The 53,917-nt window shown below is 66.3% G+C and carries 53 protein-coding genes and 1 riboswitch (2 of these 54 cut by a window edge); of the genes, 31 read left to right on the forward strand and 22 right to left on the reverse strand.

What is annotated here, in order from left to right:
- The 3 genes in view from ABCR88_RS12105 to ABCR88_RS12115 are tightly spaced (at most 43 nt apart) and all read left to right on the forward strand, a layout consistent with a single transcriptional unit that may run on beyond the window.
- A protein-coding gene (locus tag ABCR88_RS12105; RefSeq protein ID WP_041117219.1) for a response regulator transcription factor crosses the window boundary here: on the forward strand, positions 1–205 show its 3' end. 434 nt of this gene lie to the left of the window's left edge; only the last 205 of its 639 coding nucleotides appear in the window; its start codon lies beyond the left edge, outside the window; the stop codon is at positions 203–205.
- A 43-nt stretch (positions 206–248) separates the two neighbouring features.
- Positions 249–485, forward strand: a complete 237-nt coding sequence (locus ABCR88_RS12110; RefSeq protein ID WP_210713208.1) for a type II toxin-antitoxin system ParD family antitoxin — start codon at positions 249–251, stop codon at positions 483–485.
- Positions 482–811, forward strand: coding sequence for a type II toxin-antitoxin system RelE/ParE family toxin (locus tag ABCR88_RS12115; protein ID WP_041117222.1), 330 nt, complete (start codon positions 482–484; stop codon positions 809–811). The genes ABCR88_RS12110 and ABCR88_RS12115 overlap by 4 nt, the downstream gene beginning before the upstream one ends.
- A gap of 244 nt (positions 812–1,055) precedes the next feature.
- Here ABCR88_RS12115 and ABCR88_RS12120 read toward each other — a convergent pair whose 3' ends face one another.
- Both ABCR88_RS12120 and exaA read right to left on the reverse strand, forming a co-directional pair.
- Positions 1,056–1,715, reverse strand: a complete 660-nt coding sequence (locus ABCR88_RS12120) for a pentapeptide repeat-containing protein (protein WP_350404628.1) — start codon at positions 1,713–1,715, stop codon at positions 1,056–1,058.
- Positions 1,716–1,793: 78 nt separating this feature from the next.
- Positions 1,794–3,689, reverse strand: a complete 1,896-nt coding sequence (gene exaA, locus ABCR88_RS12125; RefSeq protein WP_350404629.1) for a quinoprotein ethanol dehydrogenase — start codon at positions 3,687–3,689, stop codon at positions 1,794–1,796.
- Positions 3,690–3,942: 253 nt separating this feature from the next.
- Here exaA and pedF point away from each other — a divergent pair, with 253 nt between their 5' ends.
- The 10 genes from pedF (at position 3,943) to ABCR88_RS12175 (ending at position 15,682) form a co-directional block, all read left to right on the forward strand.
- Positions 3,943–4,404: a cytochrome c-550 PedF gene (pedF, locus tag ABCR88_RS12130; RefSeq protein WP_210457067.1), complete on the forward strand. Its 462-nt coding sequence runs from the start codon at positions 3,943–3,945 to the stop codon at positions 4,402–4,404.
- Between the two features lie 5 nt (positions 4,405–4,409).
- Entirely contained in the window at positions 4,410–5,285 is an 876-nt protein-coding gene (locus tag ABCR88_RS12135) for a transporter substrate-binding domain-containing protein (RefSeq protein ID WP_232644324.1), read from the forward strand.
- An 8-nt stretch (positions 5,286–5,293) separates the two neighbouring features.
- Positions 5,294–6,064 (forward strand): quinoprotein dehydrogenase-associated SoxYZ-like carrier, encoded by a 771-nt coding sequence (locus ABCR88_RS12140; protein WP_236187146.1) that lies wholly within the window; start codon positions 5,294–5,296, stop codon positions 6,062–6,064.
- Positions 6,065–6,099: 35 nt separating this feature from the next.
- Positions 6,100–7,029, forward strand: coding sequence for a quinoprotein relay system zinc metallohydrolase 1 (locus tag ABCR88_RS12145; RefSeq protein WP_041117228.1), 930 nt, complete (start codon positions 6,100–6,102; stop codon positions 7,027–7,029).
- Positions 7,030–7,352: 323 nt separating this feature from the next.
- Complete coding sequence (gene pedH, locus ABCR88_RS12150; RefSeq protein WP_041117229.1) at positions 7,353–9,128, forward strand: PQQ-dependent alcohol dehydrogenase PedH; 1,776 nt, start codon at positions 7,353–7,355, stop codon at positions 9,126–9,128.
- Between the two features lie 561 nt (positions 9,129–9,689).
- Positions 9,690–11,210, forward strand: a complete 1,521-nt coding sequence (locus tag ABCR88_RS12155) for an aldehyde dehydrogenase family protein (protein ID WP_041117230.1) — start codon at positions 9,690–9,692, stop codon at positions 11,208–11,210.
- Positions 11,211–11,486: 276 nt separating this feature from the next.
- Positions 11,487–11,558, forward strand: coding sequence for a pyrroloquinoline quinone precursor peptide PqqA (pqqA, locus tag ABCR88_RS12160; RefSeq protein WP_011060521.1), 72 nt, complete (start codon positions 11,487–11,489; stop codon positions 11,556–11,558).
- Positions 11,559–11,619: 61 nt separating this feature from the next.
- Positions 11,620–12,534, forward strand: coding sequence for a pyrroloquinoline quinone biosynthesis protein PqqB (gene pqqB, locus ABCR88_RS12165; protein ID WP_350023891.1), 915 nt, complete (start codon positions 11,620–11,622; stop codon positions 12,532–12,534).
- Positions 12,535–12,807: 273 nt separating this feature from the next.
- Entirely contained in the window at positions 12,808–13,971 is a 1,164-nt protein-coding gene (gene ercA / locus ABCR88_RS12170) for an alcohol dehydrogenase-like regulatory protein ErcA (RefSeq protein ID WP_350023892.1), read from the forward strand.
- A complete protein-coding gene (locus tag ABCR88_RS12175; protein ID WP_015635023.1) occupies positions 13,955–15,682 on the forward strand; it encodes a NahK/ErcS family hybrid sensor histidine kinase/response regulator in 1,728 nt (575 codons plus the stop codon). Before ercA ends, ABCR88_RS12175 begins: the two co-directional genes overlap by 17 nt.
- A gap of 44 nt (positions 15,683–15,726) precedes the next feature.
- On the opposite strand, the gene ABCR88_RS12180 is transcribed toward ABCR88_RS12175, so the two are convergent.
- Positions 15,727–16,275 (reverse strand): YniB family protein, encoded by a 549-nt coding sequence (locus ABCR88_RS12180; protein ID WP_041117234.1) that lies wholly within the window; start codon positions 16,273–16,275, stop codon positions 15,727–15,729.
- Positions 16,276–16,439: 164 nt separating this feature from the next.
- Between ABCR88_RS12180 and ABCR88_RS12185 the strand changes: the two genes are divergently transcribed.
- From ABCR88_RS12185 to ABCR88_RS12200, 4 genes are all read left to right on the forward strand, one after another.
- Positions 16,440–17,108 carry an ABC transporter ATP-binding protein gene (locus tag ABCR88_RS12185; RefSeq protein ID WP_041117235.1) on the forward strand — a complete coding sequence of 223 codons (669 nt, stop codon included), beginning with the start codon at positions 16,440–16,442 and terminating at the stop codon, positions 17,106–17,108.
- Between the two features lies 1 nt (position 17,109).
- Positions 17,110–19,590 carry an FtsX-like permease family protein gene (locus ABCR88_RS12190; RefSeq protein ID WP_350023894.1) on the forward strand — a complete coding sequence of 827 codons (2,481 nt, stop codon included), beginning with the start codon at positions 17,110–17,112 and terminating at the stop codon, positions 19,588–19,590.
- The gene (locus ABCR88_RS12195) at positions 19,580–20,665 is read left to right on the forward strand and encodes a lipocalin-like domain-containing protein (protein ID WP_350023895.1); all 1,086 of its coding nucleotides are present in this window, start codon (positions 19,580–19,582) and stop codon (positions 20,663–20,665) included. The genes ABCR88_RS12190 and ABCR88_RS12195 overlap by 11 nt, the downstream gene beginning before the upstream one ends.
- 109 nt (positions 20,666–20,774) lie before the next feature.
- On the forward strand, positions 20,775–21,362 hold the full coding sequence (locus ABCR88_RS12200) for a hypothetical protein (RefSeq protein ID WP_350404634.1): 588 nt from the start codon (positions 20,775–20,777) through the stop codon (positions 21,360–21,362).
- 336 nt (positions 21,363–21,698) lie between these two features.
- Here ABCR88_RS12200 and ABCR88_RS12205 read toward each other — a convergent pair whose 3' ends face one another.
- Positions 21,699–22,085, reverse strand: coding sequence for a hypothetical protein (locus ABCR88_RS12205; protein WP_236187141.1), 387 nt, complete (start codon positions 22,083–22,085; stop codon positions 21,699–21,701).
- A 208-nt stretch (positions 22,086–22,293) separates the two neighbouring features.
- Here ABCR88_RS12205 and ABCR88_RS12210 point away from each other — a divergent pair, with 208 nt between their 5' ends.
- Positions 22,294–22,650, forward strand: a complete 357-nt coding sequence (locus tag ABCR88_RS12210) for a hypothetical protein (RefSeq protein ID WP_350023896.1) — start codon at positions 22,294–22,296, stop codon at positions 22,648–22,650.
- 15 nt (positions 22,651–22,665) lie between these two features.
- Here the strand turns inward: ABCR88_RS12210 and ABCR88_RS12215 are convergent, their stop codons facing one another.
- The 3 genes from ABCR88_RS12215 to ABCR88_RS12225 all read right to left on the reverse strand — a co-directional run bounded on the left by ABCR88_RS12215 (position 22,666) and on the right by ABCR88_RS12225 (position 26,639).
- On the reverse strand, positions 22,666–24,072 hold the full coding sequence (locus ABCR88_RS12215; RefSeq protein ID WP_350404636.1) for an FAD-binding oxidoreductase: 1,407 nt from the start codon (positions 24,070–24,072) through the stop codon (positions 22,666–22,668).
- Between the two features lie 140 nt (positions 24,073–24,212).
- The gene (locus tag ABCR88_RS12220; protein ID WP_350023898.1) at positions 24,213–25,607 is read right to left on the reverse strand and encodes a VOC family protein; all 1,395 of its coding nucleotides are present in this window, start codon (positions 25,605–25,607) and stop codon (positions 24,213–24,215) included.
- A 135-nt stretch (positions 25,608–25,742) separates the two neighbouring features.
- Positions 25,743–26,639, reverse strand: a complete 897-nt coding sequence (locus tag ABCR88_RS12225) for an alpha/beta fold hydrolase (RefSeq protein ID WP_350404637.1) — start codon at positions 26,637–26,639, stop codon at positions 25,743–25,745.
- A gap of 236 nt (positions 26,640–26,875) precedes the next feature.
- Here ABCR88_RS12225 and ABCR88_RS12230 point away from each other — a divergent pair, with 236 nt between their 5' ends.
- Positions 26,876–27,958 carry a diguanylate cyclase gene (locus tag ABCR88_RS12230; protein ID WP_350404638.1) on the forward strand — a complete coding sequence of 361 codons (1,083 nt, stop codon included), beginning with the start codon at positions 26,876–26,878 and terminating at the stop codon, positions 27,956–27,958.
- Positions 27,959–28,141: 183 nt separating this feature from the next.
- On the opposite strand, the gene ABCR88_RS12235 is transcribed toward ABCR88_RS12230, so the two are convergent.
- The 10 genes from ABCR88_RS12235 to ABCR88_RS12280 all read right to left on the reverse strand — a co-directional run bounded on the left by ABCR88_RS12235 (position 28,142) and on the right by ABCR88_RS12280 (position 39,777).
- Positions 28,142–29,056: an ABC transporter substrate-binding protein gene (locus tag ABCR88_RS12235; protein ID WP_350404639.1), complete on the reverse strand. Its 915-nt coding sequence runs from the start codon at positions 29,054–29,056 to the stop codon at positions 28,142–28,144.
- Positions 29,049–29,801: a (2Fe-2S) ferredoxin domain-containing protein gene (locus ABCR88_RS12240; RefSeq protein ID WP_350404640.1), complete on the reverse strand. Its 753-nt coding sequence runs from the start codon at positions 29,799–29,801 to the stop codon at positions 29,049–29,051. The genes ABCR88_RS12235 and ABCR88_RS12240 overlap by 8 nt, the downstream gene beginning before the upstream one ends.
- An 11-nt stretch (positions 29,802–29,812) precedes the next feature.
- Positions 29,813–31,738, reverse strand: coding sequence for a TonB-dependent receptor (locus tag ABCR88_RS12245; protein WP_350404896.1), 1,926 nt, complete (start codon positions 31,736–31,738; stop codon positions 29,813–29,815).
- A 151-nt stretch (positions 31,739–31,889) separates the two neighbouring features.
- Positions 31,890–32,094, reverse strand: a riboswitch (cobalamin riboswitch).
- Between the two features lie 216 nt (positions 32,095–32,310).
- A complete protein-coding gene (locus ABCR88_RS12250; RefSeq protein WP_236187135.1) occupies positions 32,311–33,384 on the reverse strand; it encodes an arginine N-succinyltransferase in 1,074 nt (357 codons plus the stop codon).
- A 49-nt stretch (positions 33,385–33,433) separates the two neighbouring features.
- Positions 33,434–34,450, reverse strand: coding sequence for an arginine N-succinyltransferase (locus tag ABCR88_RS12255; protein WP_350404641.1), 1,017 nt, complete (start codon positions 34,448–34,450; stop codon positions 33,434–33,436).
- 172 nt (positions 34,451–34,622) lie between these two features.
- Entirely contained in the window at positions 34,623–35,972 is a 1,350-nt protein-coding gene (locus ABCR88_RS12260; RefSeq protein WP_325985829.1) for an APC family permease, read from the reverse strand.
- A 215-nt stretch (positions 35,973–36,187) separates the two neighbouring features.
- Positions 36,188–36,940 (reverse strand): N-formylglutamate amidohydrolase, encoded by a 753-nt coding sequence (locus ABCR88_RS12265; protein WP_011060542.1) that lies wholly within the window; start codon positions 36,938–36,940, stop codon positions 36,188–36,190.
- Entirely contained in the window at positions 36,924–38,279 is a 1,356-nt protein-coding gene (locus ABCR88_RS12270; protein ID WP_350404643.1) for a glutamine synthetase family protein, read from the reverse strand. The genes ABCR88_RS12265 and ABCR88_RS12270 overlap by 17 nt, the downstream gene beginning before the upstream one ends.
- Positions 38,276–38,920: an isochorismatase family cysteine hydrolase gene (locus ABCR88_RS12275; RefSeq protein ID WP_350023904.1), complete on the reverse strand. Its 645-nt coding sequence runs from the start codon at positions 38,918–38,920 to the stop codon at positions 38,276–38,278. Before ABCR88_RS12275 ends, ABCR88_RS12270 begins: the two co-directional genes overlap by 4 nt.
- 2 nt (positions 38,921–38,922) lie before the next feature.
- A complete protein-coding gene (locus tag ABCR88_RS12280; RefSeq protein ID WP_350404644.1) occupies positions 38,923–39,777 on the reverse strand; it encodes a MurR/RpiR family transcriptional regulator in 855 nt (284 codons plus the stop codon).
- A gap of 354 nt (positions 39,778–40,131) precedes the next feature.
- On the opposite strand from ABCR88_RS12280, the gene ABCR88_RS12285 reads away from it, so the two are divergent.
- Positions 40,132–40,707, forward strand: a complete 576-nt coding sequence (locus ABCR88_RS12285; protein ID WP_350404645.1) for a histidine phosphatase family protein — start codon at positions 40,132–40,134, stop codon at positions 40,705–40,707.
- A gap of 191 nt (positions 40,708–40,898) precedes the next feature.
- Positions 40,899–41,660: a precorrin-6A synthase (deacetylating) gene (gene cobF, locus ABCR88_RS12290; RefSeq protein ID WP_350404646.1), complete on the forward strand. Its 762-nt coding sequence runs from the start codon at positions 40,899–40,901 to the stop codon at positions 41,658–41,660.
- Between the two features lie 134 nt (positions 41,661–41,794).
- On the opposite strand, the gene ftrA is transcribed toward cobF, so the two are convergent.
- Positions 41,795–42,781, reverse strand: a complete 987-nt coding sequence (ftrA, locus tag ABCR88_RS12295) for a transcriptional regulator FtrA (RefSeq protein WP_232642593.1) — start codon at positions 42,779–42,781, stop codon at positions 41,795–41,797.
- Between the two features lie 103 nt (positions 42,782–42,884).
- Between ftrA and ABCR88_RS12300 the strand changes: the two genes are divergently transcribed.
- From ABCR88_RS12300 to ABCR88_RS12320, 5 genes are all read left to right on the forward strand, one after another.
- Positions 42,885–43,319 (forward strand): rhodanese-like domain-containing protein, encoded by a 435-nt coding sequence (locus tag ABCR88_RS12300; RefSeq protein WP_232642592.1) that lies wholly within the window; start codon positions 42,885–42,887, stop codon positions 43,317–43,319.
- A gap of 273 nt (positions 43,320–43,592) precedes the next feature.
- A complete protein-coding gene (locus ABCR88_RS12305; protein WP_011060550.1) occupies positions 43,593–44,372 on the forward strand; it encodes an ABC transporter substrate-binding protein in 780 nt (259 codons plus the stop codon).
- 103 nt (positions 44,373–44,475) lie between these two features.
- The gene (locus tag ABCR88_RS12310) at positions 44,476–45,588 is read left to right on the forward strand and encodes a succinylglutamate desuccinylase/aspartoacylase family protein (protein ID WP_350404648.1); all 1,113 of its coding nucleotides are present in this window, start codon (positions 44,476–44,478) and stop codon (positions 45,586–45,588) included.
- Between the two features lie 118 nt (positions 45,589–45,706).
- Positions 45,707–46,081, forward strand: a complete 375-nt coding sequence (locus tag ABCR88_RS12315; RefSeq protein WP_173476943.1) for a hypothetical protein — start codon at positions 45,707–45,709, stop codon at positions 46,079–46,081.
- Between the two features lie 62 nt (positions 46,082–46,143).
- Positions 46,144–46,860 carry an alpha/beta fold hydrolase gene (locus ABCR88_RS12320; RefSeq protein WP_350404649.1) on the forward strand — a complete coding sequence of 239 codons (717 nt, stop codon included), beginning with the start codon at positions 46,144–46,146 and terminating at the stop codon, positions 46,858–46,860.
- A 13-nt stretch (positions 46,861–46,873) separates the two neighbouring features.
- On the opposite strand, the gene ABCR88_RS12325 is transcribed toward ABCR88_RS12320, so the two are convergent.
- Together ABCR88_RS12325 and ABCR88_RS12330 are read right to left on the reverse strand one after the other, a co-directional pair.
- On the reverse strand, positions 46,874–47,452 hold the full coding sequence (locus ABCR88_RS12325; RefSeq protein ID WP_232642588.1) for a hypothetical protein: 579 nt from the start codon (positions 47,450–47,452) through the stop codon (positions 46,874–46,876).
- Between the two features lie 154 nt (positions 47,453–47,606).
- Entirely contained in the window at positions 47,607–48,392 is a 786-nt protein-coding gene (locus ABCR88_RS12330) for a hypothetical protein (RefSeq protein ID WP_019093529.1), read from the reverse strand.
- 421 nt (positions 48,393–48,813) lie between these two features.
- On the opposite strand from ABCR88_RS12330, the gene folE reads away from it, so the two are divergent.
- The 3 genes from folE to ABCR88_RS12345 are packed head-to-tail and all read left to right on the forward strand — an operon-like array spanning position 48,814 to position 50,454.
- Positions 48,814–49,374 carry a GTP cyclohydrolase I FolE gene (gene folE, locus ABCR88_RS12335; RefSeq protein ID WP_019093528.1) on the forward strand — a complete coding sequence of 187 codons (561 nt, stop codon included), beginning with the start codon at positions 48,814–48,816 and terminating at the stop codon, positions 49,372–49,374.
- Entirely contained in the window at positions 49,375–49,902 is a 528-nt protein-coding gene (locus ABCR88_RS12340; protein WP_350404650.1) for a chalcone isomerase family protein, read from the forward strand. It abuts the gene before it with no gap.
- A gap of 24 nt (positions 49,903–49,926) precedes the next feature.
- Complete coding sequence (locus tag ABCR88_RS12345; RefSeq protein ID WP_350404651.1) at positions 49,927–50,454, forward strand: DUF3833 domain-containing protein; 528 nt, start codon at positions 49,927–49,929, stop codon at positions 50,452–50,454.
- Positions 50,455–50,472: 18 nt separating this feature from the next.
- On the opposite strand, the gene ABCR88_RS12350 is transcribed toward ABCR88_RS12345, so the two are convergent.
- Positions 50,473–50,928 (reverse strand): thiol-disulfide oxidoreductase DCC family protein, encoded by a 456-nt coding sequence (locus ABCR88_RS12350; RefSeq protein WP_350404653.1) that lies wholly within the window; start codon positions 50,926–50,928, stop codon positions 50,473–50,475.
- Between the two features lie 178 nt (positions 50,929–51,106).
- Between ABCR88_RS12350 and ABCR88_RS12355 the strand changes: the two genes are divergently transcribed.
- Positions 51,107–52,405 (forward strand): Nramp family divalent metal transporter, encoded by a 1,299-nt coding sequence (locus ABCR88_RS12355; protein WP_350404897.1) that lies wholly within the window; start codon positions 51,107–51,109, stop codon positions 52,403–52,405.
- Positions 52,406–52,477: 72 nt separating this feature from the next.
- Here the strand turns inward: ABCR88_RS12355 and ABCR88_RS12360 are convergent, their stop codons facing one another.
- Positions 52,478–53,422, reverse strand: a complete 945-nt coding sequence (locus ABCR88_RS12360) for a LysR family transcriptional regulator (RefSeq protein WP_350404655.1) — start codon at positions 53,420–53,422, stop codon at positions 52,478–52,480.
- 191 nt (positions 53,423–53,613) lie between these two features.
- On the opposite strand from ABCR88_RS12360, the gene ABCR88_RS12365 reads away from it, so the two are divergent.
- Positions 53,614–53,917: the 5' portion of a DMT family transporter gene (locus ABCR88_RS12365; RefSeq protein ID WP_225368796.1), read on the forward strand. The gene runs 122 nt beyond the window's last position; 304 of the gene's 426 nt are visible here — the first part of the coding sequence; its start codon is at positions 53,614–53,616; its stop codon lies off the right edge, out of view.

The following is a 53,917-nucleotide window of genomic DNA, read 5'->3' on the forward strand; positions in this document are numbered from 1 at the left end:
GCAGAGCATGACCCAGCGCGAGCTGGAGATCTTCGTGATGCTGGCCAGGGGCACCCCGGCGCGGGTGATTGCCGAGCAGCTGTGCATCAGCGCCAAGACCGTGTCCAACCACCTGACCTTGCTCAAGAGCAAGCTACAGGTCAGCTCCCATGCCGAGCTGGTGCATCTGGGGATTGATATGGGGGTGGTGCGGGTGGCGGGATGAGGGGTGTATAGTTTGGCAAATTTTGTCAAAGGCGGACAAAGCCATGAGCACCATGAACATTTCCCTGCCGGACGCTCTCAAGTCCTTTGTCGATGATCAAGTCAGCCAGCGCGGCTACAGCACCAGCAGTGAATATGTGCGTGAGCTGATTCGCAAGGATCAGGATCGGCAACATCTGCGTGGCCTGTTGTTGGCCGGTGCTCAATCGGCGCCGGGCACTGCTGTGCAGGGTGACTATTTCGAATCCCTACGTGCCAGGGTTCGCAAGGCGCGAGGATGAAAGCCAAGCCGGTCATTCCACGCGCCCTTGCCAGCCAGGATGTGGAAGGCGCTATCAACTATTACCTTGACCAACAGGCCGAGCAGGCTGCGCTCGGTTTTATCGATGCGTTGGAAAAGGCCTATCTTCATATCGGCCGCCATCCGGCCTCGGGTATGTCTCGCTACGCCCACGAGCTGGATCTACCGGGGGTGCTTTGCTGGCCGCTGAAGCGCTATCCCTATCTGGTGTTCTACGTTGAACGCGATGACCACATCGATGTATGGCGGGTTTTGCATGGTATGCGGGACTTTCCTGAGTGGTTGGCTGAAGGTGTTTTCCGGTAGTGGTGGGGGATGTTGGGGGCTTTTTGTGGTGAGGGCATGCCGAGCCTAAGCGAGGCACCGAGTGGAGGGGCAAGAGCCTTTGGTTACTTTGGGTTGGGCCGGCATTCCGGCTTTCCAAAGTGACTCGCTGTAAGAGCGAAACCCTAAGTGGCCGCACCCGCAGCACCGGATATGTACCCAACCCCGCTGTAAAAGCGAAACCGTAAACAGCCGCACCCGCAGCACCGAACATACCCCCAACCCCCTACTTATCCCACGTCCCCGGACACCCCCGGCACCCCTCCATATTGGCATCCTGAAAATTCCCATAATGCTGCCGCGCCCCGCGCAAATCGGCCCGCTCCAGATTGCTCTCGCCAAACTTCGCCTCCTGCAGATTGGCATCACTCAGATCGGCCCCTTGCAGATCCGCCTTGCTCAACCAGGTCATCTCCAGGTCCGCCGCCCGCAGTTTGGCCTGGTGCAGCTTGGCCCCGGACAGGCGGGCAAATTGCAGGTAGGCCGCGCTGAGGTCGGCTTTTTCGAATTGCGCGCCCTGGGCAAACAGGCCCCAGCCCTGGATCGCCATCAGCTTGGCGTCGCTGAAGTCCGCCAGCCGCAGGTTGCTCTGTTGCAGGCTGGCGCGGGTCAGGTTGGCACCCTGCAGGCGGGCTTTTTCCAGGTTGGCCAGGTCCAGCTGGGCATGGCGCAGGTCGGCGCCGGAGAGGTCGGCGCCGGCCAGGTTCATCTTGCGTAGGTCCTGGTTGGCCAGGTTGGCGCCACGCAGGTTGGCGCCGGGGCATTGGCTGGATTCGGCGATCAGGCAGCCGTTGATCGTCAGCGGGACGTCGTTGCCGTCGTCGTCGACATTCATTGCCAAGGCGGGGGAGAGGCTCAGCAGCAGGGCCAGTGGCAGGTAGTTCATGGTGTGGTTCTCCAGGCTGGAGTGAAGGCGGGTGTGGCGAGGAAGCGGGCTCCCTCGCCACAGACAAGGCGGGGATGATCAGCGCTGGGCGGTCTTGTTATCCCAGCTCGGGATCTTGAACACCCAGAACGATCCGCCTTGGGCCACCGGCTTGGTCAGTTCGGCCATGTCGCCGCCCCACAGCGGCACCGCGCCGCCGTAGCCCACGGTCACACCGATGTACTGCTCGCCATCCTGTTCCCAGGTGATGGGCGGCGAGACGATGCCGCTGCCGGTCTGGAATTTCCACAGCTCCTTGCCGGTCTTGGCGTCGAAGGCCTTGAAGAAGCCGTCGCCGGTGCCGGTGAACACCAGGTTGCCCTTGGTCGCCAGGACCCCGGCCCACAGCGGCAGCTGCTCCTTGTGTTCCCACACCAGCTTGCCGGTGGTGGGGTCCATGGCGCGCAGGGTGCCGACGTGGTCGTCGTACATGCGCTTGATGCGAAAACCCATGCCTAAGTAGGCCGAGCCTTTCTTGTAGTTCACTTCCTCGGTCCAGTACTCCTCCTTCCACTGGTTGCCGGGGATGTAGAACAGCCCGGTGTCCTGGCTGTAGGCCATGGGGTTCCAGTTCTTGCCACCCAGGAACGGCGGCGAGACTTCCACCGGCTTGCCCTTGGTTTCACCCGGCAGCGGCTTGGCCGGACGCTGGCCTTCGTTTTCCACCGGGCGGCCGGTCTTGAGGTCGATGTGGCTGGCCCAGGTGATGTTGTCGACGAAGGGGAAGGCGTTCTGCAGTTTGCCGTTGTTGCGGTCCACCACGTAGAAGAAGCCGTTGCGGTCGGCGTGGCCGGTGGCCTTGACCACCTTGCCGTCCTTGCCCTTGTAGTCGAACAGCACCAGTTCGTTGTTGCCGGAGAAGTCCCAGGCGTCGTTCGGCGTGTGCTGGTAGAACCATTTCACTTCGCCGGTGCTCGGGTCGACGCCGACCTGGCCCGAGGTGTACAGGCTGTCGTAGTCGTGGGGGTTGCCGTCCTTGGCGGTGCGCGCCCAGGTGTTCCACGGCCCGGGGTTGCCGGCGCCGACGATGATGGTGTTGGTTTCGGCATCGAAGCTGGCGCTCTGCCAAGGGGCGCCGCCGCCGTGGCTCCAGGCTTCGACCTTGCCGGTTTCGGTGGTCTTGTCGTCGGGCCAGGACGGCGCCTTGACGTCGCCGGTGGGGGTGCTGTCCTTGCCGTTCAGGCGGCCCATGTGGCCTTCGACGAAGGGCCGCATCCACACCTCTTCGCCGGTCTCCGGGTCGCGGGCGAACAGCTGGCCGACCACGCCGAATTCATCGCCCGAGCTGCCATGGATCAGCAGCACCTTGCCGCTGGTCTTGTCCTTGATCAGCACCGGGGCGCCGGTCATGGTGTAGCCCGCGCTGTGGTCGCCGAACTTCTTGTTCCACACCACCTTGCCGGTGTTCTTGTCCAGGGCGATGACCCGGGCGTCGAGGGTGCCGAAGTAGATCTTGTCGCCGTAGATCGCCGCGCCGCGGTTGACCACGTCGCAGCACGGGCGAATGTTGTCTGGCAGGCGGTGGTTGTAAGTCCACAGGCGCTTGCCGGTCTTGGCGTCCAGGGCAAATACCCGTGAGTAGGAGCCGGTGACGTAGACCACGCCGTCGCGGACGATGGCCTGGGATTCCTGGCCGCGTTGCTTCTCGTCGCCGAAGGAGTAGGACCAGGCCGGGGTCAGCTTGAACACGTTCTTGTCGTTGACCTGGGCCAGCGGGCTCCAGCGCTGGGCGTTGGTGCCCATGCCGTACTGCAGTACGTCCTTGGTGGTCAGGTGGTCGTTGGCGATGTCTTCCCAGGTCACGTTCTTGCCGGCAGGTGCCGCCGGGGCGGTGGCCGCTGTGGCCGCCGCGCCCAGGGACAGGCTGCCGGCCAGCAGCAGGGCCCGGACGGCGAGGCTCAGGGGGGAGAGGGCGGGGAGCGATCTTATTGTCATGGTTGCAGTTCCCAGTGGAGGTTTTGGCCTGACTAGGGTCTGCCCCGGGACGGGTGTTGAGATACGGAAAAAGTCCCGCCCTTGCCGGGAATAGTTCCCGGGCGGCACCTGATTTAGGCCCGCGCCACAAGCCCTACTACCAAGGGAGTAGGGCGCGGCCACCAAAGCAGCATACGGCCGCCCGCCGGCTGTTCCTAAGATGGCGCCATGGCCTCTGTAGCGAGGTCTTGCGTGCAATCTTGAGGGCATAACAATGACAACAAAACGCAACGCCTTGCTCGCGGTAGGGCTGCTGACCGGTGCCTTGGCCACCGGTGCCGTATGGGCCCATGGCAACGTGGTGCCCCAGGCGGTGGAAACCAAGGGCCTGACGCCGATCAAGGATGCCGGTGTGAGCGTCGATGGCGACGGCTGGGCTTCGGTCAACCCGTACCGCACCTCGCCCGAGCACGACAAGGCAGTGGAAATCGGCGCCTCGGCCTACAACCAGAACTGCGCCGCCTGCCATGGCCTGGAAGCCAAGTCCGGCGGCATTGCGCCGGATTTGCGCATGCTCGACGCCGGTGAAGCCGGGGATGAATGGTTCGTCGAGCGGGTGCGCCACGGCGCGGTGCGCGATGGCCGGGTGTACATGCCGAAGATGGCTGACTACCTGAGCCAGGAAGCCCTGTGGGCGGTGCGCACCTACCTGGACAGCGTGCACGTCGAGGAGTGATCGCCATGGGCCGCTTCGCCCTGTTCCTGGCTGGCCTGCTGCTGTGTTGCGCCACGGCCCAGGCCGGGGTGCGCAACTACGACACGATGATCGCCTCCGGTGAGCTGAAGGTGGCGGTGTACCAGGATTTTGCCCCCTACAGCTTCGAGGACCAGGGCCAGCCCCGGGGTGTCGATGTGGAGCTGGCGCAAGCCCTGGCCGAGGCCCTGGGGGTGCGCCTGCAACTGATCTGGGCGCCGCCGGGGGAGAAGCTCGACGACGATTTGCGCGATTACATCTGGCGCGGCAGCCCGCTGCGCCACCAGCAGTTGGCCGACCTGATGATGCGCGTGCCCTACGACCACGACTACGCGCAAAAGCGCAACGAACTGGGGGAGCTGGCCAACGATCACGTGGTGATGTTCGGCCCCTATCAGGAGGAGCGTTGGCAGGTGGCATTCGACCGCCGCCGGCTGGATTCGGTGGCCAGTGTCGCGGTGTTCCAGGAGCACCCGATCGGGGTCGAGGTGGACAGCGTGCCGTCGTTCTACCTGACCTCGGTGTTCAACGGCATGCTCAGTGCCAAGACCCACCATTACCCCAGCGTGCAGCAGGCCTTCGGCGCCTTGCGGGCCGGGCAGGTGGACGCGGTGATGGCCATGCGCGGCGAGATCGACTGGCAGTTGCATAAGGCCGCTGACCCGCAACTGGCCCTGGCGGAAAACGCCTACCCGAACATGGGCAAGCAGGTGTGGGAGATCGGCATGGCGGTGCATGAAAGCAACCGCCAGCTGGCCTATGCCGTGGAGGAGGCCCTGGAGGGGCTGATCCGCGACGGTCGCCTGCAGGCGCTGTACGCCCGTTATGGCCTGCGTTACGAGGTCCCACAGATGTATCAATAGGAGCTGCGATGAACTGGCGAGCGACCTGCCTGCTGGCGTGCTGGCTGCCCTTGGCGACCCCGGTGCTGGCCGCCGATCCGCAGGCCCCGGGCCCGGACCCGGTGCCCTCGGTGATGTGGGCCTTCTACCACAAGCAATTGCTGGGGGGCGCGGCGTTCGTCTTCGATGACCGGGTCAAGCTGCTGGCGCCACCCTTTGCCGAGGATGCGCGGCAGGTGCCGCTGGAGATCGACGCCCGGGCCTTCGGCGGCGAGGTGGTGCGCATCCTTGCCTGGGCCGAGCTCAACCCCTTACCGCGTATTGTCGATTTCGTGCCGGGGGAGCGGGTGCTGCCCTGGCTGTCGATCCGCATCCGCATCGAGCAGGCCACGCCGCTGCGCGCCGCGGTGCAGACCCGCGACGGCCTGTGGCACGTGGGCTCGACCCTGATCGATGCCGCCGGTGGCGGCTGCACCGCGCCCAGCGTGGTGCGCACCCAGCCAGGCTGGGAAGAGCACATCGGCGAGGTGCTGGGCGGGCGTTATCCCCGGGGTGATGCCAGCCGCCTGCGCCTGCAAGTGTCCCACCCGATGGACAACGGCCTGGTCAGCGGCATCCCCGAGTTCTTTCTCAATCACGCCGAACTGCGCGACCAGAACGACCAGCGCCTGGCCAGCCTCGAACTGTTCCCGGCGGTCAGCGAAAACCCCAACCTGGGGTTCGACATCCAGGGGGCGGGGCAGACCCGCTTGCTGTTGCGCGACAACAGCGGCAACCAGTTCGAGGCCAAGCTGCCCTGAGCGCATCCTTTGACCCACCCGAGCCGAGGTGCACCATGCGTTGGATCCTGCTGTTGCTGCTGTGCCTGGGCCTGCCGGCCCGGGCCGACCTGGACTATCAACTCAAGCCCCGGCAGATCGCCGCGGGCACCTGGCTGCTGGAAGGCAGCACCGACAACTTCGCCAAGGCCAATGGCGGCAACATCGTCAACACCGGCTTCATCGTCACCGACAGCGGGGTGGTGGTGATCGACAGCGGGCCGTCGAAACGCTACGGCGAAGCCTTGCGCCGGGCGATTGCCGCCACTACCGACAAGCCGGTGATCCAGTTGCTGCTGACCCACCATCACCCCGACCATGTGCTGGGCAACCAGGCCTTTGGCGATGTACCCATCGGCGCCCTGGCCGGCACCAGCGACCTGCTGCGCCAGCAGGGGGACGCCATGGCCGAAAATATGTACCGCATGGTCGGCGACTGGATGCGCGGCACCGAGGTGGTGCTGCCGACCCAGGTGCTGGAGCCCGGCGTTCTCGAAGTGGGCGGGCATCGCTTGCGCTTGCTCGGTTTGAGTGGGCACACCGGCGCTGATCTAGCGATTCTCGACGAGAACACCGGGGTGCTGTTTGCCGGTGACCTGGTGTTCTACCAGCGCGCGCTGACCACCCCCAACAGCCCGGGGCTCGGGGCCTGGCTCAAGGACCTGGACACCTTGCAGGCCTTGCCGTGGAAACTGATCGTGCCTGGCCATGGCCCGGTGGCCAGCGATACGGCGCCCTTTGCCCAGATGCGTGACTACCTGGGCTGGCTGGACGGGTTGATGCGCGACGGCGCCGCCCAGGGCGACGACATGGCGGAGATGATCCGCCGCCCGATCCCCGAGCGTTTTGCCGGCATCAGCCTGACCCGCTATGAGCTGATCCGCAGCGTCAGCCACCTGTACCCGCGCTACGAGCGCCAGCGCCTGCAGCGTATCGACGGCCTGTAGGCGCCGGCTGGCCGGCGAAGGCGATCTTGTGGGCCTCTTCGCTGGCAAGCCAGCTCCTACGGTAGGCAGGTATATCGCGTGGGGCTTTGTAGGCGCCGGCTTGCCGGCGAAGGCGGTCTTGCGGGCCCCTTCGCTGGCAAGCCAGCTCCTACGGTGGGCAGGGATAGCGTGTGGGGTTTTGTAGGGGGCGGCGGCCGCTCCTGTACCAAGGAACTAGAAAACTCCGCACTGCGGGCAATTGTTGGCAGGCAGGCCGGGACCAAGAATTCCCGGCAGACCGGGAAAATTTCCCGGGAACAACAATAACCGCCGAGGTAGCCGTCATGACCCAACCCCCACGTCGTCCCTTTTTCGCCGTGAGCCTGGTGCTCAGCGCCATGCTGCTGTCCAGCGCGGCCCTGGCCGCCGTCACCGATGAAGAGATCCTCCAGGACCCGAAGAACCCGCAGCAGATCGTCACCAACGGCCTGGGCGTCCAGGGCCAGCGCTACAGCCCGCTGGACCTGCTCAACGTCGATAACGTCAAGGAGCTGCGGCCGGTCTGGGCCTTCTCCTTCGGCGGCGAGAAGCAGCGCGGCCAGCAGGCCCAGCCGCTGATCAAGGACGGGGTGATGTACATGACCGGTTCCTATTCCCGGGTGTTCGCCGTGGATGCGCGCACCGGCAAGAAACTCTGGCAGTACGACGCGCGCCTGCCCGATGACATTCGCCCTTGCTGCGACGTGATCAACCGCGGCGTGGCGCTGTACGGCGACCTGGTGTTCTTCGGCACCCTGGACGCCAAGCTGGTGGCCCTGAACAAGGACACCGGCAAGGTGGTGTGGAGCAAGAAGGTCGCCGACCACAAGGAGGGTTACTCCATCAGCGCGGCGCCGATGATGGTCAACGGCAAGCTGATCACCGGGGTCGCCGGCGGCGAGTTCGGCGTGGTCGGCAAGATCCAGGCCTACGATCCGAAAAACGGCGAGCTGCTGTGGATGCGTCCCACCGTGGAAGGCCACATGGGCTACGTGTACAAGGACGGCAAGGCCATCGAGAACGGTATTTCCGGTGGCGAGGCGGGCAAGACCTGGCCGGGCGATCTGTGGAAGACCGGCGGCGCGGCGCCGTGGCTCGGCGGCTACTACGACCCGGAAACCAACCTGCTGCTGTTCGGCACCGGCAACCCGGCGCCGTGGAACTCCCACCTGCGCCCTGGCGACAACCTGTATTCCTCGTCGCGCCTGGCGCTGAATCCGGACGACGGCACCATCAAGTGGCACTTCCAGAGCACCCCCCACGACGGGTGGGACTTTGACGGCGTCAACGAGCTGATCTCCTTCAACTACAAGGAGGGCGGCAAGGAGATCAAGGCCGCCGCCACCGCCGACCGCAACGGCTTCTTCTACGTGCTCGATCGCACCAACGGCAAGTTCATCCGTGGCTTCCCCTTTGTCGACAAGATCACCTGGGCCACCGGCCTGGATAAGAACGGCCGGCCGATCTACAACGAGGCCAGCCGTCCCGGCGCCCCGGGCAGCGAAGCCAAGGGCAGCTCGGTGTTCGTCGCCCCGGCTTTCCTCGGCGCCAAGAACTGGATGCCCATGGCCTACAACCGCGACACCGGGTTGTTCTATGTACCGTCCAACGAATGGGGCATGGACATCTGGAACGAAGGCATCGCCTACAAGAAGGGCGCGGCGTTCCTCGGCGCAGGCTTCACCATCAAGCCGCTGAACGAGGACTACATCGGCGTGCTGCGGGCCATCGACCCGATCAGCGGCAAGGAAGTCTGGCGCCACAAGAACTTCGCGCCGCTGTGGGGCGGGGTGCTGACCACCAAGGGCAACCTGGTGTTCACCGGCACGCCTGAGGGCTTCCTCCAGGCCTTCAACGCCAAGACCGGCGAGAAGGTCTGGGAATTCCAGACCGGCTCCGGGGTCCTGGGCTCGCCCGTGACCTGGGAGATGGACGGCGAACAGTACGTCTCGGTGCTCTCCGGATGGGGCGGTGCGGTGCCGCTGTGGGGCGGCGAAGTGGCCAAGCGGGTCAAGGACTTCAACCAGGGCGGCATGCTCTGGACCTTCAAACTGCCCAAGGAGCTGGTGAGCAAACGCTAATCGTAGGAGCCAGCTTGCTGGCGAAGAGGCCCGCACGACCGCCTTCGCCGGCAAGCCGGCTCCTACAACGCTACCGCAATGTCCCTGCCGACCGTAGGAGCCAGCTTGCTGGCGAAGGCGCCCGCAAGACCGCCATCGCCGGTAAGCCGGCTCCTACAAAACCCTCGCGATATCCCTGCCGACCGTAGGAGCCAGCTTGCTGGCGAAGAGGCCCGCAAGACCGCCATCGCCGGCAAGCCGGCTCCTACAACGCTACCGCAATGTCCCTGCCGACCGTAGGAGCCAGCTTGCTGGCGAAAAGGCCCGCAAGACCGCCATCGCCGGTAAGCCGGCTCCTACAAAACCCTCGCGATATCCCTGCCGACCGTAGGAGCCAGCTTGCTGGCGAAGAGGCCCGCAAGAGCGCCTTCATCGGCAAGCCGGCTCCCGCACAGGGCAATCAACCTACGACCAAATGACGAGAGCCCCCCCTGCCAACGATGGATTCGTCCGGCACCCGGGGCTCTCTACCATCGGTCCATCGCCTGTCGTTGGACAGGCCTCGACCAGCAGAGGCTCAGCATGATCTACGCACAACCCGGAACCCCAGGCGCCGTCGTGTCCTTCAAGCCACGCTACGGCAATTTCATCGGCGGCCAGTTCGTGCCGCCGGTGGCTGGCCAGTACTTCACCAACACCTCGCCGGTCAACGGCGAAGTGATCGCCGAATTCCCCCGTTCCAGCGCCGCCGATATCGACCTGGCCCTGGATGCCGCCCATGCCGCCGCCGAGGCCTGGGGCAAGACCTCGGTCCAGGACCGCTCGCGGCTGCTGCTGAAGATTGCCGACCGCATCGAGCAGAACCTGGAGATTCTCGCGGTCAGCGAGACCTGGGACAACGGCAAGGCGGTGCGCGAAACCCTCAACGCCGACGTGCCCCTGGCCGCCGACCACTTCCGTTATTTCGCCGGCTGCATCCGCGCCCAGGAAGGCGGCGCCGCCGAGATCAACGAACTGACCACCGCCTACCATTTCCACGAACCGCTGGGCGTGGTCGGGCAGATCATCCCGTGGAACTTCCCGCTGCTGATGGCCGCCTGGAAGCTGGCCCCGGCCCTGGCCGCCGGCAACTGCGTGGTGCTCAAGCCTGCCGAGCAGACCCCGCTGTCGATCATGGTCTTCGCCGAGCTGATCGCCGACCTGCTGCCGGCCGGGGTGCTGAACATCGTCCAGGGCTTTGGCCGCGAAGCCGGCGAGGCCCTGGCCACCAGCAAGCGCATCGCCAAGATCGCCTTCACCGGCTCCACGCCGGTGGGCTCGCACATCATGAAGTGCGCCGCCGAGAACATCATTCCGTCCACCGTGGAGCTGGGCGGCAAGTCGCCGAACATCTTCTTCGAAGACATCATGCAGGCCGAACCCAAGTTCATCGAAAAGGCCGCCGAAGGCCTGGTGCTGGCGTTCTTCAACCAGGGTGAAGTCTGCACCTGCCCATCCCGGGCCCTGGTCCAGGAATCGATCTACGAGCCGTTCATGGCCGAGGTGATGAAGAAGATCGTCAAGATCAAGCGCGGCAACCCCCTGGACACCGAGACCATGGTCGGCGCCCAGGCATCGCAGCAGCAGTACGAGAAGATCCTCTCCTACCTGCAGATCGCCCAGGAGGAGGGCGCCGAACTGCTCACCGGTGGCGCCGCCGAGCTGTTGGAAGGTGACCTGTCCAGCGGCTATTACATCCAGCCGACCCTGCTCAAGGGCCACAACAAGATGCGCGTGTTCCAGGAAGAGATCTTTGGCCCGGTGGTTGGCGTGACCACCTTCAAGGACGAGGCCGAGGCCCTGGAGATCGCCAACGACAGCGAGTTCGGCCTGGGCGCCGGGCTCTGGACCCGCGACATCAACCGCGCCTACCGCATGGGCCGGGCGATCAAGGCCGGTCGGGTGTGGACCAACTGCTACCACCTGTACCCGGCGCACGCCGCGTTCGGTGGCTACAAGAAATCCGGCGTGGGCCGCGAGACCCACAAGATGATGCTCGACCACTACCAGCAGACCAAGAACCTGCTGGTGAGCTACGACATCAATCCCCTGGGCTTCTTCTAAGGGGCTGGATCGGGCGCGGTGGTTGGGTGCCACCGCGCTTGTGCGGGACGGACACGGGGAGGGCTCATGGGTGGGCACCTCCCCGTGTGCGTTGTGGGCGCAGCACCGCCAACCCTGTAGGAGCCAGCTTGCTGGCGAAGAGGCCCGCAAGACCACCGTCAATCCCCCCTACCAACGCACCCCGCCAGCTCGTCCCAAAGTAGCATTCGGCCCCCGCGCTCCCCGTGCATTAATGCCTTTACCGGAATCCCCCGGCACAACAAGAGGCTTGACCCCATGTGGCATAAACCCGCGTACACCGACCTGCGTATCGGCTTTGAAGTGACCATGTACTTCGCCAACCGCTGAGCCGTCCCACTCCGGCCGGTACTGGTGTCGGCCGGAGCCTTTTGCCCTTCAGGAGCACGTCATGCATATCCGCATTCTCGGTTCCGCGGCGGGGGGCGGTTTTCCCCAGTGGAACTGCAACTGCCGTAACTGTGCCGGCGTGCGCAACGGCACGCTGCAGGCCCGGCGCCGCACCCAGTCGTCCATCGCCCTGAGCGACCATGGCAGCGAGTGGATCCTGTGCAACGCCTCCCCGGACATTCGCCAGCAGCTGGAGTCCTTTGCGGTGCTGCAACCGGCCCGACAGCTTCGGGACACCGCCCTGGCCGGGGTGATCCTGCTGGACAGCCAGATCGACCATTGCACCGGCCTGCTCAGCCTGCGTGAAGGCTGCCCGCATCAGGTCTGGTGCACCGAGATGGTCCACCAAGACCTGTGCAGCGGCTTCCCCCTGTTCAACATGCTCAGCCACTGGAACGGCGGCTTGCAGTGGCAGCCCATCCACCTCGATGGCCGGGAATTCAGCCTGCCGGCCTGCCCGGACATCGCGCTGCGGGCGATTGCCCTGCGCAGCAGCGCGCCGCCGTATTCGCCCCATCGCGGCAACCCGCACCCGGGGGACAATATCGGCCTGTTCATCGAGGACCGGCGCAGCGGCGCCAGCCTGTTCTACGCCCCGGGGCTGGGGCAGGTGGATGAGGCCCTGCTGGCGTGGATGGACCGCGCCGACTGCCTGCTGGTGGATGGCACCTTGTGGCGCGACGATGAAATGCGCGTCTGTGGCGTCGGCGACAAGCTGGGCATCGAGATGGGCCACCTGGCGCAAAGCGGCCCCGGCGGCATGCTTGAGGTGCTTGAGCGCTTTCCTCGGGCGCGCAAGGTGCTGATCCACATCAACAATACCAACCCGATCCTCGACGAGGACTCCCCCGAGCACGCCGAACTGACCCGCCGCGGCATCGAAGTGGCGCATGACGGCATGGATATTCACCTCTGATCTGCACAGCGCACGTCGCATGCATCGCACGCCGTACGCTACATACCGTAGGAGCCAGCTTGCTGGCGAAGGGGCCCGCAAGACCGCCTTCGCCGGCAAGCCGGCTCCTACAGTGCGTGGGCCTGCAAGATTGCCTTCGCCGGCAAGCCGGCTCCTACAGGGGAGAGGCGGGCAGGGGCCGGATCACCACCACCCAATGGTCGGATTGCTTTCAGCAACGGATGCTTTAGGCTGGCGTTCTTCTCCAGAAAAATAAGAAAACAGGCTTCCCCCATGGGCCAGAATCTCAGTCTGCTGCGCAAGTTCGTCTCTCCGGAAATCATCTTTGGTGCCGGTTGCCGGCATAACGTCGGCAACTATGCGAAGACCTTCGGTGCGCGCAAGGTGCTGGTGGTCACCGACCCCGGGGTGATCGCCGCCGGTTGGGTCGCCGATGTCGAGGCCAGCCTGCTGGCCCAGGGCGTCGAGTACTGCCTGTACAGCGCGGTGTCGCCCAACCCGCGGGTGGAGGAGGTGATGCACGGCGCGCAGATCTACCGGGAAAACGTCTGCGATGTGATCGTCGCGGTCGGTGGCGGCAGCCCCATGGATTGCGGCAAGGGCATCGGCATCGTCGCCGCCCACGGGCGCAGCATCCTCGAGTTCGAGGGGGTGGACACCATCCGCATGCCCAGCCCCCCGCTGATCATGATCCCGACCACCGCCGGCACCTCGGCGGATGTCTCGCAGTTCGTGATCATCTCCAACCAGCAGGAGCGGATGAAGTTCTCCATCGTCAGCAAGGCGGTGGTCCCTGATGTGTCGCTGATCGACCCGGAAACCACCCAGGGCATGGACCCCTTCCTTTCCGCCTGCACTGGCATCGACGCCCTGGTGCATGCCATCGAGGCGTTCGTTTCCACCGGCCACGGGCCGCTGACCGATCCCCACGCCCTGGAAGCCATGCGCCTGATCAACGGCAACCTGGTGCAGATGATCGCCAACCCCGCGGACATCGCCCTGCGCGAGAAGATCATGCTCGGCAGCATGCAGGCCGGGCTGGCGTTCTCCAACGCGATCCTCGGCGCGGTGCATGCCATGTCCCACAGCCTGGGGGGCTTTCTCGACCTGCCTCACGGGCTGTGCAACGCGGTGCTGGTGGAGCATGTGGTGGCCTTCAACTACAGCGCGGCGCCGGAGCGCTTCAAGGTGATTGCCGAGACTTTCGGTATCGACTGCCGCGGGCTCAACCAGCGGCAGATCTGCGGGCGCCTGGTGGAGCACCTGATCGCCCTCAAGCGCTCTATCGGCTTCCACGAGACCCTGGGCCTGCATGGGGTCAGCAGCAGCGATATTCCGTTCCTCTCGCAGCACGCAATGGGCGACCCATGCATCCTCACCAACCCTCGTGAATCCAGCCAGCGTGATGTCGAGGTGGTCTATGGCGAGGCCCTCTGACGAACAGCAACGAGCCCTGGCCGGGCTCTTGGGCCTGGGCAACCACTCCGCGCGCAAGAGCCATTACCCGGAACTGGCGGCGCGCCTGGAAGACCTGGAAACCGAGCGCAACCGCTACAAGTGGCTGTTCGAGAACGCGGTGCACGGCATCTTCCAGGCCAGCCTGCAGGCCGGCATGCGTGCCGCCAACCCGGCCCTGGCGCGCATGCTGGGGTATCAGGACCCCCAGGAAGTGCTGTTTTCCCTGGCCGACCTGGCGGGCAACCTGTTCGTGGGCGGCGCCGGGGAACTGGCGGCCATCGGCGAGCAGTTGCAGAACCAGCGCAGCCTGCTGGGTTACGAAACCCAGCTGCGGCGCAAGGACGGCAGCAGCATCGATGTGCTGATGAACCTGTTGCTCAAGCCCGACCAGGACGGGCTGGTGGAAGGGTTCGTCGCCGACATCACCGAGCGCAAGCTGGCCCAGCAGCACCTGGAACAGCTCAACGACCAGCTGGAGCAGCGGGTGGCGGCGCGCACCGATGAGTTGCTGGACGCCAACCGCAACCTGCAGCAGCAGATCGCCCGGCGCGAGCGCATCGAGCGCGACCTGCGCGAGGCCCGGGACGCCGCCGAGGCGGCCAACCGCAGCAAGGACAAGTACCTGGCCGCCGCCAGCCACGACCTGCTGCAACCTCTGAATGCCGCACGCCTGCTGATTTCCACCCTGCGCGAGCGCAGCCTGCCGGCCCCGGAGCAACTGCTGGTGGAGCGCACCCACCAGGCCCTGGAAGGCGCCGAGGACCTGCTCACCGACTTGCTGGATATTTCCAGGCTCGATCAGGCGGCGGTGAAGCCGGACCTGGCCACCTACCGCCTGGATGAAATGCTCGCGCCCCTGGTCTCCGAGTTCCAGTCGGTGGCCGAGGCGGCGGGGCTGGGGCTGCGGGTGCGCTTCGGTGACTTTGCCCTGTTCACCGACTTGCGGCTGATGACGCGGATCCTGCGCAACTTCCTCAGCAATGCCTGCCGCTACACCGAGCGCGGCAGTATCCTGCTGGCGGCGCGCCGTCGCGGCGACCAGTTGCGGCTGGAGGTGTGGGACACCGGGCGCGGCATTGCCGCCGACCGCCTGGAGTCAATTTTCCTTGAGTTCAACCAGCTAGATGTAGGCCGCGCCGCCGACCGCAAAGGGGTGGGCCTGGGGCTGGCGATTGTCGAGCGCATCGCCAAGATCCTCGGCTATCGGGTGCAGGTAGCGTCGCGGCCGGGGCATGGTTCGCGGTTCAGCATCGAGGTGCCACTGGCGGCCCGGGTGCCCTTGCCCTTGAGCCAGCAGGCACCGCAGCCGGGCACCGGCAACCCGCTGCCGGGGCGGCGCCTGCTGGTGCTGGACAACGAGTTGAGCATTCTTGAAAGCATGGCCGCGCTGCTCGGCCAGTGGGGCTGCGAGGTGCTGACCGCCACCGATCAGGCCGCGGCCCTGGAGGTGTTGCAGGGCCGGGCGCCGGAGTTGATCCTGGCCGACTTCCACCTGGATCACGGGGTCACCGGCTGCCAGGTGGTCAGGCGCTTGCGCGAGCATTTCCAACAACCGCTGCCGGCGGTGATCATCACCGCCGACCGCAGCGACCAGTGCCGCCGCGCCTTGCAGCAACTGGGCGCGCCGCTGCTCAACAAACCGGTGAAGCCGGGCAAGTTGCGGGCCGTGCTCAGCCAGTTGTTGGGCTAGCGGTGGCAAGGGGTTGCGGCTAAATCGATGCGCCGGCGCGGGGCTCAGATGATGCCCAGCATCCACAGTAAGCCCAGGTAGACCGCCGCACAGCCCAGGGGCCAGACCACCAGCAGGCGGGTCTGGCTGAAGAACGACGGCGCTTTGCCCACCAGGGTCGAGTCTTCCAGCTGTTGCAGGGTCTTGGCGGGGACGCCTTCCTCCACCGGGGCCTGGAGCTGGGCCTCGATCAGCGGCTCGACTTCTTCGACCTTGCGTATCATCCCCCGGCCCGTGGCGAACAGCGCCGCGCCGACGAAGATCAGCAAGTAGATCACCAGGAATTTCCAGTGGGAGGAGTAGCTCAGGTCGAGGAAGCTGGGCGTCGGGCTGTTGTCCCAGAACCAGTTCAGCGGCTGGGTGTTGGCATTGACCTGGTACACGAAATACTTGATCGGGCGGTTGATGGTCGAGGCCATGGTGGTGTAGCTGTCCAGGCGCCAGTAGAGCATTTTCAGGGTCGAGAAAAAGGTCGAGATCAAGGCACCGGTAAACAACAGTGCGCCTGCGGCGATGTACAGCCGGTACTGCAATTGGGCCCTGGTGTAGGTCATGGGTGCTTCCTGCAATGAACAAACGGGCCGCAATACTATATTCCGTGGCCGCTGGGCGATAGGGGCGCGCCCTGGTTCATCGGTTGCCGCGCTGCAGGTTTGCGCTGGTGCCATGGGCGACACGGGTTATCCTTGAGCCCCCTTCAGGTCGGACGAGTCAGCCCATGCTGGAAGTACAAGGAGTGTTCAAGAGCTATGCCACCCCCCAGGGGCCGCTGGCGGTGCTGCAGGGTGTCGATTTGCACCTGGGGCAGGGCAGCAGCCTGGCGCTGATGGGCGAATCCGGCAGCGGCAAGAGCACCTTGCTGCATCTGGTGGCCGGGCTGGACCAGGTGGATGGCGGCAGCATTCGCATCGGCGCCCAGCGCCTGGAGCGGATGAGCGAAAGCCAGTTGGCCAACTGGCGCCGCACCGAAGTCGGCCTGGTGTTCCAGCAGTTCAACCTGATCGGCAGCTTGCGGGTCGAGGACAACCTGGGTTTCCAGGCGCGCCTGGCCGGGCGCTTCGATCCGCGCTGGCAGGCGCAGTTGGTGGAACGCCTGGGCCTGGGGGGCTTGCTGCGCCGCTACCCCGAGCAGTTGTCCGGCGGCCAGCAGCAGCGGGTCGCTTTGGGCCGGGCCCTGGCGTCGAGGCCCGGGCTGTTGCTGGCCGATGAGCCCACCGGCAGCCTCGATGAAACCACCAGTGACCAGGTGCTGGATTTGCTGCTGGAATTGCTGGCCGACAGCCCCACCAGTTTGCTGATGGTGACCCACAGCCAGCGCGTGGCCAGCCGTTTGCAACACACCGTGGTCCTGCAGCGTGGCCGCCTGGCCGCAGCGGGCGGGGCCTGAGATGCGGGTGCTGCGTGGCACCTTGCAGGCGCTGTTGAGCCACTGGCGCCAGCACCCGGTGCAGTTCTTCAGTGTGCTCACCGGTTTGTGGCTGGCCACCAGCCTGCTGACCGGGGTCCTGGCCCTCAACAGCCAGGCCCGGGACAGCTATGCCCGGGCCAGCCAGCTGATCGGCGGTGAACCCCAGGCCAGCCTGGGCACGGCCACTGGCGCAAGCTTTGCCCAGCAATGGTTCGTCGACCTGCGCCGGGCCGGCTGGCCGGTGTCGCCGGTGCTGCAAGGGCGGGTGCAGTTGCAGGGCTTCGAGGCGCTGCGCCTGCAACTGATGGGCATCGAGCCTTTGTCCTTGCCCGCCGGTTCCGCAGTGGCCGGCAAGCCACTGGCGATGCAGCAGGTGGTGGAATTCTTCAGCCCGCCGGGGCGTACCTGGGTTGCCCCAGAGACCCTGGCCAGCCTCGGCTACCGCGAGGGCCAGCAGCCCCGGGCCAGCAATGGCCGGCTGCTGCCGCCGTTGCAGGTGCAGGCGGACATGGCCCCGGGGCTGCTGCTGATGGACATCGGCTTTGCCCAGCAGGTACTCGACCAGCCGGGGCAACTGAGCCGCCTGCTGCTGCCCCGGGACTTTGCCGCCCGCGCGCCGCCCTTGCCGGCCGAGCTGGCGGGGCAACTGGTGCTGCATTCGGGCGAGTCGGAAAACACCCTGGCGCGCCTGACCGAGAGCTTTCACCTGAACCTGGATGCCTTGGGTTTCCTGTCCTTCGTGGTCGGGCTGTTTATCGTGCATGCCGCCATCGGCCTGGCCCTGGAGCAGCGTCGTGGCCTGTTGCGGACCTTGCGCGCCTGCGGGGTCAGTGCGCGGCTGCTGATCTTCAGCCTGATTCTGGAACTGGGGGCCCTGGCGCTGCTGGGTGGAGTGGCGGGGGTCATCAGCGGCTACCTGCTGGCCGGGCTGCTGCTGCCGGACGTGGCCGCCAGCCTGCGCGGCTTGTACGGCGCCGAGGTGGCGGGGCAGTTGAGCCTCAGCCCCGGGTGGTGGTTCAGCGGTATCGGCCTGAGCCTCTTGGGGGCCTTGCTGGCCGGCGCCGCCAGCCTGCTGCGGGCGGCGCGCCTGCCGCTGCTGGCCCTGGCCAACCCCCAGGCCTGGCACCAGGCCCATGCCCGCTGGCTGCGCCGCCAGGGTGCGGTGGCCGTAGTGGCGCTGCTGCTGGCCCTGGCGGCGTGGCAGTGGGGCGACAGCCTGGCCAGCGGCTTTGTGCTGATGGCGGGCTTGCTGCTGGCGGCGGCCCTGGGCCTGCCGGTGCTGCTCGATGCCCTGCTCGGAACCTTGCTCGGGCGTCGGCGTGGGGTGCTGGGGCAGTGGTTTCTTGCCGATTGCCGCCAGCAACTGCCGGCCCTGAGCCTGGCCCTGATGGCGCTGCTGCTGGCCCTGGCGGCGAATATCGGCGCCGGCAGCATGACGGCAGGGTTTCGCGAAACCTTCAACGACTGGCTGGAGCAACGCCTGAGCGCCGAGTTGTATGTCAATCCGCAGAGCCCGGAGCAGGCCCGGCAGTTGCTGGACTGGTTGCCGCAACAGGCCCAGGTTGCCGCGGTGCTGCCCAGCTGGCAGGTGGCGTTGCAGGTGCAGGGTTGGCCGGCGGACCTGTATGGGGTGATCGACCATCCCAGCTACCGCCAGCACTGGCCGCTCCTGGAAAGCGACGGCGCCGAGCCCTGGGCACAACTGGCGAGCCAGGACACCCTGATGCTCAGTGAACAGCTGGCCCGACGCCTGAAGGTGCGCCCCGGCGACCGCCTGAGCCTGCCGGTGCCCGCCGGGCAGTGGGCGCCCCGGGTGGTGGGGATCTACGCCGACTATGGCAACCCCAAGGGCCACCTGCTGGTGAATGCCGGGCACTTGCTGGCGCATTGGCCAGCGCTGACGCCGAGCCGTTTCAACCTGCGCCTGGCGCCGGGAGCGATGTCCGGGCTGGTCGGTGCCTTGCAACAGCAGTTCGCCCTGGACGACAGCCGGATCATCGATCAGGCCCGGCTCAAGGGCTGGTCGCAGCAGGTCTTCGAACGCACCTTCGCCGCCACCGCCGCCCTCAACAGCCTGACCCTGGGGGTGTCCGGGGTGGCGCTGTTCATCAGCCTGCTGACCCAGAGCCAGAGCCGGTTGGGCCAGTTGGCGCCGCTCTGGGCCCTGGGGGTGGGGCGGCGTCAACTGATGCTGCTGAACCTCGGGCAGACCTGGCTGCTGGCCTTGCTCACCCTGGTCCTGGCGCTGCCGCTGGGCATCCTCCTGGCCTGGTGCCTGGACAGCGTGATCAATGTCCAGGCCTTTGGTTGGCGCCTGCCGTTGCGGGTGTTCCCCGGGCAGCTTCTGCAACTTTTGGGCCTGGCCATGCTGGCGACTCTGTTGGCATCGGCCTGGCCGCTGCTGCGTTTGTACCGCGCGCAACCGGCGGACCTGCTGAGGACTTTTGCCCATGAAGACTGATGTGTTGGGCCGGGCCCTGGCGGGGTTGCTGCTGGCGCTGCTGGCCGGTTGTGAACAGCCCGCCGAGGCGCCCCAGGGTTTTGCCGGGCTGGGCAGCGAGGCCGCGGCCTTCACCCCGGTGTTGCCGGGGCGCAGTTTCAGCTTTCCTGCCGACCACGGTGCCCACGACGGGTTTCGCATCGAGTGGTGGTACCTCACGGCAGACCTGAGCGACGCCCAGGGCCGCCACTTCGGCGTGCAGTGGACGCTGTTTCGCAGTGCCCTGCGGGCCGCTCCCGAACAACCGGGCTGGGGCACGCCGCTGGTGTGGCTGGGCCATGCAGCGGCCACGTCGGCCCAGAGCCACCACGCCGCCGAGCGGTATGCCCGGGGTGGCGTCGGCCAGGCCGGGGTGATCGCGCAGCCGTTCCAGGCCTGGATCGACGACTGGCAGCTGAGCACCCTGAACAGCGCCGGCGACCCCCTGGCGCGGATGCAGGTGCAGGCCGCGGGGCCGGGGTTCGCCTATCGCCTGCAACTTTCCAGCAGCCGGCCGCTGGTGCTGCAGGGTGAGGGCGGCTACAGCCGCAAGTCCGACCAGGGGCAGGCCTCCTTCTACTACAGCCAGCCGTTCTTCCAGGCCGCGGGGGAGTTGCAGATCGATGGCCAGCGCTATCAGGTCAGCGGGCCGGCCTGGCTCGACCGGGAATGGAGCAGCCAGCCCCTGGGCGCCGACCAGAGCGGCTGGGACTGGTTCTCTCTGCACCTGGACAGCGGCGAGCGGCTAATGCTGTTCCGGGTTCGCGAGCGGGACAAGGCGCCCTATATCACCGGCACCTGGATCAGCACCGATGGCCACACCCAGAGCCTGGGCAAGGAGCAGATCCAGTTGCTGCCGCTGGCCCAGTCCAGGGTCCAGGGCCGCAGCCTGCCCACCACCTGGCAACTGAAGATCCCCGCCAAGGGCCTGGATATCACCACCCGGGCCCTGAACCCCCAGGCCTGGATGAACCTGAGCATTCCCTACTGGGAAGGGCCGCTGCAATTCGCTGGCAGCCACAGTGGCAGCGGCTACCTGGAGATGACCGGTTATTGAGGGCGCCGCGACGCTTGCACCCATCCCCCCGGTGAAAGCTGGCAGGGCGTCTATGCTCAAGGGCCTGACTGAAAGTCAGTGTGTTTCTCAACCACAAGGAATGTTCATGATGAAAACCCTCAATACCCTGGCCCACGCCATCGCCCTGGCCACTGTGCTGGGCACCGCCAGCCTTGCCGCACACGCCGCCGATATCCCGCTGTCCGGGGCCATCGAGGCCGATCAGGTGGTGACCAAGGTCCTGTCGGTGGACGCCGCCAAGCACCAGGTGGTGCTCGAAGGCGCCGGGGGCAAGCCGGTGCATGTGCAATTGAGCGATCAGGCCAAGGACCTGGGCCACCTCAAGGTCGGCGATCAGGTCAAGGTCACGGTTACTCACTCGGTGGTGGCGGTGCTCGACACCGACGTTGAAAAGGGCAAGCCCGATTCCAGCGAAGCCAGCGGCGTGGTCCGCGCTACCGCAGACAACCCCAACCCCGGCGGCGCGGCCTATCGCCAGGTGCAGGTGCAGTTGAAGATCACCGCCATCGACTTGAAGAAAAACCAGCTGACCTTCGAAGGCCCGGCGGGCAACAAGAAAGTGGTGAGCGTGGAGAAACCCGAAGTCCAGCAGCGCCTCAAGGACCTCAAGGTGGGCCAGAGCGTGCTGGTGACCTACACCGACATCCTGCAGGTCAGCACTGCCCACGAAGGCTGAGGGGGCACAACTGAGCGGGGGAGGCAATGGGCAATCGGGTTAACTGCACTGTGCAGTTTTATTCAGAATCTGCCAACGGACTTTCCCCGCCAGTTGCACTAGAATGCCAACCGTTCGCCCGGTGCAAGGGCTCTTTACCGGTGCAAGGATTGCCAAGGCCAGAGCACTGGGCGAACACCTTTCCTGAGTCCTGTACTGCGACTGCCGTGTCCTGCGAGCACCGCGTTCTGTGACTGTCGCGTGCTGCGATTTTCGAGCCCTTGAAAGGCGCTCGGCCTTCCATTCAAACACTCCCCGGCAGGTTTCCTGTGCTGCGCCGTGGTTCGTCGTGGGCGCTCAAAGGGCAATGGGCTGCAGGCTGACCTGGCGGGCGCGCAGGCTGACCCACTGGGGTGTGCGCTCCGGGCCGCCCAGAAGGGACAGGAGGACGATCGATTGGCCTATTGCCAGAGCCGCGACACCCTCCTCCTCGACCCGAACCAGGCGCCCGCTGACCTGCAAGGACCCCTGGTCCCAGAGCAGGCGGGCCGGGCCTTGGGCGCAGGGCTCCAGGTTGTCATTCCAGCTGAATTCGTCTTCCAGGCTCAGTTCCACTTCATAGTCTTGCCCGACCTGCGGCCGGGGCCCCAACCATTGGCCGCGGCCGTTGCCGAAGGCACTGGAGAAGCCGACGCAGAGGTCTTGCGCTGCAGTGAGGTGGATATCCGTCAGGGTGATACGCATGCCAGGGTTTCCCGATAGGCAGTGAATGGGAGTGGCGCCAAGCTGTTTGCGCGGTTGCCGCGCCGGGCAAGGCTGAAGGCTCTGCCGGCGTCTGGCAAGTGCCCACGGTTTTTCATTGCGCAGTCGCGGGGCCTTCAACAAAATGGCCGACTGCTCCGCGGGACCGCTCGCGGAGGTGGATGGTAGTGGAGATCCTGGATTGATCTGGTTGAAGCGTTTTCTCATGTCGATCGGCGCCCTGACGCTGATACTGGTTGCCCTCGGGATTGCCTGGACGAGCCCTTTCAAAGAAGCCGTGCACACATTGCCGGAACATCCCCTAGCCCGGTGGCAGGGCGGTGTCGATGGTGGGTACTACGTTGAAGTCACCCGCAGCGAAGCGCCTTACTACTTCATCCAGATGCGTTATGAAAGCGGCGACCTGTGGTCCGAGGGCTGGCTGCGGCATGAGCACGGCGGCGGTGCTCCGTTCAGCGCTGACGATGTGATCGCCTTTGACGGCGACGGGGTGATTTACCTGCAGCAACGCAAGGTGCTGGCCGGCGACAAGTCCGGGGCCCGTTGAGCCCCAGAGTGCGACCTATTGGTTGCGGGTGTCGCTGCCGTAGGCATCCCACAACTTGTTGCGGAACTTGTTCTGCGGATCGACCCGGGCCTTCAGCGCCAGGAACTCCCCGGCCCGTGGATAGGCCGCGCGAAACTGCTGGGCCGTGGCGTGGATCTGGTACGGCAGGTAGTAGCTGCCGCCGCGCTCGATGGCGCTGTCCACCAGGGCGCGGGTCCATACGCCGACTTTTTTCCGTTCCTCTGGCGCGGTGCTCTGCTGGTAGTACAGCACCAGGGCGAAGACCTCGGTCTTGGCCCAGGCCAGCAGGGTGCCGGGGTCGGCCTTGGCGTGGCGGATCGACAGGTTGATCACGTTGACCTTGTGCGCCCGCAGGGTCGCGCCCATCTCCTGGATGAAGCTTTCCAGCTGGTCGGGGGGCACGAAGTATTCCTGCAGCACGTAGGTGCGCTTGGCCCGGGAGTCGGGTTCCAGTTCACGCACATCGAGGCTGGCTTCGTGGTTGCGCCAGGACACTTGCGGTTTTTTCAGCACCAGGGGGTCGATCACTTCCTGGCGCAGGGTCTTGCCGCCGGGCCACTGGCTCACCACTTTCAGGGCCTTCTGTTCTTTCCAGTAGTTCTGGTCCAGGGGGGTGAGGCGTTCCTTGACCGTGACCGGCAGGTCGGTCTGGCTGTAGGAAACCGCGCGCAGGGTCTGGTACTGGTCGGGGTAGAGCACGGCGTTGTGCAGGATGACCTTGGGGTTGTTCTGGATCCGGGCCTGGAAGTAGGGGCGGTAGTCCCCCAGGGGCATTTCTTCGACGCTGCGCAGCAGGCGCACGTTGTCGCTCAGTTGCAGGGTGGCTTGGACGATCACCCCCAGGCCGCCGTAGCCGCCGATGGCGCCGTAGAACAGGTCGCTGTTGTGCTGCGGGCTGGCGTCCACCACTTGGCCGTCGGCCAGCACCAGCTTGATGGATTTCACCGAGCTCACCAGCGGGCCGTAGCCGATGTAGCGGCCATGGGCGTTGACGCTCAGGGCGCCGCCGACGGTGAAGTTGGCGTAGCTCTGCATGATGCTCACGGACAGGTCGTGGGGGTCGATGTAGTCCTGCACGGCGCGCCAGGTGATGCCCGGCTGCACGGTGATTTCCTTGCGTTCCTTGGAGAAGTCGAGCACCCGGTTGAAGCCGCGCATGTCGATCTGTAAGGCCTGTTCGGTGGCGGTCTGGCCGCCCATGCTGTAGCGCCCGCCGCCAATGGCGATGGGGCCGGGGTGCCCGGCCACCAGCTGGACGATCTGCTCCAGGCGGGTGGGGCGCACCACCTGGTCCACCACTATGGGGTTGAGCTGGGTGATGTCGTTGACGGTTTCTGCGGCGTGGGTGGTGAGTGCGCCGCCGAGTGCCGCGCATAAAAACAGGCCGATCGCTAATCTCATTCGCCGTGTCCATCCCTGGTGGTGGCGCGCCGCTGATGGGGGCGCAAGTGGCGGCAGAATAACGCCGCGACGGGTCCATGACCATGGGGGCAGTGCACCGGCTGCAAGGCCGGCATCGACCCGCGGGCCTGCCCTGCGCCCTAGAGCGCCGGCAGGCCCAGGGTGGCGGCGCAGTGCTCCAGGGAGCGCTGCTGGGTCTGGGCGTAGAGCTGCAGTTCGTCGAGGGTGGGGCGGCCCAGGGCGGCTTCGAACGCCTGGCGGTTGGATTGCCCTGCGTAGTGGCTCTGGCTGTTGTCCCCCAGGTTGGACTGGAAGATCCCGGCGGCGCTGACCGGCAGGAAATCTTCATACACCAGGGGTTCGGCGCTCAGGTGCCCGGCCGCCAGCAGCGCTGCCAGGGTGGTGGGCCGCTGGGGCTGGTTGCGCGCGGCCAGCCCGGTTTCGCTGACGAAGTAGCGAAAGTAGGCCAGGCCCTGTTCGCGCATGGCCGGGTGGCTGTCGGGAAATTCCCTGAAGTGCTCTTGCATCAGTTGGTTGTAGCGTTGGGCATTGGCTTCGTTGGGGAAGTCGCCCAGGGCGTCGCGGGCGGCATTCAGCAGGCGGTCGTAGAGCTCGCGGCCCTTGGGGGTCAGTGCCGCGCCGCGCTGTTCGATCTCGCCGAAGCGCGCGCTGTGGCTGCCCTGGCTCTGGGCCTGGTCGGTGAAGGCCACGGATTCCTCCAGGGCCTTGAAGCTGGTCTGGCGCAGCAGGATCGGGCATTCCCGGCGCGGCGGGCCTTCGATCACCGCCTTGGGGGTGATGCCGCGGGCAGGCATCAGCCGTTGCACTTCATCGATGTCCAGGGTGCGCGGGGTCAGGTGGTTGATGTGCGGGCCCTTGAAGGCCACCACGTCGGCGATCAGCCGGTGCTGGGCGCTGAGGCTGGCGTACTGGGCGGCGGTCACCGTGGCGTGGTGGTGCCAGCGGAAGGTTTCCAGGGCCTGGCGGATAAAGCGCTCGGCGTCTTCGGCGTCCAGGCCTCCGGCAGCCTCGGCCTGCTGGATCAGTTCCAGCACCTGGGGGGTGAAGATCTGGCGCCGGGCCAGGACCTGTTCGGCAAAGCTGCGCAGCTCCGGGTTGTCGATCAGCTCCAGGCGCAGCAGCGAGGTGAAGACCCGGAACGGGCTGACTTGCAGGGCCGCTTCGTGCACCGCGCGAAAGGCCGTGGAATGCACCGGCACCCCGGCGGGGGTCAGGTCGTAGTAGCCCACCGGCTGCATGCCCATCACCGCGAACAGCCGGGCCAGGGTCGCCAGCTCGGCGGCGCTGCCGACGCGGATCGCGCCGTGGCGCTCCAGGTCCAGGCGCTGCAACTCACCGCTGCTCTGCAGGTGCCGGGCAAGCGCCGGCTGCCGCTCCAGGACCTGGGTGTTGACTTCGGCCACCAGCTCCATCAGGGCGCCGTAGAGCGGCACCTCCTCGCGGTACATGTCCGACATCGCCCGGGAAAATCCCTGGCGGATCAGGTCCGGGCTGACGAAGTGCTGGTTGCTCATGAACAGGCTTCCCGTGGTAGAGGGGCGAGGCGTGAAAGGGCGGGTCGGCCTCGATTCTGCTGGGCCTGCCCGGGGCTGACAAACGAAGTTTCCTCTGAACTTCATTCTGCAAATGAATGCATGAGCGGGCCGCTGTCAGTGCCGCTGGCGTTCCAGGAACTGCTGGTACAGCCGGGCACTGCGCACCGGGCGTTCGACCATGGGCATATGCCCGATGCCCTCCCAGAGTTGCACCTGGGCGCTGCTGGGGTGCAGCAGGCGGTCCTCGCGGCCCCAGAGCAGCAGGGTCGGGGCCTGGATCTTCGCCAGCTCGGGCTCCATGGGCGGGCTGGCCTGGAGCTCGGCGAAGATCCGCGCCAGTTGCCCGCGGCGCGCCTGATAGCGTTCGGCGATGGCCGCCAGCACTGCTTCGGGCACCCAGGGCGGGGCGGCCATGGTCAGGCTGTAGAAGTGCTGGAAGTCGGCGCGGGAGCGGACCAGGAAGGGGTTCTTGCCCTGTTCCAGCAGGTGCTGCAGGTCGCTGGTCTCGGGGGCTTCGACGCCGGCCGGGTCGAACAGCGCCAGGCCGCTGATCCGTTGCGGGGCGTGGGCGGCCAGCCAGGCGGCGATATAGCCGCCCATGGAGTTGCCGATCACCTGCACCCGCTGGATGCCGCAGGCGTCGAGCAAGCGCAAAAGGCGCTGGGCCTGGGCCGGAACACGGTAGTCCTGGTGGGCGGCATAGGCGGTTTCGCCATGGCCGCCCAGGTCCGGGATCAGCAACCGGTAGTCGCGGTTGAAGTGCCGGGCAAAACGCAGCCAGATGCTCTTGTCCGCGCTCAGGCCGTGCAGCAGCAGGATCACCGGCGCCTGGGCCGGGCCGCCCTGGTAGGTCATCAGGGTCTCTTCGCCGATCTGCACCGGGACTTTCTGCAGTCGGTACAGGCGCGCTTCCAGGGCCACGCTGGCGTCGTACAACAGGTGGCCGATGCGCGGGTAGGTGCGGTAGCACCAGAGTGCGGCAAGGAGCAGCAGGACCAGGATCACCAGCATCGGCGGCCTCCAGGGGCAGGGTGGATCGGCTCAGGGGCGGCGCGCGTCGTGCTCGCCACTGCGAAGTCTGTTATCGGCCGCCCCTCAGTTATAGCCAAATATTCCCCACCTGCTGGCGCTGGCAGGTCGAAACTGGGCGTTGGCAGTGATGGCGCTTTGAAACGCGACTGATAGACTTTCACCGGTTGCTTGCCACCCGCTCGTTCCACCTTTACCCATTGCTGATCGGAGGCAACTTGCTCCCTGCGCAGGACACCAGAGGGAAGGGACTGTCATTGGCCAGGAGGCTTTATCGGTCACGGACCCTGGGCCTGGCCCTGGGGTTTTTCTGCGTGGCCGCGGGGATGGCGCCCCTGCAACCGGCGCCCTGGGTCTGGGGCTTCATGCTGTTCAATGCATTTGCCTGGCCGCACCTGGCCTACCAATGGGCGCGGCTGGCCCGGGTGCCGTTTCGTGCCGAGTACCGCAACCTGCTGGTGGATTCGCTGCTGGGGGGCTTCTGGGTCGGCGCCATGCACTTCAATCCGCTGCCGCTGGCCACCACCCTGGGGATGATGGCCATGAACAACATGGCCCTGGGCGGGTTACGTTTCTTCCTCGCCGGCAGTGCGGCCCAAGTGCTGGGCATGGGCGTTGCCCTGTGGCTGTTCGGGCCGGCGTTTGTCGCCCAGACCACCCCCGAGCAGGTGTATGCCAGCCTGCCGATGCTGACCCTGTACCCGCTGGCCCTGGGCTACATCTGCTATCAGCAGGCGGTGACCCTGGGCCGGCACAAGCGCGAGCTGCTGGCCCTGAGCCGCACCGACAGCCTGACCGGGCTGCTCAACCATGGCGCCTGGAAGGACCAGTTGGAGATCGAGTTCCAGCGCTGCAAGCGCCAGGCCCATGGTGGCGCCATCGCCCTGATCGACATCGACCACTTCAAGGCCATCAATGACACCTACGGCCATGTGGCCGGGGATGTGGTGCTGCGCCAGTTGAGCAAGCTGCTGCGGCAGAACCTGCGGGTCAGCGACCAGGCCGGGCGTTATGGCGGCGACGAGTTCTGCGTGATCCTGCCGGACGTGCCCCTGGCCCATGCCGCCGAACTGATGGAGGCCCTGCGCGGTCGTTTCGGCGCCTTGGGCTATGAACAGAGCCCGGCGCTGCAGGTCAGCCTGAGCATCGGCCTGGCGGCCTTCAACCCCCTGCACGACGACGCCATGGGCTGGCTCAACGATGCCGACCAGGCCCTGTATGCGGCCAAGACCTGCGGCCGCAACAACGTCACCTGCCACCCGCCGGAGCAGCCGTCCAGGCGTTTGCTCAACTCCCTGTAGCCGCTGTTCCTTGTGTCCCGCGAAGGCGTCTGTGGGTATGCCGCGGGGTCGGGGTGTTCCCTTCGCCGGCAAGCCGGCTCCTACGGGGGGCTCGTTGGCGGTTGTAGGAGCGGGCTTGCCCGCGAAGGCGTCTGTGGGTACGCCTCGGGGTCGGGGGTGTTCCCTTCGCCGGCAAGCCGGCTCCTACAGGGTGGGGTGCAGGCGCCGGGCCAGTTCCAGGGCGGTGCGGCCGCTGGCGATGCCCGGGACCAGTCGGGCGAAGGGGATGTCGATCAGCCGGTCTTCGCGCACCGCGCGCAATCGCGACAGCACAGGGTCGCTGTGCAGCAGCTGGCGTTTGCGCCGGGCGGGCGACCACAGGGCGTCGGCCAGGAGCATGGCGTCGGGGTCGTTGGCCAGCAGGGTCTCGCTGTCCACGGTCAGGCGCGGGCGGTCGATGGCGGCAAAGCTGTTGCGCGCACCGGCCGCTTGCAGCAGCACGCCGACAAACCCGTGCTGGCCCTGGCTGGCCAGGCCGTTGACTTCGCTGTCCAGGTAGAACACCGAAGGGGTCGGGCGCCCGCGGTACAGGGCCGCGGCGGCCTCCAGGTCGGCATCCATCTGGCCCACCAGTTGCTGCGCGCGGGCTTCCTGGCGCAGCAGCCGGCCCAGGGTCAACAGGTCGCGGCGGATATGCCCGAAGTAGTCCTGGTCATGCCCGGCGCAGGCCGATTCCAGCAGGTAGCTGCCTACGCCTATGGCCCCCAGGCGTTGCCGGGAGCTGAAGTTTTCCGGGAAGGCCGAGGCGAAGCCGCCCACCACCAGGTCGGGTTTCAGGCTGTAGAGCACTTCTGCCGACGGGTACTGGCGGGCGATGACCGGCACGCCGTGGTAAAGCCCTTCGGCCTGGGCCTGGCCATCGTCGTCCAGATAGGCGACGCCGATCATCGACGGCCCGGCACCCAGGGCCAGCAGCAGGTCGGCGCTGTGCTGGTTGAGGGCGACGATGCGCTGGGGCGGGCCGGCCACCGTCCAGGTCCGGCCACAGTTCTGGTAGCTGTGCGCCAGGGCCGGCAGGGCCGCCAGCCACAGCAGCAGGCCGAGCAGTCTATTAGGCATCCGCCGTTCCTCCGTAGGGCGCGGGAATCCGTAGATCCGCCACCGGTTCGCCCTGGACCAGGTGCTGCTGCACCAGGCGCAGCACCTCGCCGTCATCGCGCACCCGGTACCAGCAGCCGTCCGGATGCACGGTGAGTACCGGCCCCAGGTTGCACGGGAACTGGCAGGCGGTGCGGGTCAGCAGCACGCCACCGGGTGTCTCCATGTGCTCCAGGCGCAGCAGTTCGCGGCGCAGGGTCTTCCACAGCGCCAGGGCGCCACGCCGCACGCAGCGCGGGCCGGTGCACAGGAACACCTGGCGGGCATGGGGCGGCACCCGCGACCAGCCCGGGTCGCTCTGCACCGCGTTGACGTTGTCGCAGGCCAGGTGGCGCTCGCGCTGGCCGATGCTGGCGCAGGCCAGGGCCGCGTCCAGCCCGCGCCGGCCCAGGGCCTGGGCGGTGATCCACAGCCGCGGTGCCTGGGGGTGGGCCTGGGCCAGGCGCCCCAGCTCATCGCGCAGCCAGTCCAGGTAGGCACTGTCGGAGCTGGGCTCCAGGTCCACCACCAGCAGCTTCGCGCCGTCCTCGGGCAGGGCATCGCCCAGCGCCGCCCAGAGGCTGTCGAAGCCGTCCAGGGTGTCGATCACCCGGGTGTCGGCGCCGTCGCCGCGCAGGGCCTGGAGCTCCTTGCGAAAGGCTTCGCCGAGGGCGCCGCCGTGCAGGCCGGGGCCGACGAACAGCACCCGTTGATAGTTCTCATGCATGTCGGTCGGCCTCAGAAGCGGTAGGTGTAGCGCACTTCGGTGGTGAAGGGTCGCCCCAGGTTGTCCACCGAGGGCGAGGTGCTGGTCATGCTGGTGCTGTAGTCGCGGTCGAACAGGTTCTCCACCAGTAGGCTCAGGCGGTGCTGCTGGGCCGTATCCAGGTAGCGATAGGCATCGGCGTCGACCACCGAATAGTGGCCGTAGTCGACGTTCTTCGGGCTGTCGATCTGGCCGATGTAGCGGACCGCACCACCCACGCCCCACATCCGGTCCGGGGCTTCGAAGCCCAGCCGCGAACGGGCGAAGAAACCGGGGATGTTGCTCAGGGTCATGCCGTTGCGCGACTCCAACAGGTTGCGGGTCATGTCCGCCTGCAGGGTCCATTGCGGGCTGAACTGCCAGCGCCCGTCGAGTTCGATGCCGCGCACCTTGATCCGGCCCTGGCCGTTGCTCCAGACATCGTTGGCGTCGAGGGTGATCAGGTCGTCGATCTTGCGGTGGAAGGCGCTGACGCTGGCGTTGAATTCGCCGGCCAGCAGGCTGCCCTTGTAGTCCAGGCCGAGCTCGGCATTGAGGCTCTTTTCCGGCTTGAGGTCGGGGTTGCCTTTTTCGTAGTCCTCGTTGGCGTACAGCTGCTCGGCGTTGGGCAGCTTGAAGGCGCTGCCGTACTGGCCGCGCAGTTGCCAGTGGGGCGTCAGGTCGTAGAGCGAGGTGAGCATGCCCACGGTGGCGCTCTCGCCGCCGCTGATTTTCTCGTGGCGCACGCCCAGGCTCGGGTGCCAGTCGGGCAGGGCGTCGAACACCGGGCGCAGCTGGGTGTACAGGGCATTGGCCTGGGCCTGCTTGTTATCGATCTTCAGCACGTCGTCCTGGCCCTTGAACCACTGGTTGTCGGTGCCCAATACCAGCACGTGGCCGCCGTCCAGCTCGGCCTTGCCCTCGGCCTGCAGGCCCCAGTCGGTGAAGCCCCAGTAGTCGTTGTGGTTGATCACCTGGGGGGCGCCGCTGGTGGTGCTGTTGATACGGGTGTAGCGGGTGTCCCAGTCGTTGACATGGCCCTTGACGAAGTAGCTGAAGCCTTCGCCCAGGCGCTGTTCGAAGGTCGCGGTGGCGATCTGCTGGATGCGGTCGTTGGTGGTTTTCCGGTTGTTCACCGGGCGGGCGAAATCCAGGTTGGCGTCGCTGTACTGGTAGAACAGTTCCAGCCGCGAAGCGTCGCCAAGGCCCTGGATCGCCTTGGCGCCGAAGGTGGTCACTTCATAGCCACGTTTCTTGTCCCGGGTGTTGGCGTTGTAGGCGCTGTTGCGAAATGGCTGGTAGCCATCGGAGACGTTGTGGCTGACATAGGCCAACAGCCCCAGCTCGCCCAGGCCATTGCTGAGGATCTGCTCGGCGCGGGCATCGCCGCTCCTGCCCATGAAACTGTCCAGGCCCAGGTTGACCTCGCCGGAGACGTCGCGGGTCTGCGGGCTGCGGGTGACGATGTTGATCACCCCGGACACCGCCTGTGTACCGAACAGCAGGCTCTGGCCACCCTTGAGCACCTCGATGCGCTCGATGGCGTTGGCCGGCAGGGTATCCAGGTACAGGCCGCCGTACAGGCGGTTGTTCAGGCGCACGCCGTCCAGCAGGATCAGGGTGTCGTCGTTGCGCCCGCCCAGCAGGGAATAGGTGCCGTAGTCGAAGGGGCCATTCTTGGGCGCCACATACAGCCCCGGCACGTACATCTGCAGGACCCGGGTGATGTCGCTGCTGGGGCCGGCGCGTTCGATCTGCTGGCGGTCGATGATCTCCACCTTGCTGCCATAGCGGGCCATTTCGGCCACCGTGGTGGACTCCACCGAGGGGGCGGAAACAAATTGCTGGTCCAGCGTCAGGGGGCTGTCGTCCGCCAGCAGCAGGGGGCTGAACAGGCAGCCGAGCAGGGCGCCGCTCATGGTGCGGCGAGGTGCACGCCAGTCGCGTGCAGGCAAAGAGTCAGGTGTTGTCATTGTTGGTCTTCTCGAAAGTGTCTTCGGGAAGCACGCAGGAGAGGGTATCGGCCACGGGCACGCGACCATACCGGCCCATGCCCGCCCACCGCAGGATTGCCAAACAGACGTCACAGGCCGGTCTCCGGGCTTGCGAGTCTGGCGGCATTCGCCTTCCCATACCTTGGGTACAGTGGCCTGTTGAATGCAGCACTCGCTTACCGTTGCGGGGGCAGCACCGGACTTGCCCGAAAAGGGGCGCACCGGTTTCCCGTTTCACCTCCTGCACGGCGGCAGGAGGCACCTGAAACTGGGCGGCATATGAACATCCGCCCCGGCGTTCGTCAATGTTGCGCCTGCCGCCAGGTGTTACCGGATTCATCGCCCTGACGCCTCTGTAGCCACTGCCGAGCCCGTGAGGCTGCGCAAAGGCCCGCAGGGCATTGCTTGGCAGTCTCATGTCGAGCGCCTCAGCGGTCTTGAGATTTCGCGCCCCTGCGGGCCGTTCTTCCGAACGCGGCCCGAGCCTGCGGCAGCGGCTACAGGAGCAGGGCGCTTTGCGGAGCCAGGTGCCGCTGTGCGTGCAGGGCCGTGCGTGACTCGCAGGCCAGCAGCGGCACCGCCCGTACCGAGTCGCCCGGCTGCAGTTGCAGGCGCTTGGCAGTCAGCCGGTCCACCAGCAGGCAACCCGAAACCAGGCGCCCGGGGGCGGCGGTGATGCGGCAGCTTTCCAGGCGCCGGTTGTGGATCAGCCACACCGGCGCCTGTGCGTCCGGAGTGCCCACTAGCAGGGGCAGGGTCTGGCTCTCGCGCACGCTGCGGATCTTCGCCACCTCGGCCTCGATCAGCGGCCCGCCATCGAAGATGTCGATGCAGCCCTGATGGCTGAAGCCCTCGTCGCGCAGGATGCTCACCGCCTGTTCGGTGCTGGTGTGGGCCTGGCCGATGGCGGCCTGCGCCTGGGGGCTGAGCAGGCAGGTGTACAGCGGCTGGCGCGGCATCAGTTCGGCGATGAAGGATTTGCTGCCGTGGCTGGACAGGCGATTGGCCTGCTGGAAACCCATCTTGAAGAAGTGCCGCCCCAGGCTGTCCCAGAACGGCGAACGGCCCTGGCTGTCGAGCTGGCCGCGCAGTTCGGCCACCAGCTTGTCGCCGAACAACCGGGGGAATTCGGCGACAAACAGCAGGCGCGCGGTGGACAGCAGGCGGCCGGTGTAGCCCTGGCGGAGATCGCGGCGCAGGAACAGCGAGCACAGCAGCGACTGCCCGGTCATCTCGTTGCACAGGAACAGGGTCGGGATGTGCTTTTCGATGCCCAGCACCGGGGCGCTGCCGTGGGTGGTGCCGACCCGGTAGTTGTAGCAGGGCTCGCGCAGGCCGATGGCGCCGCTCAGGCCGCAGACCCCGATCACCTGCTGCTCGTCATCCTCCATGACGAACAGGTAGTCGGCATCGGCCCGCTCCACCTGGTTGGCGAAGGCTCGCTGCGCCCAGCGCACCCGATGGGCCAGGCGCTCGGGGTCGGTGGACAGGTTGTTCAGTTCGCGACAGCTGCCTTCGAGCAGGCTCAAGACCGCCGGCAGATCGGTGACGCGGATCGGACGGACGATCATTGGCGGGCTCCTGGCAATGACGCCGGGCAGGGGGGCAACAGGGGCCGGTTCATAAGGCAACGCTCCGTACCGGCTCGCCCGGCGCCAGTTGCAGGGCCTGGAGCATGGCCGGGTCGAGGCCGACTTCATCGCCCGGGGCGGTGTCCAGCGCCGCGACTATGGCGCGAAAGCCCTGCAGCCGCTCGTTGCTCAGCAGCCACTGCTGGCCCTGGCCGCTCTGGGGGCTGGGGTAACTGGTGGCGACCCGGCTCTGGGCGATCGAGCGCAGTTGGTGGCTGCGCCCCTGCAGGGTCGGCCCGGCATCGAACAGGTCGACGTACTGGGTCGGCGCGAAGCCTTCGTCGATCAGGATCTGACAGACCTCCCGGGCATCCGGGTGAACCTGGCCGATGCAGTCCTGGGCCGCCTGCGCCAGCATCGGGATGTACAGCGGGTACTGGGGCATCAGTTCGGCGAGAAAGCCGCGGCCCTGCAGGGCGCACAGGCGCTCGGCCTCGACATAGGGCAGGTCGAAGAAGTGCTGGCCCACGGCTTGCCAGAACGGCGACTCGCCGTTGGCGTCGCTGTAGCCGACGATCTCGCTGATGCAGCTGTCGGCGAAGCGCTGGGGGTGGGCGGCGATGAACAGCAACCGCCCGCGGGAGGTGAGCTGGGCCAGTGGCGTACCGCCCAGCGGCGGGTCGACATGGAAGCTGCGCAGCAGGGTCTGTTCGCTGAGGTCGTGGCACAGCGACAGGGTAGGCACCCCGTGCTGGATGTTCAGCTCCCGGGAACTGCTGATGAACGGGCGGTTGCGCAGGCTGTAGAACGGGCTGGCAAAACCGGCAGTGGCGAGGATGTCCGAGCAGCCGCGCAACTGGCCGCTGTCGAGGTCCTCGAGCACCAGGAAATAGTTCTCCGGGCCCTGGCTGGCATCGCTCTTGGCGAAGGAGGCCTGGGAATCGAGGATCTTGTCCCGCAGGCAGGTTTCGTCATCCACCAGGGAGGTCACGCCCAGCAGGCGTTCGCGGGCCAGGCGCCGCAGTTGGGGCAGATCGGATAACGCCACCGGACGCAAGGCCAGCATGGGTGTACTCCTGTATCAAGGGCCGCTTGCCCCGGGGGGCAGGCACTGGCCAGACATCACTGTCGGTTACCACGCAGTTCCACGGCCGCGGCATCCGGCGGCCAGTCCCCGGGCCGCTCTTGCTGGCAGCGCCGGGATTGGCGCGACGCCCTGGGGCGCCGCGCGGGTGCAACTAGTGCTTGAGCGGGTCGGGCAGGGCGGCGCCGCTGCCCAGCTTGTTCAGCAGGAACAGGTAGACCAGCCCGGCAAGGATCCAGATGGCGCCGAGTTTCTGCGCATCCACGCCCATGTTGTACATGATGGCGCTGACGATCACGAAGCCGATTACCGGGCAGATCAGGTGGCGCACCACCTGGCCGGACTTCTGCCGGCGCCAGTAGAAATTGATCACGGTGATGTGCAGCAGCATGAAGCCGCTCAGGGCGCCGAAGTTGACCAGGGAGGTCAGGGTGTCCACCGAGTTGATGAACAGGTAGCAGATCAGCAGCGACAGCACCGCCACCAGGTAGATGCTGATGTGCGGGGTGTTGTGCTTGGGGTGGACCTTGGCCAGCACCTTAGGCAGCTTGCCGTCGCGGGCCATGCCGAACAGCAGGCGCGATACCGCGGCCTGCGAGGTGATGGCCACCGCCACGCCCCAGGCCAGCGCGGTGGCCACTCCGGTGAGGGTCGCCAGCCAGCTGCCGGCGGCCAGTTCGGCGATTTCATAGAAGGCGGTGTCGGCGGACTTGAAGCCCATGCCGGCGGCCAGGTCGGTGGCGATCCAGGTCTGTACCACGAAGATCGCGCCCATCACCACCAGGGTGATCAGCGCGGCGCGGCCGACGCTGCGGCCCGGGTCGCCCTTGACCTCTTCGGCGAGCGTGGAGATGGCATCGAAGCCGAGGAACGACAGCACCGCGATGGACACGCCCTGCATCAGCATGCCGAAGTGGAAGTTCTCCGGGTTGTACAGCGGCGCCAGGGTCAGCTGGCCGTTGCCGGCGCCACCGTGCAGGGCATTCCAGGCGTAAAACAGGAAGATCCCCAGGACCGCCAGTTGCGCGAGCAGGAACAGGATGTTCATCCGCGCGGTGAAGGTGATGCCGCGCAGGTTGACGAAGGTGGCGCTGACCAGGAACGCCAGGATGAAGCCGACCTTGGGCACTTCCGGGTACAGGTGGTTGAGCGCCATGGCCGCGTAGACGTAGAGCAGCGGCGGGATCAGCAGGTAGTCCAGGAGCATCAGCCAGCCGGCAAGAAAGCCCACATGCGGGTTGAGGCCGCGCTGGGCGTAGGAATACACCGAGCCGGCGATGGGAAAGGCGCGGGCCATGGCGCCGTAGCTCAGGGCGGTGAAGACCATCGCCACCATGCCGATGACGTAGGCCAGGGGCACCATGCCCGGGGCTTCCTGGTTGACGTAGCCGTAGACCCCGAACGGGGCGATGGGAATCATGAAAATCATCCCGTAGACCACCAGGTCACGCAGGCTCAGCCCGCGCTTGAGTTCCTGTTTGTAGCCGAATTCTTCAATCTCCATGAAGCCGTTCTCCTTGAGCCTGTGTAAGTGGGTAAAGGCGGGGCCTTGCGGGTCGTCATTGACACCTCGGGCCGCGCTTTCGTGTTTGAACCTGGCAGGGTTTAAAGACACACCACAGCGGTTTTTCTAGTTGTTGTACCGGTCCTGCAAACAGCGTTTTGGCGCGCCGGGTGAGTCCTTCGGGGCGCGCCGGTGAAACCTTCCTCTCGCCGCGGCTACAGCAGCGGCGCCAGTGTATCGCTCCAGTGCTGCACCGCTTCAGGGGTACGCAGCAGATCGTTGCGCACCTCGATCAATACCGACGCCAGGCCACGGGCGTCGCCGTGCACCGGCACGGTCATGTCGCTCAACGGATCGATCTCGTAGGGCTGGTTGCCCGCCACCTTGATCGGCAGCCTCCACAGCCCTTCGAGGATCCGCGCCGCGTAGTCGGTGGCGCTGCCATACAGCACGCCGATTTCCAGCGCGCGCGGCTGCCCGTAGTAGACCGGGGTGAAGCTGTGGATCCCCACCACCCGCACTTCACGGCCCTGGGCCAGGCGCCGGTCGATGATCCTTTGCAGGCGCTGGTGAAACGGCGTGAACAGCTGCTGGCGGCGGTACTCGCGAGTGGCCTCGTCCAGTTGCTGGTTGCCCGGCACCTGATAGATCTCGCTTTGCAGCGGGATGCTGTCGGGGGCGTGGCGCGGCCGGTTGAGGTCGATCAGCAGGCGCGAGTAATTGGCCGCGATCAGGGTCGCGCCCAGGGCCTGGGACAGGCTTTGGGCCAGTTCCAGGGCGCCCGGGTCCCAGGCGATGTGTTCGCGGGCCGCCAGCGGGTCCAGGCCCAGGTCGTGCAGGGCCGGTGGAATGTAGTGGCTGGCGTGTTCGCACACCAGAATCAGCGGGTGCTCGGAGTCTTCACGGATCAGGCGGTAGGCCGGCTCGGTGTAGAACCCCAGCTCGGCGGATTTAGTACAGGTGTCCATAGTGCTCACAGAGTTGGGCAGCAGTCAGGTGCTCGGTCAGGGACACTTCCTTTTGTTTGACGGCGAAGTAGGTGGCCAACAGGTCCTGGGGCAGGAACTGCAGCAGTTCAGTGTTGCCGCGCAGGCATTCCAGGGCCTGGGGCAGGGAGCCCGGCAGCGGCACGATGCCACTGGCCAGGCGTTGCTCGGCGCTCAGGTCCGAGGGGGCCTTGTCGGTCACCGCGTTGAGCGCCAGCTGCTGCTCGATGCCCAGGCGCCCGGCGATCAGGATCACCGCCATCGCCAGGTGCGGCGAAGCGGTGGCGTCCAGGGCGCGGAACTCCAGGTTGTACTGCGGCGCCACCGGCTTGCCGCCCAGGCTCAGGGTCGGGCAGATGCGCAGCGAGGCTTCGCGGTTGCGCAGGCCCAGGCAGGCGTAGGAGGCGCTCCAGTGATGGGGCTGCAGGCGCTGGTAGGAAATCGGCGTCGGCGCGGTGAAGGCGCACAGCGCCGGCAGGTGCCTGAGCACCCCGGCGGCCCAGTGCTGGCCCAGGCTCGACAGGTCGTCGCCACTCACCGCGTGGGGGTCGTAGAGCAGTGGCTCGCCGTCCAGGTTTTGCAGGCTCAGGTGCAGGTGCACCCCGTTGCACACCGCGTCCTCGGCAGTCTTGGGCGCGAAGCTGACCCGGTGCCCCATTTGCCGGGCGATTTCCCGGGTGATCTCGCGCACGTTCACTGCCCGGTCGGCAGCGGCCAGGCCCTGGGTCGGCCGGCAGGTGATCTCGTACTGCTGCTTGCCGTATTCGGGGAGGAACATTTCCGGTTCGGCGCCGGCGGCTCGCAACGCCGCCAGCAGCCAGCCACCGAAGGCCGCGCCCTGGCGCTGGGCTTCCAGGGAGAAGGCCAGGTGCTCGCGCTGGTCGGTGCCGGTGTCGAGGTTGAATTCATGCTCGAAGGCCGCGGTGATCTGGATGCCCAGCTCGCGGTAGCGCTCGATTTCCTTGCGCAGCAGGGTGCGCGGGCAGGCCGCCCAGGGCTTGCCGTCGGTCTCGCAGATGTCGGCGTGGATGAAATCCAGCGACGCCGCGCTGGCATCCGGCCCGGCGCCGACACTGACCCGGCTGTCCAGGTCGGGGATCAGCCGCAGGTCGCCATAGGCGCCCCAGGGGTTGTCCTCGGCGATCAGGTCCTGGGGCGTCAGCGCGCTGTTGGCCGGCACCCAGCCGCAGCCGCCGACCTTGTAGCGCTCCAGTTCGTCGCTGGGAAAGGAGCGGCCACGGGTGACGCCGATCAGGTCGGTGGTGACGATGCTGGTCATGGCCACCGGGGTCAGGGCCTCGATGCCCTGGCCGCGGCTCATCCGCGGATCTCCCGCAGGCGGCCGAGCACGGTGTCGGTGTCGGTGATCCAGCAGTAGCCCTTGATTGCGTTGAGGCAGGCCTGGTGCCGGGTATCGCCGTAGGTGGCGCAAGCATCTTCCACCAGGGTCACCAGGTAGCCGCGGTCGGCGGCGTCGCGCACGGCCATGTCCACGCACTGGTCGGTGACGATCCCGGCGATGATCAGGTGGCGGGTTTCCAGGTTGCGCAGCACGTAGTCGATGTTGGTGGAGTTGAACACCCCGGAGGAGGTCTTGGGCAGCACGATCTCGTTTTCCACCGGTTCGAGCTCGGCAATGATCGCCGCCTGGGGGCTGCCCTTGGGCAGGTGCATGTCCGACAGCTTGTGGTCCAGGGAGCGGTCACGGCCATCGGCGGTCAGGCTTTCGATAATGGTGTGCAGCACGTTCTGCCGCGCCTCGCGCACCGCCGCCAGCAGTCGTTGCTGGTTGGGGATCACCCGCTCTCGTGCGCGCTTGAGAAAGGCCTCGCCGTCGGGCCCTTGCAGGTGCGGGTCGAACTGCGGTTCAAGCCACGCCCGCTGCATGTCCACCAGCAGCAGGGCGGTGTGGTCGACGACGAAGGGCAGGTCCCGGGGCGAACGGTGGGGCAGGCTGAACATCCTTATTTTTCCTCCAGCACATGGGTAGCAAATTCCGCCCGCAGGGCATCGATGCCCTCCAGGCGTTGATCAAGATGAGGGCTGCGCGGGGTCAGGCAGGCGACCAGCGCCTCGACCTGGGCCAGCGCCGGCACCAGGGTGTCGAAGGGCGACAAGGATTCCACCGGTGCACTGATGACCAGGTCCGCCAGCTCCCGCAGCGGCGAGGCATAGATATCGGTGAACAGCACCACCCGGGCGTTGCGTGCCTTGACCGCACTGGCCACGCGCATGGCCTGGGACTGGTAGCGGCGGTAGTCGAACAGCAGCACCAGGTCCTGGCGCTGGACATCGAACAGGCGGTCCGGCAGTTGGGCGTTGTCGTCAAGGAAGAAACAGCCCGGGCGCATCAGCCGCAGGTGGTTGAACAGGTAGAGGGCGAGGAAGCTGCTGAAGCGGCCGCCGAAGCAGTACGCCGAATGCCGGCTGTCCAGCAGCCAGTCCATGAGCACGCGGATGTCTTCGGGTTGGGTCAGGGCCTGGGTGTCCTGCAGTACGCGCTGGCTGTCGGCCAGGTAGCGGCCCCAGGTATCGCCCTGGGCCACTTGCGAACGCGGGCGCAGCAGGGTGCTGGGGGAGCGCAGGCGGTCATCCATGTCACTGAGCAGGGCTTCCTGGAATTCGCCGTAGCCGCTGAAACCCAGCTTCTTCACCAGGCGCACGATGGTCGGATCGCTGACCCCGGCGTGTTCCGCCAGGCGTGACATCGGCCCCAGCCCGTTGCGCGGGTAGTGATCGAGCAGGGCCCGCACGACCTTGCGCTCGGACGGCGTGAGGTCGAGGGCGGGGTCGGTGATCAGGTCTCTGAGAGAGGGCATCGGGGTGCCTTGGAAAGTGATGTCGTTTTTATTTCATAAAATGGCGAAATGGATATTTATGTAATAGACGCTACATGTCTAGTGAATTTTCCTCTGATATCAAATTGCCCTGAAATGGGGCGGTTTCAGGTGGGAATCTGTTGTTGGCGGGGCGGGAAGCCACGGTGCGGGACGTAGGGGAGCGATCGAAACAGGGTCTGGCTTACACCGAGCAGGCCGAATACAGTGGCGCGACCGCACCGGACAGGCACCGGCGTGCTGTTTTGCAATGAACCTTGGAGGCGGTTGCAGCAAAGATGTTGCATCTGCCCGGCCCGTGTAGGTTTGCCAATCGATAACGCCAGAGTAAACACCGTGCAGGCCACCCGTCTGACCCTGATCTGCCATGCCCGCACCGCCGCCCAGAAGCTGGCGCGTTTTCCCCGGGACGAACCCCTGGAGCTGGACTGGCAAGCCCAGGCCCTGAGCCGCGCCGCTGATTTCAAGCGCAGCATCCGGGTGTTGTGCGGGCCCGAGCTGCGCACCCGCCAGAGCGCCCAGTTGTTCAGCGCCGAGCATGAGGTGCAGGACGCCTTGCGCGACTGTGATTTCGGCGCCTGGCAGGGGCTGCGCATCGATGAACTGCAAGAGCGTGAACCCGAGGCGCTGCAGGCCTGGCTCAGGGACCCGCAGCTGGCGCCACCGGGAGGCGAATTCCTGGCCCAGTTGTGCCAGCGCGTGGCGCAATGGCTGGAGGTCATGGCGCAGCGCCCGGGCCACTGGCTGGCGGTGACCCATCCGTTCGTCATCCGCGCCGCGCTGGTGCAGGTGCTGCAGGCGCCGCTGGCGAGCTTCAACCAGATCGACATCGAGCCCCTGTCCCGGCTCGACCTGAGCCACGCCGGCCGCTGGCGCCTGCGCCTGCCCGGGGCCCCGACGCCATCCCGGTAGCCGCTGCCGAGCCCGCGAGGCTGCGCAAAGGCCCCGGGGGCCTTGCCTGGCCATCTCCAGCCGGACATGCAACGGCCCCAGGCCACCCTTCGCCGGGCCGATGCCCGCCGCCCCAGAGGGCTACAGAAGCATTTCTCATCAGGCCAAAGCGCCGCATACTGGCCCGCTGGCAAAACAGCGAGAGCAAGCCCATGAAAACCCTCCTGGTGATCGGCATCGGCGCCGGCAACCCCGACTACATCACGATCCAGGCGATCAAGGCGCTGAACCGCAGCGACGTGGTGTTCCTCATGGACAAGGGGCCGAGCAAGGATTCCCTGATCGACCTGCGACGCGAGCTGTGCGAGCGCTACCTCACCGAGCGGCCCTTTCGTTACGTCGAGGCGCAGAACCCCGAGCGCGAGCGCGGCGACGTGGACTACCAGGCCAGTGTGCAGACCCTGAACCGCGACAAGCAGCAGGTCTTCGAGCGGCTGATCAACCAGGAACTGGCGGACGGTGAAACCGGCGCTTTTCTGGCCTGGGGCGATCCGGCGCTGTACGACAGCACCCTGCGCATCCTGCAGCAGATCCTGGCCAGCGGCACGGCGTCGTTCGAGTACGAAGTGATCCCCGGCGTCACCAGTGTCCAGGCCCTGACGGCCCGGCACAAAGTGCCGCTGAACCACATTGGCCGCTCCGTGGAAATCACCACCGGACGCCGCCTGGCAGCGGGGCAGGCCGGTTCCGCCGACAGCCTGGTGGTGATGCTCGACGCCGAGGATTCCTACCGCCACCTGCGCAACCAGGGCCTGGACATCTACTGGGGGGCCTACCTGGGCACCGCGGATGAAATCCTCATCAGCGGCCCCTTGGACCAGGTGGCCGACGAAATCCGCCGTGTGCGCCTGCAGGCCCGCCAGACCCATGGCTGGATCATGGACACCTACCTGCTGCGCAAACCTCAGGACTGACGCCCCGCCGGACCCGTGTCGACCGATTGCATCCCGCTCCTGCACGTCTCTTCTGTAGGAGCGGGCTTGCCCGCGAAAGCGCCGGGATGGACGCCGCCGGATCAGCGTCGCTCCCTGCGCCGGCAAGCCGGCTCCTACGGCCGTGGTGGTGGGGTGCTTTCCAGGCCGCGGCCGAAGCGTTCGCGGTACACCGACGGCGGTACGCCCACCAGGCCGCGAAAAGCCACGCGAAAGCTCTCCACCGAGCGATAACCGCAGCGCAGGGCAATGCTTTCGGTACTCTCGCTGCCGCTTTCCAGCAGTTCCCTGGCCCGGGCCAGCCGTTCATGCTGCAGCCAGGCCTTGGGCGAGGCGCCAGTGGCGTCATGGAAACGCCGCAGGAAGGTGCGTTCGCTCATCAGCGCCCGGGCCGCCAGTTCGCTCACGCTCAGCGGTTGATGCAGGCGTTCCCGGGCCCATTGCATGACTCGCGACAGGTCGCTGCGCGGGGTACGGCTGACCGGTGCGGGAATGAACTGCGCCTGGCCGCCGGTGCGTTGCGGCGACATCACCAGGCGCCGGGCCACGCTGTTGGCCACCTGGGTGCCGAAATCCCGGGCCACCAGGTGCAGGCAGGCATCGATACCGGCGGCGCTGCCAGCGGAAGTGATCAGTTGCCCGGCATCGACATAGAGCACATCCGGGTCCACCCGGATATTCGGGAAACCCTCGGCCAGCTCGCGGGCGTAGCGCCAGTGAGTGGTGGCGCTACAACCATCCAGCAGCCCGGTTGCCGCCAGAACGAACACCCCGGAGCAGATCGACAGCAGCCGCGCACCGCGTTGGTGGGCCTGGCGCAGCGCTTCCAGCAACTTCGGCGGCGGCGCCTGCTCGCGGCTGCGCCAGCCGGGAATGATGATGGTCCGCGCCTGCTCCAGCAGCTCCAGGCCCCCGTCGGCCAGCACCTGGATCCCGCCCAGGGCACGCATCGGACCGGGGTCCACGGCGGCGATGGTTTGCCGGTACCAGGGGAAATCGAACTCCGGCCGGGCCAGGCCAAAAATCTCCACGGCAATGCCGAACTCGAAGGTGCAAAGGCCGTCGTAGGCGAGAATCGCCACCAGTCCAGGGTGATTGTGCATTTGGCGGAAAGTTACCAGTCAGTGTCTGGGTCGCCACTTTAGCGAGGTGGGGCAGGGCCTATAAAGTCCTTCCCACCTTAATCGCACGTTTCTGGAGACGCCTATGACCAGCCTGGTCCGCAGCACTGCCGCCGCCCCTTCGGCCATTGCCCTGATGCATTTTTGCAACCGCCTGACCTTTGAAACCGACTGTTCCGACGTCCACAGCAGCCAGGAGGCCGGTGAAGTGGATTTTGTCCTGGTGGATGTGCGTGGCGCCGAAGCCTTTGCCCGTGGCCATGTCCCCGGGGCGATCAATCTGCCCGGGCGCTTGCTCACCGCCGAACACCTGGCCGGTTATCCTCGCGACACCCTGTTCGTGGTGTATTGCGCCGGCCCTCACTGCAATGGCGCGAACAAGGCGGCGGTCAAGCTGGCGGCCCTGGAATACGCGGTCAAGGAGATGATCGGCGGTGTCACCGGCTGGCTCGATGAGGGCTTCCAGCTCAGCACCGGGCAACCGCGCCGCGAGGGAGCGGATCTGTCCTGCGCCTGCTGAAGGGCTGACTCCGCTGGTAGCGGCCTTGGGCTGCGGCTAGCGGGGATGTGTCGGTAAAAATGGCCCGTTCTGAGGCGAACGTCGGCATTTTCAGGGACAAACGCATCATGCCGGGGCGAGGGAGGAGGTAGAGGATCGCGGGCGCATATTTTTTATAAGTATTTGTCGCATAAACACAATTTGCATCCTGGGAGCCGCTCTAGACTGCTGGCCACTTCGATTTGCCCCCAATCGAAACCAGCCAATAAAAGCCTCCGTCTCCTGGAGTTATAAATGAACAAGTTTGCGCTGTTCGGTGCCCTGGCACTGTCGCTGTTTTCCTTCACCGCTTCGGCCGACGAGGCCAAGCCGATCCGTATCGGTATCGAAGCCGGCTACCCGCCGTTCTCGATGAAGACCCCCGACGGCAAGCTCACCGGTTTCGATGTCGACCTGGGCAACGCCCTGTGCGAGCAGATGCAGGCCAAGTGCACCTGGGTCGAGCAGGAGTTCGACGGCCTGATCCCGGCGCTGAAAGTGAAGAAGATCGACGCCATCCTGTCGTCCATGACCATCACCGACGACCGCAAGAAGAACGTCGATTTCACCATAAAGTACTACCACACCCCGGCGCGCTTCGTGATGAAGGCCGGCACCAGCATCAAGGACCCGCTGACCGAGCTCAAGGGCAAGAAGGTCGGTGTGCTGCGGGCCAGTACCCATGACCGCTTCGCCACCGAAGTGCTGGTGCCGGCGGGCATCGACCTGGTGCGCTACGGCTCCCAGCAGGAAGCCAACCTGGACATGGTCTCCGGCCGCGTCGACGCGCTGCTGGCGGATTCGGTGAACCTCGACGATGGCTTCCTGAAAACCGACGCCGGCAAGGGCTTTGCCTTCGTGGGCCCTGAGTACAACGATCCGAAATACTTCGGCGGCGGTGCCGGCATTGCCGTGCGCAAGGGGGATCAGGAACTGGCCGGGAAATTCAACAAGGCCATCACCGAGATCCGTGCCAACGGCAAGTACAAGCAAGTGCAGGACAAGTACTTCGATTTCGACGTCTACGGCGAGTAAGCCCGGGCGTTGAAAAAGGTGGTTGCCGGGGGCCGGCCGCCACCTTTTTTGTGCGCCACTGTTTTATTCTGCGCCACGCCTTTTTCTGATCTCCGGAGTTGCCATGCAACGCATCGACCATTCCCTGCCCTGGGGCCACCTGGGCACCCAGCGCCAGCTCAGTGTGTTCCGCTTTGGCAGCGGCCCGCGCAAGGTGTACATCCAGGCCAGCCTGCACGCCGACGAACTGCCCGGCATGCGCACTGCCTGGGAGCTCAAGCAGCGCCTGGCGCAGCTGGAGAACCAGGGGCGCCTGCAGGCAGTGATCGAGCTGGTGCCGGTGGCCAACCCCATTGGCCTCGACCAGCAGGTGCAGGGCAGCCACCTGGGGCGTTTCGAGCTGGGCAGCGGCAAGAACTTCAACCGCGCTTTCGTCGAACTCAGCGGCCCGGTGGGCGACCTGATCGGCAAGCAACTGGGGGACGACGCCACGGCCAATATCGCCCTGATCCGCCGTGCCATGGTCCAGGTGCTGGATGAGCTGCCAGCGGCTGATTCGCAGCTGCAAGCCCTGCATCGCTTGCTGTTGCGCCATGCCTGCGACGCCGACATCACCCTCGACCTGCATTGCGATTTCGAAGCGGCGATCCACCTCTATGCCTTGCCCCAGCACTGGCCTCGCTGGCAGTCCCTGGCGGCGCGGCTCAAGGCCGGGGTGGCGCTGTTGTGCGAAGACTCCGGCGGCAGCTCTTTCGACGAATCCTGTTCCGCGCCCTGGCTGCGCCTGGCCCGGGACTTTCCGCGGGCGGCGATTCCCCCGGCAAACCTGGCCGCCACCCTGGAGCTGGGCAGCATGGGCGACACCCGGGTGCAGCAGGCCCGGGCCAACTGCGAAGCCATCCTGGGGTTTCTCGCCGAACAGGGGCTGATCAGCGGCGAGTGGCCGGCCGCTCCGCAGCAGTGCTGTGAAGGCATGCCCTTCGAAGGCACCCAGTACCTGTTCGCCCCCCACCATGGCGTGGTCAGTTTCCTGCGCGATGCCGGAGAGTGGGTGGAGCGTGGCGATGCCCTGTTCGAAGTGGTGGACCCCTTGAGCGATCGCGTCAGCACCGTGTGTGCCGGCACCAGCGGCGTGCTCTTTGCCCTGGACCGTGGGCGCTACACCCAGCCGGGCATCTGGCTGGCCAAGGTGGCCGGACGCGAGGCGATTCGCGCCGGCAAGCTGATCAACGACTGAACCGCCACCGCAGGGGGCGATTGGGCGTTGGCTGGCCAGCGCAAGCTGCAGCGCGCCCACCCCTTGATCCGGCGTCACGCCCTGCGCCGGCCAGCCGGCTCCTACGACAGATGTGCCCATGCCCCGAGTGTCGCTGTGCATCCGCCTGCTGTTCGCCCTGTGTCTGCTGGCGGCGACGTTCAATCACCTGCGCGCCGCTTTCGAGCATGGCCTGCTCTGGGATTATGGCTACGGCGCCGCCACGCCCCTGCTCAGCCGGGCCTTCTGGGGCTCCCTGACGCTTTTCGATCCGCTGGCGGCGCTGCTGCTGTTGGTGCGCCCGCGCTGGGGCCTGCTGCTGACCCTGGCAATCATCCTGCTGGATGTGTTGCACAACAGCCTCTACGTGGCGGCCCATGGCCAGTGGCTGGAGACCTTCTACCTGTCCCAGGTGGGGTTTGCGCTGGCGGTGCTGCTGTGCTTGCCGCTGGCCTGGCGCGGGCTGGGCAGATGAACGCTCGGGATTGGCAGTGCTAGGCTCTGGCGACCCGTTTTTATCCCTTCAAGGAGCTACACATGATCCGCTACCTGGCGTTGTTGGCGCTGCTGGCCGCGCCTTGGGTGCAGGCCGCCGATGCACTGCGCGATGACCTGCCGCTCAAGTACCTGGAGCAGGCCCCGGCCGAGCCGCGCAACCAGCCGCTGGTGATTTTCCTGCATGGCTACGGCAGCAACGAGGCCGACCTGTTCGGCCTGCATGAGCGCCTGCCGGCAACCTACACCTATGTGTCGGTGCGGGCACCGCAGACCCTGGAGGAGGGCAGCTACCAGTGGTTCCACCGCAAGGGCCAGGGCCCCTACGACGGTGTGACCAGCGAGCTGGCCAGCAGCGCCGAGCTGATTGGCCAGTTTGTCCGCGCGGCGCTGGCCAAGTACCAGACCCAGCCGGACAAGGTGGTGCTGGTGGGGTTCAGCCAGGGCGCGGTGATGGCCTATGAAGTGGGCCTGCGCCATCCGCAGTCGGTGCGGGGCATCGCCGCCTTGAGCGGGAAGATCCTGCCGGTGCTGGCAGCGCAGGTGAAGAACAACCCGAGCCTGCAGCGCCTGGGCATCTTCATCGGCCATGGCACCCTTGACCAGCGCCTGCCCTACAGTGATGCGGTGGATGCCCAGCGCTTGCTGCAGGGGTTGTCACTGCAACCGCAGTTCCATGCCTACCCGGGCCTGGGGCACAGCATCAGCGACGCCGAGATCGACGACCTCAAGGGCTGGCTGCAGGGGCTCAACCCCTGAGCCGGCACGGGGTTTACTGACCGAGGATCTGCTTCATCAGCGCGGTGTGGCCGGCCTTGTCGGTGGCCCGGGAAATTATCTGGATCACCGCCATGCGTGTGCCGGAGCCGGCAATCAGGGTGGAGTTCAGGGTCAGGCCGCCGCCCATGGTGGCGGTGCTGTCGATCTGGCGCACGCCAAGGCCCTTGAGGGTCATGTTCTTTTCGCTCTGCTTGCTGAAATCCGGCAGCGCCGCGGCCTGTTGCGCGAGAAAGCCGCTGACCGCGTCATCGAGAAAGGCGGCGTCGTTGTCCTGGACCTTGGCCCCATGGGGAATGGTGTTCTGCGCCGCGATCACCACGGTACGGGTGGTGGCGTTGGAATACAGGGTGCCGCTGGCGCCCTCGGTGCCATTGGCCTCGCTGCCGGCCGGCAGTACCGAAGCGCTGAACCCCTTGGGCAGCGTGAAAGCGAGCTTGCCGTCGAGGACTGCGACCTTCTCCCCCGAGGCCTGCCTGGCCGTGGATTTGCTGGCGGCGACCGCGTTCAGCGCGCCCAGGCCCGCCACGGCGGCGAACACCAGGACCAGGGCTTTTCTAGCGAAAGATGACATGCGCAATCTCCGGGCAGTGATCAAAGGCGCGCATCATCCCACGGCCGTTGCGGCCTGCTCCACAAGGATTTTTCAGCGCGGCTCCGATGACGGCCAGCCAAGGCTTGTAGGAGCTGGCTGGCCAGCGAAAACTTCCGCCAGCCCGTTGCAAGACTCAAGGGCCCCTGCGCCGGCCAGCCGGCTCCTGCACAGTGGCTCGCAACAGCCGCTTGCTCAGCCCCAGGACCAGCATCGACGCTGCCAGCGCCACCGCGAAGGCGAGCATGCCCAGCGGGGGCAGGGCCAGTGCCAGGGCCAGGCAGAAGGCGGCGAAGGCGTACAGGCCGGTGGTCAGGGAGCGCAACAGGACGGTGGTGAAGGCCACGCCGCGACTCTGATGGGAGAACACCGCAAGGACGCTGCCAAGCACCGGGAACACCGCGAGCATGCCGCTCCAGCGTTCGCCGACGGTGCTGGCCAACAGGGTCACGGCCAGGGTCAGCAGGGCCCCGGCGAGCATCCGGTAGGGCAGTTTGTCGGAGCGCGGCCCAGGGCTGGCGGGCAGTTCGCCCACCGGCGGAAACAGCCGCGGGGCCAGGAGCAGGGCGCTGGCGGCGCAGAGGCTGGAAAAACCCAGGGATGGCGGCACCTGGGCGATGACCGTGGCCAGCAAGGCCCACACCAGGGTCGCAATGGCCAGGGCCCCGGGCCAGGAGAAGCGCTGCGCGGCATGGGTATAGGCGACGCTGAAGGCGATCATTGCGAACACCGCCGACAGGGCCGCCACCGCGGCATGGGTGGCGAACACCTGGCCCTGCTCCAGGGCCAGGAACAGCAGGATCGGCCCCACCACCACGGGAAACCCCGCCAGCCAACCAGCGACATTCGGGCCCCAGCGCTTGCTCGCCAGGGAGATCAACCACAGAAATCCGGGAACGGTCAGCAGTTTCAACAGCAGCATGGGCGCACTCGGCGGATGAATGGTGCGCCACGCTAGCATCCAACGAAGCGATTGGCGCGTATCAGCAGGCAGGGAAGTGGTCGGGAGTGAAGTGCAGGGTCGTTTTTTCTTGTACAGCGAAAAGGTATTGAATCGATTAAGGGCTTATTTGTACAAGTATTTGGGCTTAAAAGGCATTTTTTGCCAACAAAAATTGTACAAAAATTAAATTGTCGTATAGGTTTTTAAGGTGTGGGATGTGCCGATAGCTGCTCAGTTTTTCAAGGGGCGGCGGTCGCTGCCCACGCTTTTTGGGCTCCGAGGTCAGGCCCGGGTGGAGCCGGGGCTGGGTCAGTTAGGTGGTCGACCACCTCGGAGGCCTTTTTTCCTTGGCACGTGCAAGGAATTGCCCGCCCTGCCAGCCTTTCGGAAGCCATGCGCCATGCACGATCCTCTCTCCCAGCACTTTCACGGCATTTTGCAGGGCTTGGGTGAAGACCCGACCCGCGAGGGCTTGCGGGACACCCCGCAGCGAGCCTCAAAAGCCTTGCGTTATCTGTGCCATGGTTACGAAACCAGCCTCGAAGAACTGGTCAACGGTGCGTTGTTCAGCTCCACCAGCGACGAGATGGTGATGGTCCAGAACATCGAGTTGTATTCCCTGTGCGAGCACCATTTGCTGCCGTTCATTGGTCAGGCTCATGTGGCTTACATCCCCACCGGCAAAGTGCTGGGCCTGTCCAAGGTGGCGCGGATCGTCGATATGTATGCGCGACGCCTGCAGATCCAGGAGACCCTCACGCGGCAGATTGCCGAGGCGATCCAGGAAGTGACCCGGGCGGCCGGGGTGGCGGTGGTCATCGAAGCGCGGCACATGTGCATGATGATGCGCGGGGTCGAGAAGCAGAACTCGCTGATGAACACCTCGGTAATGCTGGGGGCCTTTCGCGAGTCGGCCAGCACCCGCCAGGAGTTTCTTCAGCTGTTGCGCAGGCAGCCTTGAATGAAACGCAGGCGGCGAGTGGGCGTGGCCCGGTTGCTGTGGCTGCTGGTGCTGCTCAGCGCTACGGCCAGTGCCGGTTGGCAAGCGTCGTTGCCCAATGCTCGGCTGCTGGGTAGCGGCGAGTTCAGCTGGTTCGGCTTCAAGGTCTACCACGCGCGGCTCTGGGGCACGGCGTTGCCATTGACCGCCGATAGCCCCTTTGCCCTGGAACTGACCTACCGGCGCACGATCAGCCGCGACGATCTGGTGCAAGCCAGCCTCGACGAGATCCAGCGCCTGTCCGGCAGCGCGGTGAGCCCAGCGCAACTCAAGGACTGGCAGGCGCAGATGCAGCGCGCCTTCGTCGATGTCGAACCGGGCCAGCGCATCACCGGGGTGTTCCTGCCCGGGCGCGGGGTGCAGTTCTTTGTCGACCAGCGCTTGCAGTACAGGGTCGAGGACGAAGCCTTCGCCCGAGCGTTTTTCGCCATCTGGCTCGACCCGCGCACGCGCAATCCGCAGTTGCGCGCACAATTGCTGGGCCAATAGCGGGCGCAGCACAGGAGATATTCCATGCTCAAGCAATACTTGCTAGTGCTGTGCCTCGGCCTGGTCGCATGCAGCGACACCGACGTCAAGCAGTACCGTGACCAGAAGCCCGAGCTGGAACTGCGGCAGTTCTTCAGTGGTCGGGTGGAGGCCTGGGGCCTGTTCCAGAAGCGCTCCGGCGAGGTGATCAAGCGCTTTCATGTGCAGATCGACAGCCGCAGCGAAGGCGAGAAATTCATCATGCACGAAGACTTCACCTACAGCGACGGCACCCGCCAGACCCGGGTCTGGACCCTGGTCCCCGCGGGGCCCGGCCTGTGGCGCGGGACCGCCGACGATGTGGTCGGCGAGGCCCGGGGTGAGGTCGCCGGCAATGCCCTGCGCTGGCGCTACGTGCTCAACCTGCCGGTGGATGGCAAGATCTACCAAGTGCACTTCGACGACTGGATGTACCTGTTGGACGAAAACACCCTGGCCAATCGTTCCTACATGACCAAGTTCGGCTTCGAGCTCGGGCAGGTGACGCTGTTCTTCCGGCGTCAGCCTGGCTGATTGGGCCGGGTCGGGGTCTCAGGACGGGTCGTCGAGAAAGCGCCCCTGGTGATCCGGGCTCGGCAGTAAACAGACGTCGAGACGGCTGAACAACCGATAGCGATTGCGCGCAATAAGGTCGTAGACCCAATCCCGCAGCGGCCGGGGAACCCCGCGCAACAGCCGCAGCCAGCGCCAGGGCGCCGGCAGTTGCGCCATCAGGCGGATAAACGCATCGGAGCGCTGGGACAGCCGGCCTTCCTCGATCAGCACCACGCTGTCGAACTGCTCGGTGGGCAGGCCGAACCAGGCCAGCAGCGCCTGGCCCTGGGGCGATTGCACCGAGGCCAGCTTGATCCGCCGCTGGCTGTCGTGGCGGATGACGAAGCGCACCGAGGCATTGCACAGCTTGCACACGCCATCGAACAGCAACACCCGGTCGCCGGGTTGCAGGAAAGGGGGCAGAGGTTTGGGGGGCGTCGCAGTGCTGTTCACAGGGCTACCTTGGGCCAGAAAATACTCACTGCCGAAGGTTTCGGCGCAGGGCACAACCTGCGCAGCATACTCGCCTTGGCGGGGTAAATTCAGGCTTGGGTGCCCGCATTGAAACGTCTAAGCTGGGCCCCTGCGCCAATCCGCCTGGGAAATATCCGTGAAATTCAGCTTGCCGAAAATCGCCACCGCGCCCTTTTGCCCGCCGGAGGTGGCGGGTTCCGTCGCCGTCGAGCCCGGCGCATCCCTGTGGCGCCGCCTGCTGCGCTTTGCCGGCCCCGGGCTGCTGATTTCCATCGGCTACATGGACCCCGGCAACTGGGCCACGGCCATCGAGGCCGGCTCGCGCTACGGTTACAACCTGCTGTTCGTGGTACTGCTGGCGAGCCTGGCGGGGATGGCGGTGCAGTGCCTGTGTTCACGCCTGGGAATCGCCACCGGGCGCGACCTGGCCCAGCTCTGCCGCGAGCGCTACAGCACCCGCTCGGCGCGCACCCAGTGGCTGCTGGCAGAGGTTTCGATCATCGCCACGGACCTGGCCGAAGTGCTGGGCTGCGCCCTGGCGTTCCACCTGCTGCTGGGGGTGTCCCTGAGCACCGGGATCGTCATCACCGCCTTCGACACCCTGCTGGTGCTGGCCCTGCAGAACCGCGGCTTCCGCCGGCTGGAGGCGATCATGCTGGCGCTGGTGGCGACCATTGGCGTGTGCTTCTTCATCGAGCTGCTGCTGATCAAGCCCTACTGGCCGGACGTGGCCCGGGGCTTTGTACCCTCGCTCTCGGCCATCGGCGACGCCGCGCCGCTGTACCTGGCCATCGGCATCCTCGGCGCCACGGTCATGCCCCACAACCTCTACCTGCACACCTCCGTCGTGCAAACCCGGCTGGTGGGCAACGACCGCGCCAGCCGCGCCGACGCCATCAAGCTGGCGCGGATCGACACCATCGGCTCGCTGGCCCTGGCGCTGCTGGTGAACGCGGCGATCCTGATCCTCGCCGCCGCGGCCTTCCACAACACCGGCCACAGTGATGTGGTGGAGATCCAGGACGCCTACCACCTGCTCGACCCGCTTGTGGGCGGGGCCCTGGCCAGCGTGCTGTTCGGCGTGGCCCTGCTGGCCTCGGGGCAGAGCTCGACCTTCACCGGGACCATTGCCGGCCAGGTGATCATGGAGGGTTACCTCAATCTGCGGATTCCCTGCTGGCAGCGGCGCCTGATCACCCGTGGGCTGGCCCTGATCCCGGCGTTTATCGGCGTCTGGCTGCTGGGTGACGGCGCCGTGGGCCAGTTGCTGGTGCTGAGCCAGGTGGTGCTCAGCCTGCAACTGCCGTTCGCCCTGTACCCGCTGATCCGCATGACCAACGACCGGCGCCTGATGGGCGAGTTCGTCAACCGCTGGCCGACCCGGATCCTCGCCTGGAGCCTGTTCGCCATCATCAGCGCGGCCAATGCCTGGCTGATCCTGCAAATGGCCCTGTAGGAGCCGGCTTGCCGGCGGACGGCCCTTGGATCCTGCGCAGCCTTGCCGCCGCCTTCGCTGGCAAGCCAGCTCCTACGGGGCGGGGCGGCGGTCCCAGTAAGGCTCGGGGCCGAATTTCTCGACGAAGAAGTCGATCACCGTGCGCACTTTCACTGACAGCCGTCGGCTGCCGGGCCAGAGGGCGGCGATCTGTTGCGGTTCGAGGCTGGTGGCCACGTCGAAGTCTTCGAACAAGGCCACCAGCCGGCCCTGGTGCAGGGCTTCGCCAATCAGCCAGGAAGGGAACATCACCAGCCCCAGGCCTTGTTCGGCGGCCTGGGTCAGGGTGTCGGCGTGGTTGCCGGTCAGCGGGCCCTTGACGCTATAGGGCGTCCAGTCTGCCCGGCCCTGGCGGAAGAACCAGCGCTGCTGGCCGGTCTCGCCCTTGTAGGCCAGGCACTGGTGCCGGTGCAGTTGCTCCGGATGGTGCGGGGTGCCGTGCCGGGCCAGGTACGCCGGGCTGGCCGCTACCCGGTAGCGCTGCGGGGCCAGCAGGCGCGCCTGCATCGAGGAGTCTTCCAGGGTGCCGATGCGAAACAGCAGGTCGGTGCTGTCCTGCAAGGGGTCGATGTAGCGGTCGGTCTGCTGGATATCCAGCTGCAGCTTCGGGTAGCGCCCGTGCAGTTCACCGAGCCAGGGCGACAGGTGGCGCTGGCCAAAGACCACCGGGGCGTTGATCCGCACCAGCCCGGCCGGCTCGTCCTGCTGTTCCTGCAACGCCTGTTCGGCTTCCTCCCACTGCGCCAGCATCCGCCGCGCGTGGTGCCCCAGCAGGCGCCCGGCCTCGGTGGGGCTGACGGCGCGGGTGTGGCGGTAGAGCAACTGCTGGCCCAGGGCCTGTTCCATCAGTTGGATCTGCCGTGAAATGGACGAGGGCGCCAACCCCTCGCGGCGCGCCACGGCAGAAAAACTGCCCTGGTCGAGCACGGCGATAAACAGGCGCAGGGCCTTGAAACCGAGGTCGTTGAAACCGTGCATGGGTCGATCCTGCTGTGCGTTTTGCGCAAAGGTGTTGTCGACATGCTCCCATTTATCGCAAAGCTTGCGCAATCGATAATGCCGGCCATTCCTTGATGTCGAGCAGGTGTTGCATGTCCTCTGAAACCATAGAAGTACCGCTGCCCAACCCGGTGGTGAACGCTGTACCCGCTGCGGGCTGGCAGCGCCTGATGCTGTTGCCGCTGGTGATCCTGGCGGGCATGGGCCTGTCAGTGGAGGCCGGTCTGCTGGGCCCGCTGGGGAGCCAGGTGGGCCATCTGTGGGCGACCCTGAGCATCTTCGGCGTGGGCACGGCGCTGCTGTTGCTGCTGCTGTTGTTCAGCGGCCCGCAGCCCGGCCCGGCCTTCAGCCAGTTGCCGCGCTGGCAGTTGCTGGGCGGGGTGCTGGGGCCGATCTACGTGGTGGTGCTGACGTTGGCCACGCCCCATATCGGCATTGCCATGACCATGATCGCGATCCTTTCCGGGCAGGTGG

The sequence above is a fragment of the Pseudomonas sp. W17 genome (assembly GCF_040268305.1).
Classification (GTDB): domain Bacteria; phylum Pseudomonadota; class Gammaproteobacteria; order Pseudomonadales; family Pseudomonadaceae; genus Aquipseudomonas; species Aquipseudomonas protegens.

What these genes read in the sequence shown, in the direction of transcription:
- ABCR88_RS12110 (WP_210713208.1), top strand. Translation starts at nt 249, where the DNA reads ATGAGCACCATGAACATTTCCCTGCCGGACGCTCTCAAGTCCTTTGTC.
- ABCR88_RS12115 (WP_041117222.1), top strand. Translation starts at nt 482, where the DNA reads ATGAAAGCCAAGCCGGTCATTCCACGCGCCCTTGCCAGCCAGGATGTG.
- ABCR88_RS12120 (WP_350404628.1), bottom strand. Translation starts at nt 1,715, where the DNA reads ATGAACTACCTGCCACTGGCCCTGCTGCTGAGCCTCTCCCCCGCCTTG.
- exaA (WP_350404629.1), bottom strand. Translation starts at nt 3,689, where the DNA reads ATGACAATAAGATCGCTCCCCGCCCTCTCCCCCCTGAGCCTCGCCGTC.
- pedF (WP_210457067.1), top strand. Translation starts at nt 3,943, where the DNA reads ATGACAACAAAACGCAACGCCTTGCTCGCGGTAGGGCTGCTGACCGGT.
- ABCR88_RS12135 (WP_232644324.1), top strand. Translation starts at nt 4,410, where the DNA reads ATGGGCCGCTTCGCCCTGTTCCTGGCTGGCCTGCTGCTGTGTTGCGCC.
- ABCR88_RS12140 (WP_236187146.1), top strand. Translation starts at nt 5,294, where the DNA reads ATGAACTGGCGAGCGACCTGCCTGCTGGCGTGCTGGCTGCCCTTGGCG.
- ABCR88_RS12145 (WP_041117228.1), top strand. Translation starts at nt 6,100, where the DNA reads ATGCGTTGGATCCTGCTGTTGCTGCTGTGCCTGGGCCTGCCGGCCCGG.
- pedH (WP_041117229.1), top strand. Translation starts at nt 7,353, where the DNA reads ATGACCCAACCCCCACGTCGTCCCTTTTTCGCCGTGAGCCTGGTGCTC.
- ABCR88_RS12155 (WP_041117230.1), top strand. Translation starts at nt 9,690, where the DNA reads ATGATCTACGCACAACCCGGAACCCCAGGCGCCGTCGTGTCCTTCAAG.
- pqqB (WP_350023891.1), top strand. Translation starts at nt 11,620, where the DNA reads ATGCATATCCGCATTCTCGGTTCCGCGGCGGGGGGCGGTTTTCCCCAG.
- ercA (WP_350023892.1), top strand. Translation starts at nt 12,808, where the DNA reads ATGGGCCAGAATCTCAGTCTGCTGCGCAAGTTCGTCTCTCCGGAAATC.
- ABCR88_RS12175 (WP_015635023.1), top strand. Translation starts at nt 13,955, where the DNA reads ATGGCGAGGCCCTCTGACGAACAGCAACGAGCCCTGGCCGGGCTCTTG.
- ABCR88_RS12180 (WP_041117234.1), bottom strand. Translation starts at nt 16,275, where the DNA reads ATGACCTACACCAGGGCCCAATTGCAGTACCGGCTGTACATCGCCGCA.
- ABCR88_RS12185 (WP_041117235.1), top strand. Translation starts at nt 16,440, where the DNA reads ATGCTGGAAGTACAAGGAGTGTTCAAGAGCTATGCCACCCCCCAGGGG.
- ABCR88_RS12190 (WP_350023894.1), top strand. Translation starts at nt 17,110, where the DNA reads ATGCGGGTGCTGCGTGGCACCTTGCAGGCGCTGTTGAGCCACTGGCGC.
- ABCR88_RS12195 (WP_350023895.1), top strand. Translation starts at nt 19,580, where the DNA reads ATGAAGACTGATGTGTTGGGCCGGGCCCTGGCGGGGTTGCTGCTGGCG.
- ABCR88_RS12200 (WP_350404634.1), top strand. Translation starts at nt 20,775, where the DNA reads ATGAAAACCCTCAATACCCTGGCCCACGCCATCGCCCTGGCCACTGTG.
- ABCR88_RS12205 (WP_236187141.1), bottom strand. Translation starts at nt 22,085, where the DNA reads ATGCGTATCACCCTGACGGATATCCACCTCACTGCAGCGCAAGACCTC.
- ABCR88_RS12215 (WP_350404636.1), bottom strand. Translation starts at nt 24,072, where the DNA reads ATGAGATTAGCGATCGGCCTGTTTTTATGCGCGGCACTCGGCGGCGCA.
- ABCR88_RS12220 (WP_350023898.1), bottom strand. Translation starts at nt 25,607, where the DNA reads ATGAGCAACCAGCACTTCGTCAGCCCGGACCTGATCCGCCAGGGATTT.
- ABCR88_RS12225 (WP_350404637.1), bottom strand. Translation starts at nt 26,639, where the DNA reads ATGCTGGTGATCCTGGTCCTGCTGCTCCTTGCCGCACTCTGGTGCTAC.
- ABCR88_RS12235 (WP_350404639.1), bottom strand. Translation starts at nt 29,056, where the DNA reads ATGCCTAATAGACTGCTCGGCCTGCTGCTGTGGCTGGCGGCCCTGCCG.
- ABCR88_RS12240 (WP_350404640.1), bottom strand. Translation starts at nt 29,801, where the DNA reads ATGCATGAGAACTATCAACGGGTGCTGTTCGTCGGCCCCGGCCTGCAC.
- ABCR88_RS12245 (WP_350404896.1), bottom strand. Translation starts at nt 31,738, where the DNA reads ATGAGCGGCGCCCTGCTCGGCTGCCTGTTCAGCCCCCTGCTGCTGGCG.
- ABCR88_RS12250 (WP_236187135.1), bottom strand. Translation starts at nt 33,384, where the DNA reads ATGATCGTCCGTCCGATCCGCGTCACCGATCTGCCGGCGGTCTTGAGC.
- ABCR88_RS12255 (WP_350404641.1), bottom strand. Translation starts at nt 34,450, where the DNA reads ATGCTGGCCTTGCGTCCGGTGGCGTTATCCGATCTGCCCCAACTGCGG.
- ABCR88_RS12260 (WP_325985829.1), bottom strand. Translation starts at nt 35,972, where the DNA reads ATGGAGATTGAAGAATTCGGCTACAAACAGGAACTCAAGCGCGGGCTG.
- ABCR88_RS12265 (WP_011060542.1), bottom strand. Translation starts at nt 36,940, where the DNA reads ATGGACACCTGTACTAAATCCGCCGAGCTGGGGTTCTACACCGAGCCG.
- ABCR88_RS12270 (WP_350404643.1), bottom strand. Translation starts at nt 38,279, where the DNA reads ATGAGCCGCGGCCAGGGCATCGAGGCCCTGACCCCGGTGGCCATGACC.
- ABCR88_RS12275 (WP_350023904.1), bottom strand. Translation starts at nt 38,920, where the DNA reads ATGTTCAGCCTGCCCCACCGTTCGCCCCGGGACCTGCCCTTCGTCGTC.
- ABCR88_RS12280 (WP_350404644.1), bottom strand. Translation starts at nt 39,777, where the DNA reads ATGCCCTCTCTCAGAGACCTGATCACCGACCCCGCCCTCGACCTCACG.
- cobF (WP_350404646.1), top strand. Translation starts at nt 40,899, where the DNA reads ATGAAAACCCTCCTGGTGATCGGCATCGGCGCCGGCAACCCCGACTAC.
- ftrA (WP_232642593.1), bottom strand. Translation starts at nt 42,781, where the DNA reads ATGCACAATCACCCTGGACTGGTGGCGATTCTCGCCTACGACGGCCTT.
- ABCR88_RS12300 (WP_232642592.1), top strand. Translation starts at nt 42,885, where the DNA reads ATGACCAGCCTGGTCCGCAGCACTGCCGCCGCCCCTTCGGCCATTGCC.
- ABCR88_RS12305 (WP_011060550.1), top strand. Translation starts at nt 43,593, where the DNA reads ATGAACAAGTTTGCGCTGTTCGGTGCCCTGGCACTGTCGCTGTTTTCC.
- ABCR88_RS12310 (WP_350404648.1), top strand. Translation starts at nt 44,476, where the DNA reads ATGCAACGCATCGACCATTCCCTGCCCTGGGGCCACCTGGGCACCCAG.
- ABCR88_RS12315 (WP_173476943.1), top strand. Translation starts at nt 45,707, where the DNA reads ATGCCCCGAGTGTCGCTGTGCATCCGCCTGCTGTTCGCCCTGTGTCTG.
- ABCR88_RS12320 (WP_350404649.1), top strand. Translation starts at nt 46,144, where the DNA reads ATGATCCGCTACCTGGCGTTGTTGGCGCTGCTGGCCGCGCCTTGGGTG.
- ABCR88_RS12325 (WP_232642588.1), bottom strand. Translation starts at nt 47,452, where the DNA reads ATGTCATCTTTCGCTAGAAAAGCCCTGGTCCTGGTGTTCGCCGCCGTG.
- ABCR88_RS12330 (WP_019093529.1), bottom strand. Translation starts at nt 48,392, where the DNA reads ATGCTGCTGTTGAAACTGCTGACCGTTCCCGGATTTCTGTGGTTGATC.
- folE (WP_019093528.1), top strand. Translation starts at nt 48,814, where the DNA reads ATGCACGATCCTCTCTCCCAGCACTTTCACGGCATTTTGCAGGGCTTG.
- ABCR88_RS12340 (WP_350404650.1), top strand. Translation starts at nt 49,375, where the DNA reads ATGAAACGCAGGCGGCGAGTGGGCGTGGCCCGGTTGCTGTGGCTGCTG.
- ABCR88_RS12345 (WP_350404651.1), top strand. Translation starts at nt 49,927, where the DNA reads ATGCTCAAGCAATACTTGCTAGTGCTGTGCCTCGGCCTGGTCGCATGC.
- ABCR88_RS12360 (WP_350404655.1), bottom strand. Translation starts at nt 53,422, where the DNA reads ATGCACGGTTTCAACGACCTCGGTTTCAAGGCCCTGCGCCTGTTTATC.